The organism is Bacillus sp. FSL L8-0199 (assembly GCF_038005705.1).
Lineage (GTDB): Bacteria > Bacillota > Bacilli > Bacillales > Bacillaceae_G > Bacillus_A > Bacillus_A cereus.
Map to the genome: position 1 here is coordinate 4,837,501 of NZ_JBBOTS010000001.1, position 57,671 is coordinate 4,895,171.

Here is a 57,671-nt window from a genome sequence, read left to right on the forward strand (position 1 = left end):
AAGTTTTTTTAAAACTGCCCACATTTCTTTTTTTATATCATATACTTAAACGAAATATCTCTTTCATGTATGAGCAATTCCTACATATATTTTATATAAAGTTACTCTATCAAAAGACGTTTCTTTCTATAATAAGCGTTTTATTCATATAGCATATCATACAAGGAGGAATATATATGGACTATACCGATTTATTAATCAAACTAGGTCTCTCGGCTATTTTAGGATTTGCCATTGGTTTAGAACGCGAATTAAAACGGAAACCACTTGGTTTAAAAACGTGTTTAGTTATTTCTATTATTAGTTGCCTCCTAACGATTGTTTCTATTAAAGCAGCTTATAACTTACCACATACCGATCATATGAATATGGATCCACTTCGACTTGCCGCTCAAATTGTATCAGGAATTGGTTTTTTAGGTGCTGGCGTAATTTTAAGAAGAGGCAACGATAGCATTGCAGGGCTCACGACTGCCGCTATGATCTGGGGTGCTTCTGGTATTGGTATTGCTGTTGGGGCCGGATTCTATATTGAAGCGATATTCGGAATGTGTTTCCTTATGATTAGTGTCGAACTTATACCACTCGCGATGAAATATGTAGGCCCTAGATCATTTCGTCAACGTGATATCGCTGTGAAACTTGTTGTACGAAATATGGACAATATCCCAATCGTAATTGAAGAAATAAAAGAAATGGATATAAAAGTTAAGAATATGAAGCTTAAAACATTAGAAAACGGTTCTCACTATTTACATCTTAAACTGTCCATTGATCAAAAAAGACATACTGCTGATGTTTACTATGCTCTCCAGCATCTTGAAAGTGTCCAACAAACTGAAGTGGAAAGTATGTAACGTAAAACAAACTCTCTTTAATTAGAGAGTTTTTCTTTTTTCTATAATGGCAACAATGAATGTAGTCCTACAAAGTAAGGAGGAATAGGCAATTGAAATCCCGTCCGAATTTAGTAGATACATTTCGCGATTCCATTATTTTCCGTTTAATTTGTTTTATTATTGTACTGACTGCTTTTTCCGGTTTTCTTATACATAGATTAGAACCTTTTCATTTCACTACATGGTTTGACGGAATTTGGTGGTCAATCGTTACCATTTTTACAGTTGGATATGGCGACTTTGCTCCCCATACGACGCTAGGAAAACTAATAGGTATAAGTATTATTTTATTAGGAACTGGCTTTTGTTCTTATTATATGGTGCTGTTTGCTACTGAAATGATTAATAAACAATATATGAAAATTAAAGGTGAAGAAGCCGCTACTTCTAACGGTCATATGATTATCGTTGGCTGGAATGAGCGCGCAAAACATGTTGTAAAGCAAATGCACGTATTACAACCAAACCTTGATATCGTTTTAATTGATGAAACACTTTCTTTACTCCCAAAACCATTTCATCATTTAGAATTTATAAAAGGTTGTCCGCATCACGATCAAACTTTATTAAAGGCTAATATTGCAACGGCACACACCATATTAATAACAGCTGATAAAGAAAAAAACGAAAGCTTAGCGGATACACAGTCCATTTTAAATATTTTAACTGCAAAAGGGCTCAACCCAAACATTCACTGCATCGCTGAACTTCTTACTTCTGAACAAATACAAAATGCAACGAGAGCTGGCGTGTCAGAAATTATAGAAGGAAATAAATTAACGAGCTATGTATTTACCGCTTCTCTTTTATTCCCTTCCATTTCAGGTGTACTATTTTCACTTTACGACGAAATCTCTGATAATAAATTACAACTGATGGAGCTTCCATCGTCCTGCACCGGACAAACTTTTGCCAATTGTAGCTATACTCTTTTAAAGCAAAACATTCTCTTACTAGGTATAAAGCGCGACGAACAATATATGATTAATCCAGTTCATTCCTTTGTTCTCATTGAAAGCGACATACTCATTGTTATTCACCATTAGTAAAATGACGCTCTAATTCTTGCATGAGCACTTTCCCAATATTGATATATTTTCTTTTCACATCTCCATCTGGATCTTTCGGCTCAGCAAATTGATCCATTCCACTTGTTCCAGCTGTTAAAGTATTCACATTATCATCTAGTTCTCCATCAATGGCTGTAAATGGAACTCGTAAAAATTGATACCCATCTTCTTCATCGATTTTGTAATCAAAGCATCCTTTATCATAATCCCAATTACCACCAATGCTATATCCAAGTGGTTTCATAATCTCTTCTAACTTATATAACGCATATGTACGTCCTTCTAAATTTGATTGAATCGGAATCAAGCCCATCCCTCCTAGACTTTTCCTTTAGCATACCCACTTTAGTTTGAATATACTGATGGACTTTTCGATAAAATAATAAAAAGCGACCGGAATCCGGTCGCTTTTTATTATTTTAAACGCTCTTCTAATTCTGCTTTTAATTCTTCAAATCCTGGTTTACCAAGTAAAGCAAACATGTTTTTCTTATATGCTTCTACTCCAGGTTGGTCAAATGGATTCACGCCTAATAAGTAGCCGCTCATCGCACATGCTTTTTCGAAGAAGTATACAAGGTAACCGAATGTGTACTCATTTAATTGAGGAATATTGACGATTAAGTTTGGTACTCCCCCGTCGCTATGTGCAAGTAATGTACCTTCGTATGCTTTTGTGTTTACGAAGTCTACAGTTTCACCAGCAAGGTAGTTTAATCCGTCTAAATCGTTTTCTTCTGATTCGATTGTTAGTTCATGTGTAGATTTACCTACTTTAAGAACTGTTTCAAATAAGTCACGACGACCTTCTTGAACGTATTGACCTAATGAGTGTAAATCAGTTGAGAAGTTTGCTGAAGATGGGAAAATACCTTTTTGATCTTTCCCTTCACTTTCACCAAATAACTGTTTCCACCACTCAGCGAAGTATTGAAGTGCTGGTTCATAGTTAACAAGCATTTCAATTGTTTTTCCTTTATTGTATAAAGCGTTACGAACTACTGCATATTGGTAAGCTGGATTTTCTTCTAGTTCTGATGTTCCGAAGTCATCACGACCAGCAGCTGCACCTTTCATCATCTCTTCAATATTTAAGCCACTTACTGCGATTGGTAATAAACCAACTGGCGTTAATACAGAGAAACGACCTCCAACATCATCTGGAATAACAAATGTTTCGTAACCTTCGTTATCAGCTAATGTTTTTAATGCACCACGCGCTTTATCTGTAGTTGCATAAATACGTTTGCGAGCTTCTTCTTTTCCATACTTTTCTTCTAATAACTTACGGAAGATACGGAATGCTAGTGCTGGCTCTGTTGTTGTACCTGATTTGGAAATAACGTTAATAGAGAAGTCTTTACCTTCTAATACGTCCATTAAATCTTTCATGTAAGTGGAGCTAATGTTTTGTCCAACAAATAGCACTTGTGGAGTTTTACGTTGTTCTTTAGAAAGCGTGTTGTAGAAAGAATGGTTTAACATTTCGATTGCTGCACGTGCTCCTAAGTAAGAACCACCGATACCTACAACAAGTAAAATGTCAGAGTCATTTTTAATTTTTTCTGCGCATTTTTGAATGCGAGCAAATTCTTCTTTGTCATATTGAAGCGGAAGGTCTACCCACCCAAGGAAATCGTTCCCAGCTCCAGTTTTTTCGTGGATTGCGTGATGTGTTACTTTCACTGCATCACGTAAATAAGTGATTTCATGTTCACCGATGAAGGATAACGCTTTAGAATAGTCGAACGTTACATGTGTACTCATCTTTTTCCCTCCAATTATGGATATGTATTTCTGTATTCACTTTAGCGAAACTGAAGTTGTAAATCAAGCGATTCAAACATTGTAAACGTAACCAATATATATTTTTTAGAAAAAGTTCATTTTTTGCATAAAAATTCGCATTTTTCGGTATAGATGTATATACATCCTCTTTCAAACATTTTTTATGTATAAAAACAACATAACTACCCCATTCTATAAAAGAGTTAATTAACTCATCGCTTGCTCATGCTTCACAATTAAGGGGGGCTTTTTCATGAGTACTTTACAACGTATCGCATTAGTCTTTACTGTAATTGGCGCTGTAAACTGGGGACTAATCGGGTTTTTCCAGTTTGACTTAGTAGCAGCCATTTTCGGTGGACAAAATTCAGCTCTTGCACGTATTATTTACGGCATCGTTGGTATATCTGGGCTTATCAACCTTGGTTTACTGTTTAAACCATCTGAAAATCTTGGTACGCACCCAGAAACAAACGAAATTCGATAATCAGTATGTCCTTTCACCTCCGACATACGAATATGATTGCATGCAATCATATTTGCAAATATATATCATAAGATAAAGTAAAAGAGGAACGCTCATATGCGTTCCTCTTTTACTTTGTTAACTCGGACTCTTCAATCCATTCTGCCAACTTTTCTCGCAGCGTATTAAATCCGTTTTCAGATGGGTTCGGTATAAGAATCCTTCCTTGTTTTCTTTTCGCCGCTTTTAACGATAAACTCATTTTTCTGTGCTCTTCATCAATTGAAAGTACCTTTACTTCTACTGTATCGCCGACCTTTAAAAAGTCATGAATATCCTTTACATATCCATTTGTAATTTCAGATATATGCACAAGCCCTTGTGTTTCTGCATCTAACGCTACAAACGCACCGTAATCTTGAATTCCAGTCACTTTCCCTGTTACAACCACTCCTGTTGTATATTGTTCTGACATATGAAACACTCCCATACGTTTACCATTCTCTCTACAATTATAGAGAGCAAAGCAGATATATTTATTTTAAATATCCGATTGGTTAGTACGCATTCTAGATAACGTTATCTAGAATGCGTATACCTTATATTAGTAAATTATACCACTATGACAGAACTCATTCAAAATTCATGAAAAATTTCCCTTAAAGGAGTATAATTATCCAATATTGGGATAGACTACTAACACATGGCTTTCTAGTATTCCCCCCCTTTTATGGACAAAACGTATTACGTTTTGTCCTTTTTTTATTCTCTACAAACCGTTCCATTCTCTTCATTGCTTCCATAAGTTGTTCAAGCGACGTTGCATAAGAACAACGAATAAAACCTTCACCACTTTCGCCAAATACGCTACCAGGGACAACAGCCACTTTTTCTTCCAGCAATAACTGTTCTGCAAATTCCGCTGAAGATAATCCTGTTGAAGATATAGAAGGGAAAACATAAAATGCTCCGCCTGGCACATGACACGTTAAGCCCATTTCATTGAAAGATTTCGTCATGAAGTTACGACGCTTCTTATAACTATCTCTCATTCGAATCACTTCATCGTTCCCTGCCCGTAACGCCTCAAGTGCTGCAAACTGAGACATCGTCGGTGCACACATCATTGAATACTGATGGATTCTGAGCATTAATTCTGAAAATTGAACAGGAGCTGCAATCATACCGAGACGCCATCCTGTCATCGCAAACCCTTTTGAAAATCCCGAAATTAAAATCGTATGCTCACGCATATTTTTAATACTCGCGAAACTTGTATATACTTCGTCGTATACAAGCTCTGCATAAATTTCATCAGATAATACAATTAGATTGTACTTCTCAACAATCACTGCTATTTCTTCAAGCTCGGATTTATTTAGCATTGCACCTGTCGGGTTATTTGGTGAACAAAGCAAAATCGCCTTTGTTTTCGCTGTAATAGCTGCTTCAATTTGTTCTGGTAGTACTTTAAACTCATTTTCTAAAGTAGTCGCCACAGGAACCGGAACTCCTCCAGCTAATGTCACAAGTGGTGCATAAGAAACGAAGCTTGGTTCAATAATGAGCACTTCATCATCAGGATTTATAATGGCGCGCATCGCTACATCTAACGCCTGGCTCGCTCCAACTGTAACAATGATTTCATCACTTGGGTCATAAGATACTGCAAATTGTTTTTTTAGATACTTTGCTATTTCTTGACGGAGCTCCAATAATCCTGCATTTGCTGTATATGACGTATACCCTTGTTCCAAAGAACGAATACATGCTTGCCTTACATTCCAAGGGGTAACAAAATCTGGCTCTCCTACCCCGAGGGAAATAACACCTTTCATATTTGCTGCTAAATCAAAAAATTTTCGAATACCAGATGGTTTTAAAGATTCTGCTGATCTAGATAGTTCAAATTGCTTCATGGTGTCACCACAATTCGCTTATCATCATCGTCTTTTTCATAAATAACGCCCTCATGTTTATACTTCTTCAAAATGAAATGAGTAGTTGTAGAAACGACAGATTCAATTGTTGCTAATTTCTCAGAAACAAACATCGCTACTTCCCCCATCGTTTTCCCTTCTAATGTAATAGAAAGATCATATGTCCCTGACATTAAATAAACGGATTTCACTTCTGAATAACGATAAATTTGTTCAGCAACCGCATCAAACCCAACGCCGTGCTTTGGCGTAACTTTCACATCGATCATTGCCGTTAAACCTGTATGTTCTTTCACTTTCGTCCAATCGATATGTGTTACATAATCCACAATAATCTTTTCATTTTCTAATCTCGCAACCATCTTCTTTACTTCTTCTACTTCTATATTTAACAGCTTCGCTAATGTATCTACAGATAATCGACTACTCTTTTCAAGACAAGCTAATAATTCTAATTCTTTTTCTGTCACCATATAAATCATCCTTCCTTTTCGTTTGTGTCTAAATTATACAAATACCCTTTCCAGTTTGAAAAGAAGATTTTTCTATTGAATTATGTCAAAATAAAGTGAAACTTTAATCAGCGAAATGCTTTACCCCGCTGACTATTAGCCCGCACCAATCGGGCTTTTACGGACAGTTGCTCTCCCACCTAACCTCTTTACTTGAGCTGCTTTTTGAGGTGGGAGACTTACTGTCCGTTAATGTGGGGTAAAGTGAAACTTTAATCAGCGGAAAAATACGTGATAAAACGAAAGGGGATGGAACCGTGAAACCAAAAGTTTATATTGCTGAACCAGTTCCAACATTTGTAGAAAACTATTTATCAGAACACTGTGATTATGAAAAATGGGATCAAAATGAGAAAGTACCTCGTGATATTCTATTAAAGAAAATACAAGATAAAGATGGGTTATTAAATTTCGGATCTGCTATTAATGAAGAATTACTGACAGTAGCTCCTAACTTAAAAGTAGTGAGCAACATTTCTGTCGGTTACGATAATTTTGATTTACAAGCGATGAAAAACCGAAATGTTATCGGAACGAATACACCATACGTATTAGATGATACAGTAGCTGATCTCGTTTTCGCCCTTATGCTATCAGCTGGGCGCCGCGTTTGCGAACTCGATTCTTACGTGAAAAATGGTGAATGGAACGCTGAAATCGGAAAAGAACACTTCGGACTAGATGTACACCATAGCACAATTGGTATTATCGGTATGGGCCGAATTGGAGAAGCCGTTGCAAAACGAGCAAAATTCGGATTTGATATGAATGTTCTTTACTATAACCGCCGTCGTAAAGAAGAAGCTGAACAAAAATTCGATGCTACATATTGTGATTTACAGACGCTACTGAAGCAGTCTGACTTTATTGTTCTTCTTACTCCATTAACAGATGAAACATATCACCTTATCGGAGAAAAGGAATTTTCATTAATGAAAGACACAGCAATCTTCATTAATGCTTCTCGCGGCAAAACAGTAGATGAAAAAGCGTTAATCCATGCTTTAACAGAAAAGAAAATCTTTGCAGCAGGTATCGATACATTTACACAAGAGCCGATTCAAAAAGATAATCCACTCTTATCATTACAAAATGTTGTGACTTTACCACATATCGGATCTGCAACATTAAAAACTCGTCAGCAAATGGCCATGACCGCCGCTGAAAATTTAGTTGCAGGGTTACAAGGAAAAACACCGCCTAATATTGTTCGCGGGTAATACTGAATAAACGAAAGGCAAGATGACATCGTCATCTTGCCTTTTTTTGTTAACATATTTTCTTCTTCCTTGGAGATGATATGAACAAAAATCAATGGAGTGACAAAAAATGAATCATAAATATACTTGTCCTTATTTCACTTTTTCCACTCGCGGCACTACTGTTCATTACGAATTGTATGAACATGATAATAAAACAGAACGTCCTACTTTCATACTCGTTCACGGCTTTTTATCTTCCTCATTCAGCTACCGCCGTCTCATTCCTTTACTATCGAAGGAAGGAACAGTCATTGCTCTTGATTTGCCACCGTTCGGAAAAAGTGATAAATCTCATCTGTTTAAGTATTCTTATCACAATTTAGCAACGATTATTATTGATTTAATTGAACATTTATCTCTCTCAAACATTGTATTAGTTGGGCATTCTATGGGTGGGCAAATTTCTCTCTATGTAAACCGTATACGTCCTGAACTCATTTCAAAGACGATTTTACTATGTAGCTCGAGCTATTTAGCGCGCGCAACCTTACCTTTACTATACTCTTCTTATTTACCGTTCTTTCATTTATACGTAAAGAACTGGATTATAAGGCGCGGCATTGTTCATAACTTAATGAATGTCGTTCATGATCACTCATTAATTGACGATGAAATGAAAAAAGGTTACTCCGCTCCTTTTTATGACGACCGTATATTTCCCGCTTTAACTCGCATGATACGAGACCGTGAAGGTGACTTATCTTCAACTGAATTACAAAAAATCGAAACACCTATCCTACTCATTTGGGGTGAAAAAGACCGCGTCGTCCCTGTACATGTAGGTCATCGTCTACACAAAGATTTACCGAATTCAAAATTTATTTCTTACGAAAATACAGGACATTTACTACCTGAAGAAAAGCCTGAACATGTTTATGAAGAAATTATCGCTTTTTCCGCGCAATAAAATGAAACTTTAATCAGCCTCCACCTAACTTCTTTGCTTCCGCTAAATTTTGAGGTGAAGGTCTTACTACCCAGCAGATAGCGGGATAATATAAAAAAGGCTGTCGGAAATCCCGACAGCCTATAATGAACAGCTTCCGCCTTCTTTTATTACAAGTAATTCCACAGCTAATTTCTCACATTTTTCAAGCGCAGGTACTTCCTCAAAAGACATAAAGTATATATGTTGAATCTTCTTTGCGATATATTTTGGATCGTCAAACACACTTATGACGCTCACAACATCGCTCGCTTCTGTTTCATAAAACTCCGGTCCCATTTGAAACGGATCCCAATTCTTCACAACCTCTATCATCTTTTCATATGTACCCATTCGCTTCCCGCCTTTTCACTTTTTAATACTTTTCTTTATCCTATCACATCAGCTATTCTATAAGAAGAGAGAGAACTTTCATAACTTATTGGTTTTACAGAAGAAGGGAGCAAACTTATGCAACTATTTCATAAAGCAATCAATCGACGTGGAACGCATAGTATAAAATGGGATACATATAAAAACGAAGAACTTATCCATGCTTGGATTGCTGATATGGATTTTGAAGTACCAAAACCAATTCAAACTGCCTTAAAACAACGAATCGAACATCCGATTTTTGGCTATACACTTCCTCCCGAAAATATTGGAGATATTATTTGTAACTGGACAAAACAACAATACAACTGGGATATTCAAAAAGAATGGATTGTCTTTAGCGCCGGAATCGTTCCAGCTCTTAGTACGAGCATACAGGCTTTCACCAAAGAAAACGAATCTGTTCTCGTACAACCACCTATTTATCCTCCATTTTTCGAAATGGTCACAACAAACAACAGGCAGTTATGCGTGAGTCCATTACAGAAACAAAATGATACATATGTGATAGACTTCAAGCATTTAGAAAAGCACTTTCAGCAAGGCATCAAACTCATGCTTCTTTGTAGCCCTCATAACCCAATCGGACGCGTTTGGACGAAAGAGGAACTTGTGCAGCTCGGATCGTTATGTACTAAATATGACGTAATCGTTGTGGCGGATGAAATTCATTCCGATATCATTTATGCAGACCATACACATACACCGTTCGCTTCCTTATCTGAAGAATTAGCAGAGCGCACTATCACTTGCATGGCTCCAAGTAAAACATTTAATATCGCTGGATTACAAGCGTCGATCATTATCATTCCAAACGAAAAGCTCCGTCATGCCTTTACAGCTATCCAGTATAGACAAGGCTTCCACGGGTTAAATATCTTCGCTTATACAGCGATGCAAAGCGCCTATACAGAATGTAATGATTGGCTAAACGAAATTCGATTATATATAGAAGATAATGCTCAATTTGCTTGTGAATATATTAAAACTCACATACCTGCTCTTTCCGTAACGAAGCCAGAAGGTAGCTTTTTATTATGGATTGATTGTTCACGTCTAAAGCTTTCTCAAAACGAGCGTACCGCACTACTTGAGGAAAAAGGAAAAATCATCGTTGAACCTGGTGAGAAATACGGGTTAGGTGGCGAAGAACATATTCGAATTAACATCGGCTGTCCACGATCTGTTTTAGAAGAAATTTTAAACAGACTGCGTCATACGTTTTCATAATAAGAAAGGAGTCTGTCCCGAATCATTCTTGGGCAGACTCCTTTGTCATATTTTGTCGGTAAGTCGATATATTTCAATAATCGCTGATATATTTCAAGTTACGGTCGATATATTCCAATAATCGCCGATATAATTTGAGTTACAGTCGATATATTCCAATAATCGCTGATATATTTTCAATTACATTTCACAAATAAAGCTACCATTCACGGTAGCTTTTACTTTTTCTTCATATCCGATGCTTTTTTTACAATTACGCCACAAGCAATTCGATCCCCTGATTTACCTGTCGGTTGTGTCATACCATCATCAGGGTTTTCTGTAATAATAATAGACGCTCCATCTTTTCTATGAATCGTCGTTTTCCCTTCTTCAAGTGTAATGTGGGGTGCATCGATTTCCGCTTTAATCTTTCCAGAACCATCTGCAACTACGTTCGGTAAATCACCGTTTTCTGCGCCCTTCGGATTAAGAAGACCATGTTTTTTATCATCAGGATTAAAATGATTCCCAGATGATTCAAAACGAGGTGCCTTACACTCTCCGATTTCATGTACATGTAGTCCGTGTGGTCCTGGCGTGAAACCTTCCCCTTTAATCGTAATTTTCACCCCACTTGTTTGCTGAACTACTTTCGCAGTCCCTACTTCATCACCTGAAGCATTATGTAATTTCACGTCAATTTCTTTCGGCTTTCCTTGGTCACAACCTGCCATCAGAAATAATAAACAACAACTGAAAAAAAGCCGTTTCTTCATTCTATTCCCTCCAAAATATATTCTGCCCTTAGATTGTCCGAGCATAGAGGGAAACATACAAAAATGCGTTACTGTTTCTTTTCAGCTAATAGTTTTTCTTCAACTTTCTGTAATCGGTCTGCTTCTCTTTTTGATATACGAATAAACATGCGCCACGTAGCAATAGCACCGATAATAAATAGAACACAAACAATCCCTGGAATAATATATTCTGTTTTATCTTCCGGAAAATATAAAGGCATCATATAGAACACTCCTTATTATAGGATTTATAAAACATCAGAATTTTCTGTTATATAATTTTAAATTATAGTGCAACCTCCCCATATTCTCAAGGGGCGTTCTGAAAACGAAGGATTTCTTTGACTCCTTCCCTCACTTTCCTTACTATAAACTTGAGGTGAAAAATATGAGAGAAACATTTGAAATTGGTGAAATCGTTACTGGTATTTATAAAACAGGAAAATACATTGGCGAGGTTACAAATAGCCGCCCTGGCAGTTACGTCGTAAAAGTATTAGCTGTTTTAAAACATCCGGTGCAAGGTGACTTACATAACGTAAAACAAGCTGACGTACCATTTTTCCACGAAAGACGCGCTTTAGCTTTTCGTGAGCAAACGAACATTCCAGAACAAATGGTGAAGAAATATGAAGGAGAAATTCCGGATTATACAGATTCACTAAAATTAGCATTAGAAACTCAAATGAATTCATTTTCTGAAGATGATTCACCTTTTGCGGTTCGTAGTCTAGACACATTAGAGCAATTAAAGAAAGACTACAAACTCTAAAAAACAAAACGACCAAATTACATAATGTGCAATTTGGTCGTTACTGTGTGCTCACTTTCTTTAACACTTTTGAAAAATCAACAAGTTCTCCTAATGTTGGAGGTGCTGGTTTTACTAAATACTCTTTATCTTTTTCTACTAGTTTAAAAATGTTGTACGTCGTCATTGCATCATCAAGCGCACAATGATGCTTCCCTGTCCCTACTTTTCCATACGCCTCAATTGCTTTCCATAATCCTGTTTGATTTCTTTCTCCAAAAAACTTCTTATACTCAAGCGATAAATCACGACACTGTCCGAAGAATGGAAAAGCTATCCCTGCCATTTCACAATTATGCTTCAGCACTTTCATATCCATATTTCCCCACGTTACAATTGTCGGTTTACATTTCGTTTCGTATTCTGAAAGCTTCTTAACGAGTTCAGGAAATGAAATCCCTTTATCCACGACTTCTTGTTTTATTCCTAAAAACTTCTTACATCGATCCGTTAAAGAGGGAAATGTTTTCGGCCTGACATGTGATGAATACGTATCTTCTACCTTACAGCCAGCAACTGAAACGAGTCCTACCTCAATAATCTCTGGAAAAAATCCTTTCGGTTTCTTTCTATGCTGGGGCATCGTAAACTCAAAGTCTAAAAATAAAAATCGTTGTTCATCCATACGATCCCTTCCTTATCATTTTTGTCATTCCTTTCTATTTGACACTCCTACACGAACAAGCTCGAATGCTAATTCCATTTTAAATATTCAGATTGGATGTATCTTATATATATGTCAAATGCCCACAAATATTTTAAAAAATAAGAAAAAATGACCTATGCAGAAAATATGACAAAATCTCTCCTTTCATTTACATCCGCCATTTTCCTACTTTATAATGACGTTATGTGTGTTTCTTCTAGAGCATTTTTGACACACTAAGAAAAAGTGAATGAAAGGAGATGAGATTTTTGCACGAAACAACGCAAGAACTCGCTAACTGGCAGTATTATTTTGCTATCGCAGTCTTTTTAATTACATATGCCATTATTATTTCTGAAAAAATTAATCGCGCTGTCATCGCACTTCTTGGTGCAGCACTCATGGTAATTGTGGGGGTCGTCGATTTACATAACGCCTTTACGAAACATATTGAATGGGGAACGATTACGCTACTCATCGGTATGATGATTTTGGTGAACATTACGAGTAAATCAGGTGTCTTCCAATACGTTGCCATTAAAGCGGCAAAAGGAGCGCAAGGAAATCCAATTAAAATTTTAATTTCACTTTCCTTACTTACCGCGCTTGGCTCCGCATTTTTAGATAACGTTACAACTGTACTTCTTGTTGTTCCAGTTACTTTATCTATTACGCGCATACTGCAAGTAAATCCTGTTCCTTATTTACTTTCTGAAATTATTTTTTCAAACATTGGAGGAACAGCAACATTAATTGGTGATCCACCTAACATTATGATTGGTTCTGCAAATAAGCATTTAGACTTCAATGCTTTCCTATTGAATCTAGCACCAATTGTAATTATTATTATTGCAGTTACAGCGATAATACTTTACTTCATGTATCGCAAACAATTAATTGCCGATCCTGTACAAGTTAAAAAATTAATGAGCTTAGATGAAAAACAATACATTAAAGACCCAGTATTAATGAAAAAATCTTTAACGGTACTTGGACTTACGATTGTAGGTTTCATGACTCATTCTATTTTCCATATCGATGCCGCTATTATCGCCTTAACTGGTGCTACTGTACTTATGTTAATTGGTGTGAAAGAGCATGAAATTGAAGAAGTATTTGCAAGCGTAGAGTGGGTAACAATCTTCTTCTTCGCAGGGTTATTCGTACTTGTTGGAGGACTTATCGATATCGGTCTTATCAAAATGTTAGCTCAAAAAGTAATTGGTATAACAGGCGGAGATATTTCTTACGCATCCATCCTTATTTTATGGGTATCTGGTATCGCCTCTGCAACAATTGATAACATCCCATTCGTCGCAACAATGATTCCACTTATTAACGATATGGCAGTTGGGCTAGGCTTATCACCATCTGACGCACAAATCGATGTATTATGGTGGGCATTAGCACTAGGTGCTTGTCTGGGCGGAAACGGAACATTAATCGGAGCTTCTGCTAACGTAATCGTTGCAGGTATCGCGAGCCGCGAAGGACATAAATTTAGTTACATGGACTTCCTAAAAGTCGGTTTCCCAATTATGATCGTTTCATTAATCATTTCTCACATTTATATTTATTTACGCTACCTTATGTAGTAGAAAAAGCGCTCTGATAATCAGGGCGCTTTTTTACTTATAGCTACTTATCAACAAAAATGAAAAATCTACTCTTTATATCTCACCGGTTCATTTCGAATAATAAATAAGTGAATCGGTAAGAACACCGAAAATGTGATTACATGAATAATCGTAAATAATATAGAGTTCGTTCCGTATCTGTCTAAAATAGCGTAGATAAGATAAATGGACAATACAATCGATACAGCTGTTGCTAGTAAACTTATAATTGGTACGAAATTAAAAATGAAACATGCAACATATATGCCGAATACTTTCCACCCTGCTTCTTCTTTCAAAAAATCTGGTAATTTATCTTTCGCTAAGTCCCCCCACGTCTTACTATTCAAAAACGGAATAAACGCAAGCACCCCGTCCGTTGCACCATCATTTTTCGCCATCGAATAAAGTGCAAAAGCCGTTAACAAATATGAAATAATTGCCCAAATCAATATAACAAGAATAAACGCAAAACTAAGAGCAAAGAAACCTGCTAGTACGCCTTGATCCTCCATCTTATCCTCTCCTCTCTACTTTCAACATATTTCATTACATTGCAAGTTATGTTTTAAAATTTATCCAAACTCTTTGTATAATAAGAGAAGAAAGAGAATAAGAGAGGAGAAACACGTATGCATCCATTTGTAAAAGCATTACAAGAGCATTTTACAGCTCATCAAAATCTTGAAAAAGCAGAACCTATGGCTCGTTATATGAAAAATCACTTCCCATTTCTAGGTATTCAAACACCGGAAAGACGCCAATTATTAAAAGACATCATTCAAATACATACTCTCCCAGATAAAAGAGACTTCCAAATTATCGTACGTGAACTTTGGGACTTACCAGAACGTGAATTCCAAGCGGCTGCACTTGATATTATGCAAAAATATAAAAAGCATATAAACGAAACACATATCCCCTTCTTAGAAGAATTGATTGTAACAAAATCTTGGTGGGACACTGTCGATAGCATCGTACCTACATTTTTAGGTAATATCTTTTTACAACATCCAGAATTGATTTCTGCCTATATCCCAAAATGGATTGCATCAGATAACATTTGGTTACAACGTGCCACTATTTTATTCCAACTCAAATATAAACAAAAGATGGATGAAGAACTTCTTTTCTGGATTATTGGACAACTACATTCTTCAAAAGAATTTTTCATTCAAAAAGCAATTGGCTGGGTCCTTCGTGAATATGCAAAAACAAATCCGGATGTAGTTTGGGAATACGTGCAAAACAATGAGCTCGCTCCATTAAGTAAGCGCGAAGCAATTAAGCATATTAAACAAAATTACCGAATAAATAACGAAAAAATAGGCGAGACTCTATCATAGATAGACGCGTTCCTCTATTGAGATTTAAAAAAGAACGTGTTAGAATATGTTCATTATTATTAATATAAGTAGCGATGACGGACTTATAAGTACTTGCATAAAAAGCGATTCAGGGATAGTGAAAGCCTGAAGCCGCAAGGAAACGGCAGTCCTGAGCAATACATGATAAAGTGGATGCACCTTTTGTGTATCAACTAGGGTGGAACCGCGGGCAAACGCTCGTCCCTAGGCAAATAAGCCTTGGGATGAGCGTTTTTTTATGTTCTTTTTAGCATATACTGCTCGTTTCCAAAGTATCAGAGTATGTCATCGCCAATACGTTAACTTTCAAAAGGAGGATTTTCTTATGTATTCAATGGAACAAGTTGTAAACTTAGCGAAACATCGCGGTTTTGTTTTCCCTGGTTCTGAAATTTACGGTGGTCTTGCAAACACTTGGGATTACGGTCCACTTGGAATCGAATTAAAAAATAATGTTAAAAAAGCTTGGTGGAAAAAATTCATTCAAGAATCTCCACACAACGTTGGTTTAGACGCAGCTATTTTAATGAACCCTAAAACTTGGATCGCTTCTGGTCACGTTGGTAACTTCAACGATCCAATGATCGACTGTAAAAAATGTAAAGCTCGTCACCGTGCTGACAAATTAATTGAGGATGCTTTAGATGCAAAAGGCATCGAAATGGTTGTTGACGGTCTTACTTTCGACCAAATGGCTGACTTAATGAAAGAACATGAAGTAAAATGTCCTGATTGCGGTAGTGAAGAATTTACTGAAATCCGTCAGTTCAACTTAATGTTTAAAACATTCCAAGGTGTTACAGAGTCTAGCACAAACGAAATCTTCCTTCGTCCTGAAACAGCACAAGGTATTTTCGTAAACTTCAAAAACGTTCAACGCTCTATGCGTAAAAAGCTTCCATTTGGTATCGGCCAAATCGGTAAGAGTTTCCGTAACGAAATCACGCCTGGTAACTTCACATTCCGTACACGTGAATTCGAACAAATGGAACTTGAATTCTTCTGTAAGCCTGGTGAAGATTTAGAGTGGTTCGCATTCTGGCGTGAAACTTGTAAAAACTGGTTACTTTCACTTGGTATGTCTGAAGAGAGCATACGTCTTCGTGACCACGGTGAAGAAGAGTTATCTCACTACAGTAATGCAACAACTGACATTGAATTCAAATTCCCATTCGGTTGGGGCGAACTTTGGGGCGTTGCATCTCGTACAGACTTCGACTTAAAACGTCACATGGAACACTCAAACGAAGACTTTAACTATATCGATCCACAAACGAATGAGCGTTACGTACCATACTGCATCGAGCCATCTTTAGGCGCAGACCGCGTAACATTAGCATTCTTATGTGATGCATATGAAGAAGAGCAATTAGAAAACGATTCTCGTACAGTTCTTCGTTTCCACCCTGCTTTAGCACCATACAAAGCAGCTATCTTACCATTATCTAAAAAGCTATCTGAAGGTGCTACTGAAGTATTCGCAGAATTAGCTAAAGACTTCATGGTAGACTTTGATGAAACTGGTTCTATCGGTAAACGTTACCGTCGTCAAGACGAAATCGGTACACCATTCTGTATCACATACGACTTCGACTCAGTTGAAGACAAAGCTGTTACAGTACGTGACCGTGACACAATGGAACAAGTTCGTATGCCAATTAGCGAACTAAAAGGTTTCTTAGAGAAGAAAATTCAGTTCTAATTATAAGAAAAAGAGGCTGCTCATAAGAGCGCCTCTTTTTTATTTTTCACGTTTTTCTTTAATTGCTACTGTACATCTTGATATACATAGTAAATCATCATTTTCATCAATAATGCGAATATCCCAAACCATTGTCGATTGTCCTCTATGTATTGGTGTTCCAATCGCTGTTACAATTCCATCTTTCTTTGAGCGAATGTGGTTCGCATTAATTTCTAATCCGAAACAAATACATTTTTCTTGATCAATTAAATTATATGAACCAACACTTGCCACTGTTTCTGCTAATGCAACCGATGCACCACCATGTAAAAATCCAAATGGCTGATGCGTACGCTCATCAACGGGCATCGTAGCAACCACCTTGTCTTCTGTCATCTCTAACAACTCAATTCCAAGTGAATCCATTAAAGTTTTTGCCATATCGCTTCCCCCTTCTCTTACTTTAATTAAATGTATAATTTTACCTATTTATTTTCAAACTACTTATAACACATATATAAGGAGGCTTCACCTAAATGAAACAGAAACTTTGTATATTACTGCTTATGTTCTCCTTGCTGACTATTGTACCAAATTGTGCAATAACAGCCAAAGCATCTAACCTGACAATCGATGTTAAGACTGTAACACAAAAAGGTAAGAAACCTTATATAGAATATCAAATAAATAGGCCTTCTTTTCACAACTTTTCTGACTCTAAATTTCAAAATAAACTCAATTTATACTACAAAAAATCCACTGACAAATTTAAAAACAAATTAGAAAAAGAAGCAAAAAAATATTATAAAGAGACAGAAGGATCTAGTACACCATTTCATCCGTACGTAGCAAATGTTGATTATAAAGTCTCTTTAAACAAACCACCTTTTCTTAGCCTATATGTGAATTACTATCAATATACTGGCGGAGCACACGGTCTTTATACGTGGAAGGCAAATACATTCGATTTAAACGAAAAAAAGGTACTGCACTTAGACGATTTATTTCAACAAAAGGATAAATATAAAGATGTAATCCGTGCGGAGATTGTACGACAAATTAAACAAAATGAAAGCATTTATTTTCCTGATGCAACTGAAAAAGTAATGAGTATGAAAAAATTCCACTTCTTTTTAGAGCCAGACAATCTCGTCATTTATTTCCCTTTATATGAGATTGCTCCCTATTCAAGTGGAATTCCGCAATTTCGTATTCCATATACGTTGCTAAGAGACTATTTAAAGCCTTCTTATCAAAATATTTTGATTGACAACAAGTAAATATTTTCGCTACGATAATGTTAACCTAAAAACAACAGGAGGTTAACATTATGAGAAGATTTCATGTTTTAGATTTAGCATTAGCTGCCATGTTCGTTGCTCTTATGGCAATCGGTGCAAATATTGTATCTTGGGCACCATTCCTTCAAGTAGCAGGCATCCCATTATCTATGCAACCATTTTTCGCAATTTTAGCAGGTCTTCTTCTTGGAAGTAGACTTGGTGCCTTATCCATGACTGTATATATGCTCGTTGGCGTAGCCAGCGCACCAATCTTCGCTAACTTCAAAGCTGGATTTGGAGCACTTTTAGATCCTACTGGTGGTTTTATTATCGCATTTATTATCGTTGCTTACGTATCCGGAAAACTAGTAGAACAAAAAGAAAGACCAACATTCATTACATTTGCAGTTGCCTCTTTCACAGGAATTATTTTAACTTATATAATCGGTACTACTTACATGTACGGGGCAGTCAATCTCTTTATGGGCGGTAATATGAGCTATAAAGCTGCTTGGATGATTATGATGTGGTTCGCAGTAAAAGATATTGCATTTACAATTATCGGTGCTATTATCGCACCTCGCATATATTATGCTGTGCGTCGTTCTGCTTATCAGCATTCTCATTCGACGATTTCATAATAAAAAAATGAGTTATTTCAGTATACTGAAATAACTCATTTTTTATTATGACTCTTGATTCGCTTGTTCTTCTAAAATTTTCTTCATCATCGCAACCATGTCATCACGTAATTCTGGGTGTTGCAGAGCCATTTCGATTGTCGTTTGAACGAATCCTAGCTTTTCACCTACGTCGTAGCGCTTTCCTTCGAAATCGTAGGCAAATACACGTTGGATTTCATTTAAGCTTTGGATTGCATCTGTTAACTGAATTTCACCACCAGCACCGACATGTTGCTGTTCTAAGAACATAAAGATTTCAGGCGTTAAAATGTAGCGCCCCATAATTGCTAAGTTTGAAGGAGCTGTACCTTGTGCTGGTTTCTCAACGAAATTGCGAACTTGGTAACGACGACCTTCTTGTTCTAATGGATCGATAATTCCATAGCGATGTGTTTCCGACTCTGGAACAGTTTGTACACCAATAACAGAAGAAAGTGTTTTTTCATACTCATCCATTAATTGACGTAAACATGGTTTCTCAGCTTGGACAATATCATCACCTAGTAACACTGCAAATGGCTCATCACCAATGAATTTACGTGCACACCAAACAGCATGTCCTAGTCCCTTCGGCTCTTTTTGACGGATGTAATGAATATCTACCATTTTTGAAGAAGCTTGTACTTTTTCAAGCAACTCATATTTTTTCTTCTCTAATAAGTTTTGTTCTAGTTCAAATGCGTTATCAAAATGATCTTCGATAGAGCGCTTTGTTTTACCAGTAACAATAATAATATCTTCGATTCCCGATTTCACTGCTTCTTCTACAATGTATTGAATCGTTGGTTTATCTACTATCGGTAACATTTCTTTCGGCATTGCTTTCGTTGCTGGTAAAAAACGTGTTCCTAATCCAGCTGCTGGGATTATCGCTTTTCTTACTTTTTTCATCACAAAATACCCTCTCTCCTGTCGGAATCAATAGCAAGCATTTCCTACATAAAACAAAAGGGAGATTTCGCTCCCTTTTGTTCCTTACTACTTAAAATTACTTTGTATTATAAACGATTCATAATGTCTTCTTTAATAGTAAGTAACTTTTGTTCACTATTTTGTAAAGAACTATCTTTCACACCAAAGTAAAACTTAATCTTCGGCTCAGTTCCAGATGGACGTAGGCAGAACCATGAACCATCCTCTAATTGATATTTTAACACATTTGATTTCGGTAAGTGAATCTCTTCTTTATGTCCATCTTGTAAAGATGTAACAACGCTCGCTTTATAGTCTTCAACTGCTACGACTGTTAAGCCCGCCACTTCTTTCGGAGGATTCTCACGGAACTTTGCCATCATCTCTTGGATTTTTTCCGCTCCATCTTTTCCTTTTAACGTTAACGATACAAGGTCTTCACGGAAGAAGCCGTACTTCTCAAATACTTCTAATAGACCGTCATATAACGTTTTCCCTTGTGATTTGTAGTATGCAGCTACTTCACATGCAAATAGAACAGATTGTACTGCATCTTTATCACGGCAGAATGGGCGGATTAAATAACCATAGCTTTCCTCATAACCGAATTGGAATTCATATTGTCCACTTTCTTCATACTGTCTAATTTTCTCACCGATAAATTTAAATCCAGTTAGCGTATCAACTGTATCTAAACCGTATGCTTTTGCAATTGTACGACCAATTTCAGACGTTACGATTGTTTTTAATACGACACCGTTCTCTGGAAGCGTTCCGTTTTCTTTCTTTTGAGATAGTAAGTAATCAAGCATTAATGCACCTGTTTGGTTTCCTGTTAATACTTGGAACTCACCATTATGATTACGCACTGCTACACCAAGGCGGTCTGCGTCAGGATCAGTTGCGATTAATACATCTGCGCCTACCTTTTCACCGTCACGTATTGCATACTCAAACGCTGCGTGCTCTTCTGGGTTCGGTGATTTTACTGTAGAGAAGTTTGGATCTGGTAACTCTTGTTCTTTTACAACTGTTACATCTGTAAATCCAACTTCTTTTAAACCACGGCGTACAGAAATATTTGATGTTCCGTGTAATGGTGTAAAGACGATTTTTAAGTCTTTGCCGACCTTTTCCACCATTTCTTTATTAATGATGACATTGTTCAATTCTGCAGCATATGCATCATCTACTTCTTGTCCAATAATATGTAATAAACCGTCAGTTTTTAATTGCTCTACATCAGCGACTTCAACTGTTAATTCATCTTCTACTGCATTTACGTAGCTAATTAACTCATCTGCCTCTTTTGGAGGTAACTGTCCACCATCTTCACCGTATACTTTGTATCCGTTATATTCAGGCGGATTATGGCTTGCCGTAAGAACGATTCCACTTACTGTATGTAAATGACGAACTGCGAAAGAAAGTACTGGCGTTGGACGTAAGCTTTCAAACACATATGTTGTGATACCACGTGCACCAAGTGTAGCAGCAACTTCCATTGCAAACTCAGGTGATTTATGACGAGAATCATAGGCTACAACAACACCGCGTTTTTTCGCTTCCTCACCTAACTTTTCGATAAAGCTTGCTAATCCTTTTGTTGCTTTACGAACTGTATATACATTTAAACGGTTCGTACCAGCACCAAGTTCACCACGCATACCACCTGTGCCAAACTCTAGATTTTTATAAAAGCTATCCTCGATTTTCTTCTCATCTTGCTTCATATTTTCTAGCTGTTCTTTTAATTCTGCATCTAATTGTGCGTAAGAAAGCCAGCGACTAAATTCTTGTTTCCAATTCATTCTTCTCTCTCCTCTCGCTCGTCATACCTTTATTATATGAAAAAAACATGCTGTATCTCAATATTTTATAAAATCTAACAGGATTTTACTAGGAATATTTGTATACACTATTGTTAAATACTCCACTAAAGGGAATGAGGATTATGCACGAATGGGGCTTGTCAGAAGAGCTCAAAATACAAACAAAGCAAATGATTGAAATTGCTGAAAAAGAACTATCGATTATGAGGAACGCAATCGATAAAGAAGACGAATGTATTTTATGCAAAATGGAAGATATTCATCATATGTTAGCAAATGTACAAACATTGGCAGCTACATACTATATTCAGGCATATTTATCACCTTATACGGAAAGTTCATCTTTTATTACGACAGCTATCCAACATTTAAGCGCCAGAAAACATGGTGCTCTTATCGTCGTGGAACGAAACGAGACGCTTGAAGCTCTCATTCAAACTGGAACGACATTAAACGCTCATTTAACTGCGCCATTACTCGAATCAATATTTTATCCAGGTAATCCTCTTCATGACGGTGCCGTTCTCGTAAAAAATAATCATATTGTCTCAGCTGCTAATATTCTTCCTTTAACGAAAAGTACAGAAGTTGATCCTGAGCTAGGAACACGTCACAGAGCTGCAATTGGCTTATCAGAAAAGAGTGATGCACTTATATTAGTTGTCTCTGAAGAAACGGGCCGTACTTCTTTTGCTTTAAATGGGGTTTTGTATACGATTTCTTTATAAACACATTTTTCAACAGCGTAGTGACAAACGAAGTTATATCCAATTACCAACAAATGGTTCTACTATACCAATAAAAAAAGGCTGCCTCAAAAATTTGAGACAGCCTTTTCTTCAAAAAATTATTCTTCTCCAAAACGCTCCACAAGTGTTGCAAGTGTACGTACCATTGCGCCAGTTGCTCCAGCTGGACCTAAGTCGTGCGCACCTTTTGTTTCTGATGTTCCAGCGATATCTAAGTGTACCCATGGTGTATCTTCAGCGAATTCGCCTAGGAATGTACCTGCCATAACCGCATGTCCTTCACGGCCTGGTGAGTTATTTAAATCAGCAAACTTACTGTTTCTCACACGTTCTTTATCACGATCAAAAATCGGTAGTTGCCAAATTGGCTCATCTGTTTCCATAGAAGCCTCTAGCACTTGCTCAAATAACTCTTCATTATTTGTCATTGCGCCTGTCGTATAGTTTCCAAGTGCAACAATTACACCGCCTGTTAATGTTGCAACATCAACAAGGTAGTTTGCACCAAGTTTTTTCGCATACGTAATACCGTCAGCTAAAGCTAGACGACCTTCTGCATCCGTATTTAATACTTCAATTGTTTTTCCGCTCATAGATGTGATTACATCGTCTGGCTTAAATGCCGTACCACTTACAACGTTATCAGTTGAAGGAATAACAGCGATCACATTTTGTTCTGGGCGAAGTTCACCGATAATTTCCATCGCACCTAATACAGCAGCTGCACCGCCCATATCACCTTTCATACCAACCATGCCTTCACGTGGTTTTAAAGAATAACCACCTGTATCGTATGTAATACCTTTTCCAACGAACCCAATGACATCTCTCCACTCTTCTTTTCCTTTATAAATAAGAGCGATCATTTTTGGTGGCTCTACACTACCTTGGTTTACTGCAAGTAACGCACCCATACCAAGGTCTTCCATCTCTTCTTTCTCAAGAACTTTATAGTCCATATCATACTTCTCCGCTAATTCAACAGCATACTCAGCAAGCTTTGTCGCTGTTAATACGTTTGGCGGCATATTTACAAGTGTACGAGCTGAATTTGTTGCACGTCCATGTACGTAGCCAACTGTTAATGCTGCTTCAATTTCTTGTGCATCTTCCGCTGTAATAGCCGTGAACTTCTCTAACTCTACACGATCCTTTTTATCTGATTTATACGTTTGTAACTCATATGTACCAAGGCCTTGTACCTCTGCCGCAATATGAGCGACATCAATCGCGTCTAATTTCTCTGTTACGAAAGAATCAAGTAAGATTGCTGCATCTTGTACTTTTGCTGCTTGCAGTGTTTTAAACGCCTTACCAAGAGCCGCACGTAACGTTTCTGTCGTGTAAGATTCTTTCTTTCCTAAACCAACAAAGTAATAACGTTTCACATTTGTTTTCCCTAAGCTATATACTTTCGAAATGGCCTTTTTCTTCGTAGATAATTCTTTCTCTTCTAGTAAAACTTGTAATTGCCCTTCAAACGCTTTGTCCAGTTCTTGTACAAAACTACTCATTTTCTCTTCTTCAAATAAAGCAACAATTACCGCTTCATGACCTGCTAATTCTTTTTGTACTTGAAACATGTTCAGACCCCCTAAATTTCTCTACCACCATTATAACTTTATTTTCGATAAAATGCGATAATTCTAACTACAGTTATATGGCGTGTAAAATCGCAGATCCAAAATCTCCTCTATCATGAAATAAGCCAAGAAAAAAGTCTAGCGTAATTACGACTAGACTATCTTTGATTTAAATATTGACCACGAAACACTTGCATCGTTTCGTCTTGATTTAACATCGTTAACTCTTCTTCTGTAAACTTACCATTTCCTACTTTTACTACGTACACATTTACTTTTTTCTTACCCCATTGGCTATAAACATCTTTCACCGTATCATAATATAGATCAAGACGGTTTCCTTTTATTGCGCCGCCCTTATCAGCTACTACACCATACCCGTAACCTGGCACGAAGAGAATTGTTCCAATCGGGAATACGCGTAAGTCCGCAGCAATTGTGGAATATAAATCCCTTTTCACTTTGACACCTGAATATGTAATACCATACTCTGGATGCCCTGGCCTCTTACCAGTTGACTCAATCCCCGATGTATAACCTGTTGCAGTCATTTCAATTGAACGATATTTAGACCAGTCGTTTGCCTGCTCTAAAGCATTTATCACTTCTTTACTCGGAGCAACATTTCTCTTAACTTCTGCTGCATGTACTTCTTTTGCACTCATTCCTTCATATATCTTTACAATCTCTAATAAAGAAACTCCTGTGAAAGCATTCCATGTTACGCATAATGCAATTGCAAGTAAACAAGTCATCATAATGCGAATACAATATCGTTTTAACATTTTTATATTCCACACTCCTTCATCGTTAATCATTCCCTATACGATGAAGGAATATGCAAAAAAAATAATCTCCAACTTAATTGGAGATTAAAACATTTGATATCCGCTTTTCCGAAGTTTCTTGATTACGACTCCTGCTAAAGCAGCCCCTACTAATCCAGTAGATAGAATAAATACGTCTGCTTGTCCTAAGTGCGATACACTTGTCCCAAATGAAGAAAATGTTTCTTTCGGTTTTGAAAAATAATCCCACATACTCGCTTTATTAATAATAAGCATACAAACAATCGGATACACAATAACCATTACCCAAGTAGCTCGCAAAATCATGTTGAGTAAAAATCCAATTCCAAAGAACAAAATAAAGAATAACATCATTGAAATAAGTAGTACCGGTATACTCACTCTTTTCCCCTCTCCTTCGCACGTGCCGTAAATACGTGATAAGCTGTATAACCAAATGGTTCACCTGGATTTAATGTTTTGTCCACTTCAAGATGTAGTTCTGATCTTCCTTCTAACAAATATTTAATAAGCACAGACGTATTCGGATCGTCTACAATCTTATCCGGATGTAAGAACGCCACTTCAGACAATTCTTTCTCCTGTACAATAATATTTTCTCCTTCAGGTTCCAAAAGGAAAATAATCATATTATCACTAATCTCATTACGAATAACACCCGATCGAACACCAATAATCCCCTTCACATGAGCGACAATGCCTGTCTCTTCTAACACTTCGCGTTTCACAGCTTCATCAACCGTCTCACCTTCATTTACAAAACCAGCCGGTAAAGACCATTTCCCTTTTAATCCACTGTATTTCTTCTTAACAAATAGCCACCTACCATCTTTTGTAGCTACTAAACCACTAACAGCTAGCCATACCTTCCCTCGTTTCTCCATGATGTAATAACCTCCTCCATCAGAACGGACAGAATATTCTTTCTTTTTTATATATTATACTATATTTTTAATATGAAAAAAGCAGAAACAGCTCTTAGCCGTTTCTGCTTTTTCTACTATATATTAAAAGAACTTTAATTTACCTTTTTTAAGAACTAATAAAGGTCCACCTAATAAGAATAGGTAACGGTTATCGATTACTTTCTTCATGAAGGAAGCTTTCCAACCTGTTAACTTTTTACCCATAACAACGCCCATTGCATCGTCATGACCTAAAGAACATACAGATCCTTTATTATCGAATGCGAATTTCTTCATTTCGCCCTTGCCACGAACTAATACAGTTAAGTTGTGTGCAATATTGTAACCTTGTTGAATTGCAATTTGTGCTGTTGGTGGGTAAGGACGATTAATTTCTTCATTAATGATTAACGCTGCGTCACCAACCATGAATACATCTTCGTATCCTGGAGCGTGCATGTACTCATCAACTTTTACACGTCCGCGCATTGCTTCAAAGCCAGACTCTTCCACAATACCATTACCACGAACACCTGCAGCCCAAACTACTGTTTCAGACTTAATTAATTCAGTGTCATCGCCATTCGCAACGATAATACCTTCTTCAGTTGCTTCTTTAATTGCTGTACCGATGCGGAATTCTACACCTTTTTTCTCAAGTTGTTTTACAGCGTATTCTACTAACGCTGGATCGAAACCTGGAAGTGCTGTTGGAGCAGCTTCTACACAGATGATACGTGCTTTTTCACGTGGTACATTATACTCTTTGCAAAGTTCAGGAACACGGTTTGCAAGCTCACCTACGTACTCGATACCAGTAAATCCAGCACCACCAACAACGATTGTTACTAACTCATCGCGTTGTTCAGTTGCATATTTAGAGAAACTAGCTTCCATATGCTCACGAATTTCACGAGTTGCATTAATGTTAGCAATTGAGAATGCATGCTCTTTTAATCCTGTAATTCCGAATGTTTCTGATTCGAAACCAAGACCAATTACTAAGTAATCATACTCTAACTCGCCATCTTTTAAGATAATGCGTTTTTCAGCAGCTTTAATTTCTACTACTGTGTCTTGTACAAAGTTCACTTTATTTGTATCAATAACGTCTTGAATATCTAGACAGATTTTTTCATCTTGTAATGTACCAGCTGCGCTCTCATGTAACCAAGTCGCTTGGTAGTGATAGCTGTTGTTGTTTACTAGCGTAATTTCAGCTTCATTTACAGATAATGCTTTTTGCAGACGAACAGTCGTAATCATCCCGCCATAACCTGCACCTAAAACTACGATTTTTGGAGTCTTCACCAAATCACAACCCTTTTCTTTATATAATAGTAATGAAAAATAATACCAAGTACTAAAAACTCTATTTGTCAAGAATGTGGAATTTATCACATTCTATATCATAACAAAACGCAGTCAAAAAATCGTACGAATTTTGTCATAGAAATTTAACATAATACTTCCCTATATTAGTCGGTTTTATTCCAGAATTCAAGCGTCTGGAGAATTATCAATATTTTAAAATAACATAGCGTTTTCAAGGGTTTTTTAGCCTTTTTTTCATGTATTTTCCTTTCTGTATATTTTATACAATAAAAAAGAACCTATGCGAAAACTTACACACAATTCAGTCGTTTTCAGAAGTATTATGAACTCAAATATGCTATCATTTATTTGAAAGTATCATCATTTGCAGGATTTTCGTGTACATATGAACAATATATGAAATCAATATCAAAATTCCATCTATAGGGGGAATGAAAGTGGCAGAAAATCAAAAAGTTTACGACATAACAATTATTGGTGGTGGTCCAACGGGACTGTTCACAGCATTTTATGGCGGTATGAGACAAGCAAGTGTAAAAATCATTGAAAGCTTACCTCAACTTGGCGGACAATTATCCGCACTCTACCCTGAAAAATACATTTATGATGTGGCTGGATTTCCAAAAGTGCGCGCACAAGAATTAGTTGATAACTTAAAAGAGCAAATGAAGAAATTTGACCCAACTGTTTGTTTAGAAGAAGCTGTCGATACGCTTGAGAAACAAGCTGACGGTATATTTAAACTTGTTACGAATAAGCAAACTCACTATTCTAAATCAGTTATTATTACTGCTGGCAATGGTGCTTTCCAACCACGCCGCTTAGAATTAGAAGGTACAGCGAAATACGAAAAGAAAAACTTACATTATTTCGTTGATGATATGAATAAATTTGCTGGTAAGCGCGTCGTAGTATTTGGCGGTGGCGACTCAGCAGTAGACTGGACAATGATGTTAGAACCGATCGCTGAAAAAGTTACAATCGTTCATCGTCGTGATAAATTCCGTGCGCATGAACATAGCGTAGAAAGCTTAATGAATTCTCGTGCAGAAGTAAGTACACCATACGTTCCAGTAGAACTCATTGGTGATGATAAGATTGAACAAGTCGTTCTTCAACATGTAAAAACGGAGGAAAAAATTATCATCGATGTTGATGACGTAATCGTAAACTACGGCTTCGTTTCTTCTCTTGGCCCAATTAAAAACTGGGGCCTAGATATACAAAAAAACAGCATCCTTGTAAATTCAAAAATGGAAACAAATATTCCTGGCATTTACGCTGCTGGTGACATTTGTACATATGAAGGAAAAGTAAAACTTATCGCTTGTGGATTTGGCGAAGCACCGACAGCAGTAAACAATGCAAAAGCTTACTTCGATCCAAATGCAAAACTTCAACCGATGCATAGCTCAAGTATGTTTTAATATGCAAAAATAAAGCTCCTTCCATACGTGGAAGGAGCTTTCCTTTTATATAACATAAAAGCACACTGAGTCCAATAAACTATCGAACTCAGTGTGCTTTTCGTCTAAAAAATTATTGTTTTCTTCTTCTACCTAATACGAATAATACTCCGCCAACTAAGAATGAAATTCCCGCACCAACTGACATCATCCATGAATGTGCTGCCCCTGTTTTCGGTAATTCTTTTTCTACTTTTACTTGCGGTTCTTTAATTAACTTTTCCAGTCTTACTTCCGGTTTCTCCGGTTTCACTTCTGGTTTCTTCAGATCTTTCGGCTCTTCCGGCTTCACTTCTGGTTCTTTTGGTTCTTTCGGATCCTCCGGTTTCACTTCTGGTTCTTTCGGCTCTTCCGGCTTCACTTCTGGTTCCTTCGGCTCTTTCGGTTCCTCCGGTTTCACTTCTGGTTCCTTCGGCTCTTTCGGTTCCTCCGGTTTCACTTCTGGTTCCTTCGGCTCTTTCGGCTCTTCCGGCTTCACTTCTGGTTCCTTCGGCTCTTTCGGTTCCTCCGGTTTCACTTCTGGTTCCTTCGGCTCTTTCGGTTCCTCCGGTTTCACTTCTGGTTCCTTCGGCTCTTTCGGTTCTTCCGGCTTCACTTCTGGTTCTTTTGGTTCTTTCGGATCCTCCGGTTTCACTTCTGGTTCTTTCGGCTCTTCCGGTTTCACTTCTGGTTCCTTCGGTTCTTTCGGTTCTTTCGGCTCTTCCGGCTTCACTTCTGGTTCCTTCGGTTCTTTCGGCTCTTCCGGCTTCACTTCTGGTTCCTTCGGTTCTTTCGGCTCTTCCGGCTTCACTTCTGGTTCCTTCGGTTCTTTCGGCTCTTCCGGCTTCACTTCTGGTTCCTTCGGTTCTTTCGGCTCTTCCGGCTTCACTTCTGGTTCCTTCGGTTCTTTCGGCTCTTCCGGCTTCACTTCTGGTTCCTTCGGTTCTTTCGGCTCTTCCGGCTTCACTTCTGGTTCCTTCGGTTCTTCTGGTATCTTAAGATCTTCTTTTGTTTTCGGTAAAATTGTAACTGTAGGCTCAAGTGGTGGATTTATTTTATCGTCCACTACCGCTCTATTTGTTATCCCTTTACTTGGTGCTGCTTTTACCTTCACTTTAAAAATAATACTACGTTCTTTCGTATCTGTAATTTCTAGATACTTTGCTATTACTTTTCCAAACTCCATTTTTAACTCTATTGGATTTGGTTCAGCCCCTTCAAATCTAATGCTATCTTGCACGTACTCTAAACCGGCTGGAATTTCATCTTCTACCTTTACCTCTGCTAGTTTACCGTTTTCTACCGTATTTTTGAAACTAATTCGGTATTCTACTTCTTCTCCTAGCTTCGGTTCTTTATTATTTACTGTCTTCGTCGCTTTTAACTTACCATCTTTATATTCTGGCTTTATTGTCGCTGTCGGTTCCATAACTGGATGATTTGGATCATCTACATGAATGATCGCTTTATTTGTTATTTCCTCTCCAACTTTTACTGATTCTTTTACCTTTACTTTAAAGATGATACTTCTTTCTTTCGTATCCGTAATTTCTGGATACTTCACTGTTACTTTTCCATTCTCGACTTTAAGTTCTGTTGGTACAGGCTTATCACCTACGGCCTCCAGACTTTCTTTCACATACTCTAAACCAGACGGAATTTCATCTTCAATCTTTACATCAACTAACTTCCCGCCATCTACTGTGCCGTTAAAAGTAATTCGATATTCGATTTCTTCCCCTAGCTTTGGTTCATGGTTACTTACTTCTTTCCTTGCCTCTAGTTTCCCATCTTTATATTGAGGTGTAATTGGTATAAGTGACTCAACTGGTGGATTTGTCGGATTATTATCATCCACAACCGCCTTGTTTATAATTTCTTTTCCTACTTGTACCGTTTCTTGTACTTTCACTTTAAAGATGATACTTCTTTTTTTCGTATCCGTAATTTCTGGATACTTTGCTATTACTTTTCCATTCTCAACTTTAAGTTCTACTGGATTTGGTTCCGGCCCATCAGACTTTATACTATCCTGTACGTATTCTAAACCAGCTGGAATTTCGTCCTCTACTTTTACCTCAGTTAGTTTGCCGTTTTCTACCGTATTTTCAAAACTAATTCGATATTCTACTTCTTCTCCTAACTTCGGTTCATGGTTACTCACAGTCTTTTCAGCTTGTAATACACCCTCTTTATGTTGAGGTTGTATCGCGACATTCGGTTTCTCTGGTGGATTTATAGTATCTTCCACAACCGCCGTATTCACAATCGCTTCGCCAATTTTAGCTTTTTCTTTCACTTTCGCTTTAAAGACGATACTTCTTTCTTTCGTATCCGTAATTTCTGGATATTCTGCGAGTACTGTGCCGTTTTTCACTTTTACATGCAACGGTTTTGGATTATCCCCCTCAGCTCTTTCGCTACCTTCTACAAACTCTAAACTGTTTGGTAATTCATCCTTAATTTTCACCTTCGCTAATTTTCCGTGCTCAACTACGTTACGGAACGTAATTCGATACTCTACTTCTTCTCCTAATTTTGGAGCTGGGTTATTTACTGTTTTCTCAGCTTTTATTTTTCCATTCTTATACTCCGGTGTAATAATCGCTTCTGGTTTTTGCGGAGGATTCTTCGGATTATCATCATCCACAATTGCCGTATTCACGATTTTCTTCCCGACTTTTACTGCTTCTGTTACTTTTACCTTAAAGATAATGCTACGCTCAGCTGTATCAGTAATATTTTCATACTTCGCTGTAATTTTTCCAGCTTCTTCTTTTAACTCTACCGGATTTGGTTCATTACCTTCTGCTTTTAAACTATCCTTCACATACTCTAATCCATTTGGTAGTTGATCCTCAATTTTCACTTCTGCTAGTTTTCCGTTTTCTACCGTATTTTTAAAACTAATTCGGTACTCTACTTCTTCTCCTAGCTTTGGATCTTTTTTACTTACCTTTTTATTAGCTTTAAATTTACCATCTTTATGCTGCGGTGTAATATCTACTTCTGGTCGCTCTGGTGGATTTTTTGTATCATCAACAATTGCTTTATTTACAATTGCCTTGTCCACTTCAACGGAATCTTTCACCTTCACTTTAAAGATAATGCTTCTTTCTTTCATGTCAGTGATATTTTCATACTTCGCACTAACCTTACCAGCTTCTTCTTTCAACTCTACTGGGGACGGCTTATCACCTTCTGCTTTTAGACTATCTTTCACATACTCTAAACCAAACGGAATTTCATCCTCAATTTTAACCTCTGCCAGTTTTCCATCTTTCACCGTATTATTAAATGAAATTCGATATTCGATTTCTTCACCTAGCTTCGGTTTATGATTATTCACCTTTTTATGAGCAGCAATTTTACCATCTTTATATTGTGGTGTAATTTTTGCTGTCGGATCAATTACTGGATGGTTCGGATCATCAACATGGATAATCGCTTTATTTGTAATGTCCTTCCCTATTGTAACCGAATCTTTTACATTCACTTTAAAGACAATACTTCTTTCTTGCGTATCCATAATCTCTGAATACTTTGCCATTACCTTGCCATTTTCTACTTTCAACTCCACTGGTTTTGGCTCTTCACCTTCAGCTTTTTCGCTTCCTTCTACAAACTCTAATCCAGCTGGAATTTCATCTTCTATTTTTACCTCTGCTAGTTTTCCATCTTTCACCGTGTTATTAAAAATAATTCGATATTCGATTTCCTCACCTAACTTCGGTTCATGGTTACTTACTTCTTTTCTTGCCTCAATTTTACCATCTTTATACTGTGGTGTAATCGGTACATAAGGCTCTTCTGGCAGATTCTTTGTATCATCCACAATTGCCTCATTTACGATTTCTTCCCCCACTTTTGCGCTTTCTTTTACCTTCGCTTTAAAGACAATGCTTCTTTCCTCTGTATCTGTAATAGCTGGATATTTTGCCATTACCTTATTATTTTTCACATGTAGCTCTACTGGTTTCGGTTTAGAACCTTCTGCCGTGATACTGCCTTCCACATACTCTAAACCATTTGGTAATGCATCCTTTATATTTACCTCTGCTAGTTTTCCGTTTTCTACCGTGTTTTTAAAACTAATTCGGTATTCTACTTCTTCTCCTAGTTTCGGTTTATGATTATTCGCCACTTTCTGCGCAGCAATTTTACCATCTTTATATTGCGAAGTAATTTCCACATGAGGCTCTTCGGGCTCATTTTTTGTATCTACTACGATTGCTTTATTAACAATCTCCTTGTCTATTTCTGCCTCTTCTTTTACTCTCACTTTAAAGATAATACTTCTTTCTTTTGTATCCATAATTTCTAGATACTTTGCCATTACCTTACCGTTTTCAAATTTCAATTCTACCGGACTAGGCTTAGATCCTTCTGCTTGTAAACTGTTCTCTACATACTCTAATCCAGCTGGAATTTCATCTTCTACTTTAACCTCTACTAGTTTTCCGTTTTCTACCGTATTTTTAAAACTAATTCGGTATTCTATTTCTTCTCCTAATTTCGGTTTTTTATTGTTTACAAATTTCTCTGCTTTAAGCTTACCGTCTTTATATTCTGGCATAATTGTTACTTCTGAAGTTGTTGGATCTTTTGTATCATCAACAACTACTTTATTGACAAGGCCTTCACCAACTTTAAATTCTTCTTTTACTTTCGCTTTAAAGACGATACTTCTTTCTTCTGTATCCGTAATCTCTGGATATTTGGCGATTACTTTTCCATCTTTCACTTTCAGTTCTACTGGATCCGGCTTAGTACCTTCCGCTCGTAAACTATCTTTCACATACTCTAATCCATTTGGTAAATTATCTTCTATTTTTACCTCTGCTAGCTTTCCGTTTTCTACCGTGTTTTTAAAACTAATTCGGTATTCTACTTCTTCTCCTAACTTCGGCGTTTCATTATTTACCGTCTTCTTCGCTTCCACTTTTCCGTCTTTATGCTGCGGAGTAATTTCTGCCATCGGTGTTTCTGGTTCATTTTTCGTATCATCAACAATTGCTTTGTTAACGATTTTTTTACCGACTTTCACTTCTTCCTTTACTTTCACTTTAAAAGTGATACTTCTTTCTTCTGTGTCCGTAATCTCTGGATACTTCGCCATTACCTTACCATTTTCCATTTTCAATTCTACTGGATCCGGCTTAGTACCTTCTGCTTTCACACTGTTTTCTACATACTCTAAACCTTCTGGTAAAGTATCTTCTATTTTTACCTCTGCTAGTTTTCCGTCTTCTACCGTGTTTTTAAAACTAATTCGGTATTCTACTTCTTCTCCTAACTTCGGCGTTTCATTATTTACCGTCTTCTTCGCTTTCACTTTTCCGTCTTTATGTTGCGGAATAATTTCTGCTGTCGGTGTTTCTGGCGGATGTTTCGTATCGCTCACAATCGCTTCATTAACAATTGAATCGCTCACTTTACCTTTTACTTTCACTTTAAAGGTAATACTTCTCTCTTTTGTATCTGTAATCTCAGGATACTTTGCCATTACCTTACCGTTTTCAAATTTTAATTCCACTGGATCTGGCTTAGTACCTTCTACTTTTAAACTATCTTTCACATACTCTAATCCATTTGGTAAATCATCTTCTATTTTTACCTCTGTTAGCTTTCCATGTTCTACCGTATTTTTAAAGCTAATTCGGTATTCCACTTCTTCTCCTAACTTCGGCGTTTCATTATTTACTATCTTTTTTGCTTCAAGTTTTCCATCTTTATACTGAGGAGTAATTTCCGCTGTCGGATTAACTGGCTTATTTTGCGAATCATCAATAGTTGCTTTATTAATGATTTTTTTACCGACTTTTACTTCTTCTTTTACTTTCACTTTAAAAACGATACTTCTTTCTTCTGTATCCGTAATTTCTGGATATTTTGCCATTACTTTACCGTTTTCAAATTTCAGCTCTACTGAATCTATTCCGGCACCTTCTGCTTTCAAACTATTTTCTACATACTCTAAACCTTCTGGTAAAGTATCCTCTACTGTCACGTCTGTTAGCTTTCCGTTCTTTACCGTATTTTTCATACTAATTCGGTATTCTACTTCTTCTCCTAACTTCGGTGTTTCATTATTTACGATTTTCTTCGCTTTAATTTTTCCATCTTTGTGTAATGGTGTAATTTTCGCTTCTGGTTCTTTCGGATCTTTCATATCATCAACAATTGCCTTATTGATGATTTCCTTCCCCACTTCCGCTTCTTCCTTCACCTTTACCTTAAAGACAATACTTCTTTCTTTCATATCCGTAATATTGTCGTATTCAGCAATAACTTTTCCATCTTTCACACTTAACTTTAATGGAGCTGGTTTATCACCTTCAGCCTTTTCACTGCCTTTTACATACTCTAAACCGTTAGGAATTGTATCCTCTATTATTACCTTTTCTAGTTTTCCGTTTTCTACCGTGTTCTTAAAGCTAATTCGGTATTCTACTTCTTCTCCTAGTTTTGGTGATGGATTATCTACTGTCTTCTTCGAATCAATTATTCCATCCTTATGTTGCGGAGTAATTCTTTCCTCCGGTTCAATCGGTGGATTTTTCGTATCATCAACAATTGCTTTATTGACAATCTCTTTATCTACTTTTACTTCTTCCTTCACCTTTACTTTAAAGACGATACTTCTTTCTTTCATATCCATAATATCGATATACTTAGCTTTGACTATCCCATTTTCAACAGCTAATTCTACTGGTCCAGGTGCTTCTCCTTCGGCCTTGATGCTATTTTCTACATATTCAAGACCTTTTGGAATTGTATCTTCCACTCGCACCGTTTCTAGTTTTCCGTTCTCAACCGTATTATGAAAACTAATGCGGTACTCGATTTCTTCACCTAACTTCGGCTTCTTATTATTAACTACCTTTGTAGCAGCAATTTCACCTTTTTTACTTTGCGGTGTAATAACAACCTTCGATTCAACAGGCTCATTTTTCGGATCTTTTGCAATTGCTTTATTTACAATTGCCTCCCCTACCTTTGCCGAATCTTTTACTTTCACTTTAAAAACAATACTTCTTTTTTCTGTATCCATAATCTCTGGATACTTTGCCATTACTTTGCCATCTTCCACTTTTAGTTCTACTGGCTCTGGTTTTATACCTTCAGCTTTCAAACTATCTTTCACGTATTCAACACCTTTAGGTAGTGTATCTTCTACTAACACCGTTTCTAGTTTTCCGTTTTCTACCGTATTATAAAATGTAATTCGGTATTCCACTTCTTCTCCTAGTTTTGGTGTTTGATTCGTTACGTTTTTTTCTACATCCACTTTACCGTATTTATAATCCGGCGTAATCTTTTCTTCTGGATGCTCAGACTGTCCATTTGGCTCACTCACAACCGCTTTATTAACAATCGTTTCTCCCGCTTTTGCCTCTTCTTTTACTTTCACTTTAAAGGCGATGCTTCGCTCTTTTGTATCCGTAATTTCTGGATATTTTGCGATTACCTTACCATTCTCTACTTTTAACTCTACTGGATTTGGTTCAGTACCTTCAGCTCTCTCACTGCCTTGAACAAATTCTAAGTTAGCTGGAATTTCATCTTCTATTGTAATTGCATCTAGTTTTCCGTTTTCCACCGTATTTTTAAAGCTAATTTGATATTCAAATTCTTCTCCTAGCTTCGGCTTCTTATTTGTTGCTTTTTTCTTTGCATCAATTTTACCGGCCTTATGCTGTGGTGTAATCTTCTCTTCTAGATCCTTTGGTGGATTTGTTTTATCACTAACGGTTGCTTTGTTAACAATTTCTTCACCAATTTTTGCAGTTTCTTTTACTTTTGTTTTAAAGACGATACTTCTTTCTTCCATATCCATAATTTCTGGATACTTTGCAATTACTTTGCCATTTTCAAACTTCAGCTCTACTGGCTCTGGTTTTACACCTTCGGCTTTCAAACTATCTTTCACGTATTCAAGACTACTTGGTAATTCGTCTTCAATCGTCAATACATCTAGACGTCCATCTTTTATCTTATTTTTAAATGTAATACGATACTCTACCTCATCACCTAACTTCGGTGTTTTATTAGAAGCTATTTTTCTCGCCTCTATTTCCCCTGGAACTTCTTTTGGGGTAGTAACCGTAACATTTGCATCGTCCTCAGTTTCATACTTTATCTCGGCACTATCTTGTCCCTTTACAACAACGACATTTTTTACTGTTGTATCTGATTGTACAGAATCTTTCACTTTTACTTTGAATGTAATAACGGTACTTTCACCCGGCTTTAAAACACCACCGTTTTTAGCATCTGCACCTTCACCAACACGGAAATCAATTTGATTATTTACAAACTCTGCTTCATCATCGCTTGCATTATCTGTTTTATTTCCTTTATTACTTCCAGAAACATATTGAATAGACCCTGGAACATACTCTAAACGATCATCTAATTTATCAAAACCTTTTACATTTGATACCGGCGCTTGGTTATTTTTCGTATCATTTTTCACTTCAATTTGATACGTAAACTCTTCACCAGCTTTAACGTCCTTAATTTCTTTTCCGGCACTATCTAATGCCTTTTTATCAACTTGTAAGTTTGGAGCATTATGTTCTGTAACGAATGTAGCGTTATTTAATACGTAAATATCACCGCCACCACCATATGCTCTAAAACGCATTTTTGCTTCTTTTAAATCATTTTTCACTTGAGTGGGTCCTTCAAGGTGATACGTATGAATATCTGTACTGAAAGAATTTGTCCAATCTGGATTATATCCTGGGTATTTTTTCGTAACAAATTCGTTAGTACCATCTACTTGTACTTCTGTCATAGATGAGTCATTAACATCATTATCTTTACCTTTAATATTTTTAAACTTTTGATACCCTAACCCAAAATCATACTCTCCATAATCATAGGCATATCCATCATTATCAGCTGGATCACCTTGCGATGAAAAATAACTAAATTTCGCCTTAAAAGCGCCTTCTTTTGGTGTGTTTATTTTATTAACACTAATATCTGTCCAAGCTGTACTTTTTTGAGAGACTAGCCCTTCCCAAATCTTCATGTCTTTTACTGTTTCTTTATAGTTTTCATAAACTAATATAAGATTCCAGTTACCCCAGTAATAGCCACTACCTTTTTCAAATTTAATTTGTGGCACATTTGCAACTGTCACCGTTTGAGAAATACCTTGCTGTGCAATTACATTTGTTACATCTGCATACGCTACGTATCCTGCACCACTGCCATAGTGATTTGCAATATACGGTAAAGAATCCGCTTTTCGTATACTATCAGCACTTACTTCAGCGTATTGCTTATTTCCCATCTTCATTTTAACGGGTTGTCTTACATCTTCATCGCTAACTCTATAATCTGTCCTTGCATCACTCGGAGTCCCCATAGCAGCTGTCCAAAACAAATACGCCTTTTTCACTTTACTTCCAGCAGGAATGTTAGGAAATGCACCTGTTGACGAATTAAAAGTACTATCATCGTTATCAACATCAACCGTCATTTTATTCGTTTTATAACCCATACTTTGTCTGCCATAATGATCAGATGTCAAACCAAGCGTCACATTACCAGTCTGTACTAAATTACCAGGAGCAATTGTAGAATACAACGGGTCTCCAAATCCTTGTTTATCTCCTGTTTGGATTTGAACCTTCGAAGCATTTTCTGATGCAGCTTGTACTTCTGCATCACTCTGCTTTACTGCTAAAGGTGATTGCTTTTTCTCTTTTTCTAGTTGCTTCTCAGCTTCAGGTTGTTTTATCTTCTCTATTTCTGTTTTTTGTGCAGATGTATTTTTATCTTCTACAGATACTTTTAATTTTCCATCCACTTCTTTAGTTTTTGAATCAGTTGTTGATCCGATAGCTTTCTTACTACTGTCAGCCTCATCATCGGTATTAGCTTCTAACTTCTCTTCAGAAGGAAGCCCTTCAACATCTACAGACATGTTTCCTATCTGTAGTTGATCCTTTTGCACACTAATTTTTTGCTTATACTCTTTATTAAAATGTTGCGCACGACGAGCTTTTATTAATACAGTCATTTTTTCATGTGATTTTAAATCTTGAATTTTAAGATTAGAAGAAAGAACCTTTCCTCCATTATCTTTTTCCTCTACATAGAAATCCGCTACCTTATTTTCAAGTAACTTCTCTCCGTTTACTTTCACAGATTGCGAAAGAAACTCAATTCCATTGTCATTATTTTGTTTAATTACTAATTCTCGGATTGGTGTATCTCCCGTATTTTCAATCTTATATTGAAATACGTGCTCCCTCTCAGCTACTTCTCCCCTATACATTTCAGCATTCACTTTCTCTGCCTTAATTTTCACATCATTTCCTTGTAACTCATCCCAGCTTTTTTTATTTATCTCTGTAGCAAAAGCACTGGGCGAAGGCAATATGATGGATAGGAGAAGTGTAATCATTGTTACGACATTAAAACACTTCAATACTTGCTTCATATTTTCTACCTTTCTCCTTTCTATATACTTGCTATCCGGCTACTAAATTGCAGCAACCCTTTCATTTAGTAGCCGAATACATAGCAATATATATCCACTCGCAACAATCCGACCTACGAAAATGTATCGTTGAAATCCCAATGTCAACAATATAAATCTCATAGAATATTACTATTTTAATTTATCAAAAATAGCATATATACCGGACACTTATACAAACCTTTACCATACTTTTAATATAGTAAAAACACCGTGCTGTATAGGTTTATATAACAGTTAAAGGATACTTAAAAATTTTAACATACTCCTCATCCTATTTATACATACAATAGAAAATTTACCATTTTTTAGTTATTTTCAGTTTGTTTTTTATGATTAAAATTTTCTAAAAATAACAACCGTTACATGTAAAAATATGTTATATTAAAACAAGAACAAATGTTCTTTTTTTAAAAGAAGGAGGAATTTTTTATGCTACACGAACCTATTATCGTAAAAAAAGAAGCTTTCCACGCAATCGGCGTTTCGGTTACGACGACTAATGAAAAAGAGGCATCTACTGAAGGAAACATTCCACAACTTTGGAACCGATACTTTCAAGAACAAATGATGCATCACATCCCAAATCAACAAACGAAAGAAACATTCGCTTTCTACTCAAACTACGAATCAGATGAAACTGGTACATATACATTTACAATCGGTATGCCAGTTTCTTCACTAAAAGACGTTCCTGAAAATATGACAACTTTAACAATACCTGCCGCTACATATGCGGTATTTACAACAAGAAAGGGACCAGTTGCCGAAGTCGTTTGTGAAGCTTGGGAATATATTTGGAAATGGTCGAAAGAAAATAAACGTGCCTTCACAACAGACTTTGAGCTTTACGATGAAAGAGCGTTAGATCCAAACAACGTTCAATTGGATATTTATATTGCGTTAGCCTAAAAAAAGATGCCCATTCGGCATCTTTTTTTGTCGTTAAATAGCTACTGGGCAAATTCATTATTATTGTCTACAATGAGAAAGTGCAGTATAGAAATATTAGAAACTGTATAAAACGATTGTTAATAAGTTTTTTAGTTTAAATTCGTCACATAGAAAGGAAGCAATATGGAGGAACTACAACAAAATAAAACTGCTTTAGAAGGAAGCGGAAAACCGTTATTAAAAAATACGAATTTCCTTTTTCTTTGGGCAGCTACTCTTTTTTCAAGCTTTGCTTTAGCCTTTTTTACTTTTTCACAAACGTGGTACATAGCAAAAACATTAAACCTTGAAGCTTCACTCGGTGTTGTTTTCGTAGCCCTTAGTGTTCCAAGGCTTATTTTTATGATTGTCGGCGGCGCTGTAGCTGATAAATTCCCGAAAAAAAACATTATGTTTTACTCCAATATCATTCGAGCGATTCTTGTCGCAACCATTCTCACATGGTTCATTGTCGGTGATGTAACACTATATACATTTGCTTTATTCGCTTTATTCTTTGGACTTGCTGATGCTTTCTTCTGGTCAGCAGATGGATCTATCTTACCGGAATTGGTAGAAAAAAGCCGGTTAACACAAGCAAATTCACTTACACAAATGACGAACCAAGCATCGGTCATCTTAGGCCCTGTACTTGGTGGTATTCTCATTAAATTTACGAACTATGAGACAATCTTTTCCATTACGATTTTATTACTAATTTTCGCTGCCATACTCGTTCAAAAAATACAATTTACGATACCAGAACAAAAAGATACAGATAAAGGTATGTTCACTTCCATTAAAGAAGGAATCTTATATGTAAAGGAATCGCCATTCCTTTCAACTTTCCTTATTTGTAGCGCTTTTTTAAACTTATTTTTAATCGGCCCGATGCAAGTTGGTTTCCCGCTTTTTGTTAAAAACGTTCTGCATGGTGATTCGCTCCAGTTTAGTTACTTAGAAGCATCTGTAGGCGGCGGAATGGCAATCGGTGCTATCATTGTAGGTTTAAAAAATATTAATCGTAGACGCGGTCTATTTTGTATTATCATGATGCTATTGTCTGGTGTATTCTTCTTAGCCATCAACTTTAGCACCGTACTTTGGCAAGCACTATTAGCCGGCATGTTTTATGGTATTACAATCGCAATGGCGATTGTACCGCTTATGGCAATGATTCAATCGACAGTAAAAGAAGAAATGATGGGACGCGTAATGAGTTTACTTATGCTATCATCAATGGGCTTTATCCCGCTCTCTTATGCATTCACATCACTTGCACTTGCAATGGGAATTCCAATCGTAACCGTTATGAAAAGTGGTGCAATAGCTGTTATCGTCTTCGTACTATTTGTAGCGATTCGTGTTCCAGTTGTAAGGAAGTTCGATTAGCCACTTAGAGTCATGTATTATACGCATGGCTCTTTTTTGAATGGATCAAATAGTGATATTCCCTTACTTCTCCTTAATGCTGCTCCCCATTCTAATCCAACCTCTAAAAATAAATCTCGCACTGTACTGTATAAAAGTGCCCCAATGTCTTTACGAATTTCCCCATATTTATATGCTCTTACAACACTTTTCACGCGCCAAATTAAATTTCCATACACTTCTTCGTCAGCTAATATTTGCTCTAGTAAAACACCTTGTTCTAATAACCCACTCTTTTTATACGCAAGCTCGACCTTACTCCAAAATATATTAATTTTCTTCGGATTACTCGTCATCGGCACCAGTGCGTATATAAAAGGCTTCGGTATATCATGACGGGAATACGTCTCATCAAGCTCATACGTTCCTTTTCTTTTCTCTTTTATTTGCGAAATGTTTTTAGAAAGAATTGTTTCCCCAGCAATTTTTTGCTCATTTTTACTACAGCCAGTTGCATTATCCTCAGTTTTACAAGCGGACATTTTCATACGGTCATCCATGCGGTCAATCGCAGATGTAAGAAATACATATAAGTTTGCACTATACCCGCCGCGTTTATGCCTTTCTTTTGTTGCAACACGCTTTATAATTCCTAGTTCCTCTAACTTTGCAATTGAACGGCGTACTGTACGAATACTCTTTCCAACATTCGTCGCAATCGTCCCCATTAATGGACAAGCAACCCCTACTGTTTTTTGTTTCTCATTCACCGCATATTTTCCTAAAAAATGAATAATGATAGAATCAGTTTTATTCAATTGAAATCGGTAGCACTTCAAAACTTGTTTTTGATATGTATTAAACTCTTCTTTACTTCGAAATTCACTATATGGTTTCATTAAATTATATAAGCTTCCCATTTATATCACCTCATTTATAAGTAAGAGGCAGGAAGCGAAATTGGCGTGATAGTTAATATTTTTTAATGGAGATGAAAATATGATCGTAATTAGCGCTTGTTTAGGTGGGATTGCTTGCCGTTATGACGGGAATGACAATCTCGTTTCAAAAATAGAGGAGCTTCTGCAAAAAGAAGATACAGTCCTCATTTGCCCTGAAGTATTAGGAGGACTACCAACACCTCGTCCTTCCGCTGAAATTATTGGCGGGAATGGCGACGACGTTTTAGACGGAAAAGCGAAAGTGATAACAAAAAATGGTGAAGATGTCACAGCAGCTTTCGTAAATGGTGCTTATAAAGCATTAGAACAAATTAAAGATTTACACCCAGAATATATTATTTTAAAAGAACGCAGCCCATCTTGTGGTAGTTCTACGATTTACACTGGAGAATTTAACGGTAATAAGCAAACTGGTTTCGGAGTGACAACTGCTTTATTTAAAAGACACGGATTTAAAGTCATTTCAGAAGAAGAATTTGAAAACAAAAAAAGGAATTGACCCTGTTCGTCAATTCCTTTTTATCTGTCTTATTTCACACTTAGTTTTTCTTTCACTTTCGCTGGGAGCTCGTCTTTTTTCACTTCTTCCCAAGCTGTTACACCTTTTTTATCTGAGTGGTATACGCGTAGGAATGCTTCTTTACGAAGATTTTTTTGAGCTATGAATTCTAATTCTTTCTCTTTACCGTCTTTATCGAATCCTTTTAATTTATACTCGAAATATTTATGTGGCTCTCCGTTATCAAACTTCTCATTTTTTTCAATTCCATCAGCTGTAACTTGAACGTAATACTCATCTTTTCCTAAACGATTAATATCACAACCAACTAAAAGGCTTGCGAATACAACTAAAATACTAAACAGTGCAATATATCTTTTCATTTCCTTCACCTCATATGTTTTTTCTTATATTCTTATCTTAAAGCCCGGAGCTTAAAGAAGAAATTCAAAAACATGACATGAACATTACACTTTTGTAAGATAATAATTATTTCTTCACTTTAGAAATTGTCATTACATTAAATTTCTGTATAACGTTTTTGTTTCGCACGCTCATCAGCTACACTACCGCCAATAACGTCTTTCACGCCAATTCTGCCACTTATCACGTAATTTCCTTATACCGTTTATTACGCCTTCTATTATGCCTTCAATTATAATCTCTATTACAAGATATCTTACTAAACTAATAATAGGTTTAATTACGTATCTCCTTATGAATTCAAGAATATCCTCCATCATATTTTCCTCCTTCTTTCAAAAGGAGGCTGCTACTCCTCCGTGTCCTTTTACGTCCAGTTACAATTGCTGCCCTACTGCGGTATATATCAACAAAGATAATACGACAACAACATCCACGATAACGCTATTGAATTTGGAAGAAACTTCGGTAAATACTAATACTGTAGTTAACATAGCTAAGAGAATTATTTTTTCACCTATATTCGGAGATGCTCCCAAAAACTTTATAAAATCAAAGACAACTTTACTACAATTCTTCCCGTAACTAATTTATTATCGTGGTAAACCGTCTTCCACTACATCCGTAACAGTTCCATTCGGTTCAAAGATTACACGTAATGATCCTTCTCCACCATAACCAGTATAGTCATATACTGAATAAGATTTATATTTCTCAATCACATGTGGCTGTCCAATTGCAGCTTTTACCTGATTCGCGGCCATACCTTTTTTGATTTTCAAATAATGATTGTAACTTACTGCTGCCGAATTGTTATTTACATCTTTATACCACGGTACACGATCGTTTTTTTCTTCATATTCCTTTACAGGCTCTTCACTACGTTTCGTAAATACCTGATTCTCTTTATCTGTATCTTTATCTTCATCCTTTATAGCAGTACGTTCAATATTTACAACATAACCATATGTATTTAATTCAACCATAATTTCATATGTACCATCCGTATCTTTTTCAGTATAAAATACGCGTTTTTCATGGTTATTATAATGTTTTATGTTCTCACCACCATAGTCAATCGTATTAAGAATATCCGTATACGTCATACCTTCCTCAATCTGTTGAAATTCATCATGAGAAATATAACGCTTTTGTGATGATGGTGCATCCTCATTTTTAATACTTTCACGTTTGCTCGTAGTCATAGGTGTTTTCTTCTGATCTTTTAGTACTTCACCTTCCGCCTTCGCTGGTTGCTTTGCTCCTGCTTTTGTTAATACGTCTGTATCGCTAGAACAAGCTCCCAAAATCGATACTGTAGTCAACGCCATCCCTACTATAAGTACTCTCTTAAATGACTTCACTCTAATCCCCCCGGTGTTTTTTTATATCTAGTAATCAACGTATTTTAATTAATACGGAACTATTCAGTTCTATACAATTTGCTATAGCCTTCTCGCTCATGCACCTTTTTTGTATAAAGTGAAACTTTAATCAGTGGGGGGTTTTCTTCTTCCCCACTGATTATTAGTTGAACCAATCGTGCTGCATAAATCTACCTATTAGTAATAACCGATGCATTTACAACTAGTCCGAACATAATCCCCAATCATCTTCGTTACAAATATTAAAATTAAATATAACTAATAAATAGTATATTTTTGCTAATCATTTACATTTTTTCTACATAATCTTATCTTAAAATGAACAATATGAATCTCGAATTCACAGCATTAATCATATATACCATATATAATAACATTTAAATTAAAATCCAAAGTAACTTTACATGCATTTTCTGTTTTAACGCAAAAAGAAAAGACCTTTCTAACGATTTTATTCCATCGCTAAAAAGGTCTTTTCTTTTTTGGCTAAAAACTTAGCACTCTTCTGGCTTACCAGCATTCGATGCTGTACGGAAAGATGATCCACATCCGCATGATGCGATTGCGTTTGGATTGTCGATTGTGAATCCGCCGCCAAGCATAGATTGTTTATAGTCAATTTTTACTCCTTTAACAATTGGAGCACTTTCTGTATCGATAACAAATTCAACACCGAAAAACTCAAGAACTGTGTCGTCTTCTTTTGGTTCTACTTCAAATCCTAAGCCGTAAGAAAGACCGCTACATCCGCCGCCGTGTACAGCAAGGCGCACATACTTCTCTCCATCTTCAGCATCTTTTAACATATCTTTAATTTGAAAAGCTGCTTGTTCTGTTACTTCAATCATGAAATACACCTTCCTTTCTGTTCTTAGTCCATTATACATCTTTACGCTTCTATCTTGTACTCATACACTCCGCGGCAAATTACTTCCGCAGGTCCTTTCATCAACACGTTTCCTTCTTCAGTCCACGCAATCATTAAATCGCCGCCAGCTAAATGGACTGTAATTTCCTTACCACGTTCCATCTTTCCATTTAAAATAGCAGCTACAACTGCAGCGCACGCTCCTGTTCCGCAAGCTTGCGTTACACCAGATCCACGTTCCCAAACGCGGAAGTTCATCTCGTCATCATTCAAAATTTCGATAAACTCAACATTTACTCGCTCTGGGAACATTTCATGTGTCTCGAGAACTGGTCCAAGTGTTGTAAGAGGTGCTTTTTCTACATCATCAACAAAAATAACCGCATGCGGATTTCCCATTGAAACAGCTGTAAATGCATAACGATGATTATTGTATAAGAAGTTTTCACGGATAAATGGTGTTTCACCTTCACCAAGCATCGGTATTTCTGCACGTGTTAGACGCGGTGCTCCCATATCGATTTTTGCTAATGTCACGACACCAGCTTCTACTGTTACTTCAGCCGTTACAATACCAGCTAACGTTTCAATTGTGAAAACTGTTTCTTCTACTAGTTTATGCTCATACGCATATTTCGCTACGCAGCGTAAACCGTTACCACAGCTCTTTCCTTCAGAACCATCATTATTAAACATACGCATCTTCACCGGAGCTACGTCTGAAGGGCAAATTAAAATCATCCCGTCTGCTCCAATACCAGTATTAATATTTGAAACCTTTTCGGCCACAAGGGCTAAATCTTCTTCAGGAATTTGCTCTTCAAACATATTTACATATATATAACTATTGCCAAGACCATGCATTTTTGTAAAAGAAAATTGGCTCATTTATATTCACTCCAAAAATAATTTGTTATGTTAAGTATAAAATGCATGCTTTTAGAACACAATATGAATGTCCCCCGTTTCTCATATTTGACAACGTTTGGCGATGAGCCACTCTTACACAATTTGTGTAAGAAAAAAGCCCTTCTAAAAAGGGCCTTTTTTTATTTATCCTACTATTTTCGATTGGGGAAGACTAATACTCAGTATTAGTCTTCCCCACGAAATAAAGTTTTATCTAATGAAAAAGGTGCTGCTAATTCGCAACACCTTAAAACATTGGATTTTCATCCAAATACTCATATACATTATTAACAAGCTCTTCTACTGTTGCACCTTGTACAACTTCACCATTTACAAGTGCAAATGGTCCTTCAAAACAAATGCCACAATATCCTAAACAACCATACTCCATTACATCTAAATTCGGATCTTTTTCTAATTTTTCTAGAGCTGCTTGTGAACCACTTGCAAGGTTACCTACACAAAATTCAATTAATGGTTTAATCAAAATTCTCCCCCCTGTACTACAAAACAAATTACCTTTTCACTTTATCTATAAGAAGAAAACTAAGCTGTTTCTTGTTGTTTTCGTTACACAGTCTAAACTATTTAGTTACTTCATTACTTCACTTCAAAGTAGATGATTTCTTCTATATAACATGCTACTTACAATGAAAGAGTAACTTAAAAAGAAAAACAGTTTACTTTTCTTCTTATTGTACAACAGAGTATTCATTCATGCATTGTTATTTGTTCACAAATTCGATATAATTTGATTGAGTAAAGTCAAAATATTTTATTAATATAAAATTTTATGATTAGGGGATATTTCAACAGAAAAGGGGTAATCCATCATGAAACACCTCGTAATACTAGGTGGCGGCTACGGTGGAATGAGAATTCTGCAAAGGCTACTTCCAAGCAACCAACTTCCAGATGATGTACAAGTGACATTAATCGACAAAGTACCATATCATTGCTTCAAAACTGAATATTATGCATTAGTTGCGGGTACTATTTCAGAAACGCATATTCGTATACCGTTTCCTGAACACCCACGCCTCAATATTCAATACGGCACAGTAACAAATATTGACCTCGAAGAAAAAGCTGTTCATCTTGATGGCGGCGAAGCGATCCAATATGATGATTTAATTATCGGACTTGGCTGTGAAGATAAATATCATAACGTTCCTGGAGCTAGAGAATATACACATAGTCTACAATCAATTGAACAAACACGTAAGACATATGAACAATTAAATAGTCTAGAACCAAATGCAACAGTAGCTGTCGTTGGTGCTGGCTTAAGTGGCGTTGAAGTAGCAAGTGAACTTCGTGAAAGCCGTTCTGATTTAAAAATCTATTTATTTGATCGAAAAGATAGAATTTTATTCCCATATCCAGAGAAATTAAGTAGATACGTAGAAGAATGGTTTGTAAAGCATAAAGTTAACATTATACGAAACTCTAACATTACAAAAGTAGAACCAAATATTGTCTACAACCACGATGAACCACTTGAATGTGATGCAATCGTCTGGACAGCTGGTATTCAAGCAAATGAAGTTGTTCGAAACCTTCCAGTTGAACAAGATGGTAGCGGACGGGTTGTCTTAACTAAATATCATAATATTCCAAATAACGATCATGTTTACGTTGTAGGAGATTGCGCAGCACTTCCACATGCACCATCTGCCCAACTGGCTGAAGGTCAAGGAGAACAAATTGTCCAAATATTATTAAAACGTTGGAATAATGAACCACTCCCGGATGAACTACCTGTTATTAAATTAAAAGGTGTTCTAGGATCTCTTGGTAAGAAGCACGGCTTTGGTTTACTAGCAAACCAACCATTAATGGGACGTGTACCGAGATTATTAAAATCTGGTCTTCTTTGGATGTACAAATATCATAAAGGTTAATACTTTACAGGCTGTCTACTATGTAGGCAGCCTCTTTGCATCAGTTTTTAAAAATTATCAGACACATCTTTCTCAATATTTATAATGATTTATTTTTCATTTTCATATTAAAAAATATTGATAAACATTGTATGCTATTTGTAAGTTGTTTTATTATTTCCTTTAAGACCGAATTCATTCGGTCTTATTTTTTATGTGATAAATACTTTTGTAGGAGGCATTACATTCCACTTATGAACTTATCGAAACTAAACAATCGAATAGAAGCGAAAAAGAAAGAGTTAATCTATCTCGTTGAACGATACGGATTCACTCATGATAAAGTGATTTCTTTCAGCCAAGAATTAGATCGTTTACTTAACTTATTAATAAAACTCAAGACGAAGAAAAAACGTTGTTCGTTATAACCATTTTCCCCTCTTTTTTTGATACGATATAACTAGAATCAGAAAGGAGCGATTTATGTTTATATTAAAAGACGTTATATATAAAGATATACTACACATTCCTTATTTACAGATTCAAAAAGAAAAGATTACTTGTATTATCGGTGAAAGCGGAAGCGGAAAAAGCACATTACTTCGCATGTTAAACGATTTACAATCCCCAACATCCGGTACAATTGAATATAACGGAAAGTTAATTTCTGATTATCACCCTATTCAATTACGTCGTGACGTAGTTATGCTTGGGCAAACTCCACCTATTTTTGATGGAACCGTTAAAGACAACCTATTAATGGGACTTCGTCTTTCTGAAAAACCATTTCCAAATGATGATGCCCTGCGGAGTGCATTACAAACCGTTAGCTTAGACAAGCAATTAGAAGATAGCACCTCCTCATTATCCGGCGGTGAAAAACAAAGACTTGCCTTTGCACGTATCGTACTTATGGATCCGCCTGTCTATTTATTAGATGAACCCACTTCAGCATTAGACAGTGATACAGAACGCCGCGTTATGAAACAATTTACTGAACTAGCACGAAAAAAGAAAAAAACAGTTATCTTCATCACACACTCGCAACAACTTCCAAAAGAAATTGCAGACGATATTATTGAAATTAGCAAAACAAAGGGTGCAACTAGAAAGGAAGTGCTCTCAGTTGAAGGGCATTATTGAACTCCAAATTTGGCAACTTGCAGCTGCCTATATTTTCATTCTTATTTTAATTGGACTTGTAAAATTAAAAGGAATACCTCGCGAAAAACAAATCGCGCTCGCAACATTCCGTATGACGATTCAGCTCGTACTTGTTGCATATGTCCTTACATACGTATTTGAAAACAGTAATCCATTTTATACAATCGCTCTCATCACTTCTATTACTACCTTTGCAATTTTTAATATTTATAAACGGGTTAACATCCCAATGTCTAAAGAATTAAAACGAGTAGCCGCCCTTTCCATGGTCGCCGGATCAATTGGGCCACTTCTACTATTTATCTTTGTTATTATCGGTCATGACCCTTGGTATGCTCCGCAATATATCGTCCCTATTACAGGAATGTTAGTTGGGAATGCCATGACTGGTGTTTCTCTTGGTGCAAATACGTTCTTAAACAATATGAAATCGCAAAGAGGTCAAATTGAAGGTGCACTTATGCTCGGCGCAACACCGAAAGAAGCTGCTGCTCCGCTCATTCGAGACGCTTTTGACTCTGCTATTTTACCAACAATTAATTCTATGGTCGGAATGGGAATTATAAGCTTACCAGGCATGATGACTGGTCAAATATTATCCGGTGTATCACCATTCACAGCCATTCAATATCAAATCGCCATCATACTCGGTATTTCTGGAAGTACTGCCTTTGCTGTCATTATCTTTTTACAGCTTGGATATAAAACGTTCTTTAATAAGCGATGTCAATTGAAAGAAATTGACTATGGTGCGAGGTAAATAGTGCGTAGTTCACGGTGAATGAAATTATATTAACGATTTTTTCAATATATCTATCATAACTCAGAATATATCAACGATTTTGTACGAAATATCGACTTACCGACAAAAAGTGACATAATAAAAAGAGGAGGCTATTCGCCTCCTCTTCTATTTACTTATGCCTTCTTAACGAACTGTGATTTTAACTTCATAGCTCCGAAACCGTCGATTTTGCAATCGATATCGTGATCGCCATCAACTAGACGGATACTCTTTACTTTCGTACCGATCTTCACAACTGAAGAAGTTCCTTTTACTTTTAAATCTTTAATAACAGTAACAGCGTCGCCATCTTGAAGAACGTTTCCGTTCGCATCTTTTACAACTTTTGCACCATCATTATTTTCAGCTTCTGCTTCTTGGCCCCACTCATGAGCACATTCTGGACATACGAAAAGAACGCCATCCTCATACGTATATTCTGAATTACATTTTGGACAATTTGGTAAAGTAGCCATAAATTTATTTCCTCCGTTCATTATTTATACGTAAAAATCAAAATTGATGTTTACATCTCGATAAATAAAATTTGTATAGCATTTCTTTATAGTGCCATAGTCTCACGTTATTGACAACCCTACCTCAAATTCTCATTTTTTATTGTATTTTACAAAATTTCAATTCGTATGCCGTTTTTCTATTTGCTCTTCCACTAATTTTAAAAATCTTCGTTGTGCATTTTTATTTTTTTACGAGCAATCAAACCCTTAGCGAACTTTGTAGTTCGTAATAAATAACTTTCGATACTTCTCGTCTTCATATGTCATTCGAAACCATTCATACTGCTGCAAGTAACGTATGTTAACATCAATCTTTTTCGTGTGTAAACCCGTACTTAAACTAATAGATCCTATTAGAGCTTCTATTAATGCTGAAATCATTTCTCTCCCCCTAATAAACAAAAGAAGAACCTTCGCAAGATTCTTCTTTTCAAAATGAACGAGTTCCCTCTAGAACCCCCAATTATTTTCTTCAATGTAAATTTGATATTCTTCTAATTCTTCTTCACTTAACTTCTTATTATTTTCATATATCTCTTGCCACTCGAAATAATCTTCATCGAAATAAACAGCAAATTTAATTTTCACGTTTTTCTTCTCTGTATAATCATAACCAGTAAACTCTACTACGTCATAATCTTTTTCTTTCTTAACAAACTTCCAAGTTGGATTATCAGTCATAATCTCTAAAGTAACCCCTTCACCGCTTGAACGAACAACGTTTTTAATATTCGGTTCAGTTGGTAAAAAGGACAGCCCGAACGCAGCTAACCCAAACACAATCCCGACTATAACCTGTAAACCAATCATACCAGCAATACTCACGCCACCCTTTGATTGTAAGAAATACGCCTTCTCATGATCAGACGAATCTTCTCCCTTACGAAAAACACGAACAGCATGCTTGTAATATAAACGGTTTCCTTGCCATCCAGTAAATATCATCATTCCTAATTGAAGAGCTAAATTAAATGTTACATAAATCCCATCTGGAATATCTATAAAAGGGGGTATAACTATACTAGGTATAGCCAATAACGCAAATATAATAAATAACTTATACATTTTTCGATAAGCTAACCAAAAAGTTGGGAAGAAAAAGGCTACCCAATTCCATGTATTCCCTTGCGCTGGATTTTCTACTTTACCCCACTTAAAGTCATAATAAGCTGTATTCTTTTGAACAACTTTATGTAATTCTTGTGGAGAAATCGTTTCTTGTAAAACAGTGTCCTTCACGTACATCATCCTTTTCTTATTTCTATATACATTTATTGTATATGCACAAAATGAAGGAATCTAACAAAAAGTACACATATTTCATAAAAATGAACGGAAATCGAATATATTCCGACAATTATCCGTTTCTTATTTCATTTTACTTTTAAATATATTAAAATAATCATGTATCATATCTTTAATACACTAAGTTAATTATTTTATATATTCACTAAAAAGGATGCATCAAAATCATTTTTATACATCTTTTTTAGTGAATATATACTACATTTCCTCCCTCTTAATCACATTGAAATACTATTTTATTTCTCGCACATTCCCCTTCACTTTCTCAATAATATCTTCTATACGCTTCGCTATACATTCCAGCTCCCAATCTCCCTCACCATGCATAGCTGTGTTACTATCTACAAAGATTGGATCCCCAAGATATGAATCTAGTCCAATTACAATCCATCCTTCTTTCCAATCTCCTTCTTCATTTCCGATTAAACTTTGTCCTTCACCATCCACGCTATAACCAAGTTGTCCTTCTTCTATCTCTTCACTATTAAATAGTTCTATTGTGATTGATTCAAATTCACACTCTAACTCAATTTCATTATCCTCAGCACGATCTACATGTTCTAAAAGTTGTTTAATTTTATTGTGGTTCATCATAATAGTTTCTCCATTCCATTTTTCGGAAATTCCATTTTATTCATAATAAGCTGCTACGAACAACATCTGGGCAATAAACTTCCATGGAATATTTTCTGGAAGCTTCTCCCCTTGATTTATATAAACACCTTCATAAGCACCTAACCAACCGTGTAATGCATCTAAATAATTCTCTACCTCTATGTTCTCCCATTCATCTTTATTCACTTTAAAATCTTTTTGAAGGTGTACAAGAAATTTCAATAAGTCTTCTTTAGAATTTACATGATCAAGGTATTCAAATACATCCATATTTTATTTCTCCCTCTATCGCTCGGCATTTAAACTAACTATAATATATGACATAAGATTCTTAAAACTATTATTTGAGGAGTTCCGATATGAAGACTACAATTTGGACAGAAGATGATTATTTAAAACTAGCACCTATAAACGACGAACTAATAAAAAAAGCAGAAGATGCACTGAACGTAAAGCTTCCAGAATCGTACATAAACCTGCTAAAAGAACAAAACGGAGGAACACTGCGCCTTGATGCTCACCCTACTTCAGAGCCGAATTCTTGGGCAGACGATCACGTTAATGTTTCTGGCTTATATGGCATTTCTTTTGATGAAAATGAATCTAGTATTTTAGAGAGCCGTTATTTAATTCAGGAATGGGAAATGCCTGAGAATCTCGTACTTTTATCTGGGGACGGACATACGTGGATTGCATTAGACTATCGCAATACTGCTGAAAATCCTCCAGTTATATTTATCGATAATGAGATGGAGCAAATTATTGAATTAGCACCTAATTTCGAGAGTTTCTTACAAAACTTAACTACGTACGAATATGACGAAGAGTAAGCCTCACTCTAAAGAGGAGAAAAATTTCATTACAAATTTGCACGCTGCTTTAAAACCACTTGGATTTAAGAAAAAAAGACATACATTTTGCAAAGCTGAAAACGGATTTTATAAGCTCATTAACATACAAAAAAGCCAGTTTGAAGATAGTTTTTATATAAACATCGGAGTTCACCCGATCGGTCTCCCGCAGCTTATTACAGACCAGTTACAAATACAAGAAAACATTTCAATATTCGATTGCATTCTACAAACGAGAATAGAGCCTATACATATGAACCAGAACCAGTTATTGCATAATGTTTCACATGAAACTATCAACATTCCGAATTACCTTTCTACTATTTTCGACTGGTTTCAAGTGTGGGCGTCTTATGAAAATTTAGCAAAAACAAATATACACGCTATTACTCCGGTGCTAGCTGTCGTTCCAATATTACAAGAAAAAGCATTCTTGCTTCTTACTTGTTTCTCTTTCTACAAATTAAAACAGTACGAACAAGCTAACCGCTATTTACAGCAATATTTGCATTGTGCTGTAAATCTTAATACCGAGGAAAAAGAGCAAGTATTCTTTCACGAAGTTGATATGTCTATGAAAAAACTAGTAGAAAGCACAATGTAATTTCACATTGTGCTTTCTACTAGTGCTTTATATTCCTCTTGTAACTTTTTAAATTGTTCTTCATACTTTTGCATCTTTACCATATCCGTTTTCGAATTAAGGATTGGTCTTCTTCTCCCAATCACCATTATATTCTTTCCCTCTATTGCATCGTTCATATATACGTAAGGTCTGAAAAATTCACATTTCGTATATGGCAATGCTACAGATAATTTTGCATACTCTTCCACCTTAAATTGATTAGATAAACTTAACTCTCGTAAATTTTTCAATTGGATTAAAGGTTCTAACGAATCATCTTTAACCTTTAAGTTCATAAGAGTAAGTTTTTTTAAATTCTGTAATGCAGCGAGTGGTTGTAAAGTTTGTACTTTCATTGCTGTATTTATCCCACCGCCCATGTAAAAGGTATTGAGTTGCGGACACTTACTTAAAGCACTTAAATCTTCTAGCTTAGAAAAATCATCAATTAATAAGGATTTGAGTTTTTTATTATACGCGATATCCCATAACGTCTTCGCTTTTGTATTCCAGCACATATACAACTGTTGTAAATCTGATAACTTCTGAAGGCCACTTAAATCCTCTACCCGCATTTCGTAAACATATAATATATCGGGACGAGCATACGAAAGAATATGTTCAAACTGTTTTTGATTTACTGCGAAAATCCATAATTTCTTAACTTGTAAAGATGCTAGTCGTTCTATATTTTTTGTTTTCCCCTCAATCGCTAATTCTTCTAAATTAGCAGTAACATTTTCCAAGTCCTTTATAATCCTCGGCTGCTCACCAATCGGAAACATTTTATCCTCTCCTACAAAGCCCAAGTAATATTCATCTCTTCAAAAGAATCCTTACTAACTTCCAATCCTTCACTATCATCCGTTCCGATCATCGCCACTTCTTCTTTAGACAACATAATTTCCTCGTTTGGATTTTTAATTTTTCTCTCATACACGAGTTGTAAAAGCTCTATTTGCTCTTCTGTCAGCTCATATTCTTCTTCTAATCTTTCTATTGCTGATTGCAGGTCAAGTAGTGGGATTTCTAATAAAAATCCGCCATGCTCTTCCATCTCTTCAAATGAATCGATTGAATATGCACCGCTATCCTCAATCCAAAATGCTGTTGTAATGAAAGGTACAGTCTCACCTTCTACTTCTTCTAATATGTATTGAAGAGTTTCTTCTTTCGCAATATGTATCACTTCCGAAGGTGCTCCTTCAAAGTAATTTTCCGCATCAATCCACTCATCTATTCTCTCGCTATTCACATCTTGCAGACATACAATCGTATAATTCGGATGAAACGTAATTGTCCCTCGTCCGCCTTGAGTATCTTGCATACTATAGTTAAATCCGTCCCATGAACTTTCATGTGAGAAATCTGGACAATGCGCTACATTAATTGCATGGGCAATCGAATTTAAAACGCATCCTTTCCATAATTGTTCTCTATTTATATGTAATTTATATTTACTCATAATCTTCCCCCATACACATATTTTTTCTATTATCTTTCCTCTACATAATACTTGTAAAGTCTTTTCTATCTGCTACAAAATACGAAAGACGCCATTTTCAAAAAGGCGTCTTTTTACAATTGAAAATTTACTAATATAAAAAATGCATTATTTAATAAATGAATCCCCCATGGGACGAGTAAGTTATTTGTTTTCTTATACGTATAAGCTAAACATATACCGCCACCAAAAATATATAAAACACTCCCTACTGTAAGGGGATGCCCTAAAGTAAATATAGAAGCACTTATAACGGCACTACTAAGTATAGAGAAGCGCTGAGATAATTTCATAAAAAACATACCTCGGAATACAAGCTCTTCCCAAACCGGTGCGAAAATCGTGAGTACAACTACGTATAAAATAATTTCATTTTTAGTAGGCTCTATTGCTATATTAGGTTCATCCACACGAAGCCCATGTGGTAAAACTAAATTTAATACTGCAAGATATATAAGCAGTACGATCATCGTCATTACTATCGTTACATAATGTTTAAAATTATTGAACTGTATTGATTTTACTAACTGTACACAGTGATTTCTTGCTGGTGAATATATAAAAATAATAGTAAGAAATGTTAAAGGTGGAATAAGATGATCTACATACCATGGGTATAAGGAAGAATCATATAAAAGGTTCAAAAAACCAATTCCATGCATGACCCCAAAAATAATTAATAGAATGCTAATTACTTGGCGCATACTCATTTGTTCATTCTTTTCTTCATATGTAGCTAATTCTATATTCATCCTATCCCCTCCAGTATAATTAAACTTTTTAAACCATTATATACCAAATTTAACATAAAAAAAGACAATACACCCCACTGTATTGTCCATTTTCTTCCCTACCATTTCTCTCTACACATCTCAATTAAATGCAGTAAGTACCTCTTCGTCATATCTGCCCTTCCCCACCTTGAGAGCATTCGCTTTTCTTTTGGACTCTGTCGTATTCTCGCTACTTCTTTTAATAAAATCTCCCATTCTTCCGCTGAACGTTCTGACAAGTATTGCAATCCTCTATCTTTTGAAACGATTGTTTTATGATCCAGTGTATATAAAATACGTCCCATCGTAACGACAGCTGATTCTACCCACTCTTCTATAAAAAATAAATATGGCTTCTTCGCCTTTTCACTCCAGTACTGTTCTACGTTATATTTCATCGTATTTACTACATCATTCCATTGTATTTGCAGTGGAAGATCTTCTGCTTCTTTTCCGGTAACTGTAATGCCTTGATTTTTCAACGTCCACCATGTGACCGCATTAATGTCCCAATGACCAACATTAGCTTTACCATCTGCACAATACACATACTCGTTCATTTCATCATTGTATTTCCCTAAGTCAGCAAGCGAAATATACATACCGTCCATTCTTTTACCTAGCGTATTATCACTAAGTTTCTTATGTAGTTCCACAAGCTGCTGTTTTTCAGCTTCATTCACGGAATCATTTATCACTGTAACAAAATCAACATCGCTCGTTTCCTTATGAAATGCACCTAGTGCGATGGATCCGTAAATATATACCCCGACTATTTTTTCATCCAAAAAAATTTCTTTTAATTCTACTGTGTACCGCTCCATTAACTGCTCTACTTCCGTTGGTAACGCATGCTTCACTCCATTTTTCATAT

Annotated in this window: 56 protein-coding genes and 2 pseudogenes; 23 read left to right on the forward strand and 35 right to left on the reverse strand. The window is 36.2% G+C overall.

All coding sequences use genetic code 11. The features are described 5' to 3' along the window. Positions 1-176 precede the first annotated feature (176 nt). Positions 177-857, forward strand: a complete 681-nt coding sequence (locus tag NST86_RS25075; RefSeq protein ID WP_000386676.1) for an MgtC/SapB family protein — start codon at positions 177-179, stop codon at positions 855-857. Positions 858-949: 92 nt separating this feature from the next. Next, positions 950-1,945, forward strand: coding sequence for a potassium channel family protein (locus tag NST86_RS25080; RefSeq protein WP_016118802.1), 996 nt, complete (start codon positions 950-952; stop codon positions 1,943-1,945). Here the strand turns inward: NST86_RS25080 and NST86_RS25085 are convergent. Together NST86_RS25085 and NST86_RS25090 are read right to left on the reverse strand one after the other, a co-directional pair. After that, positions 1,932-2,276 carry a YugN family protein gene (locus NST86_RS25085; protein ID WP_142951276.1) on the reverse strand — a complete coding sequence of 115 codons (345 nt, stop codon included), beginning with the start codon at positions 2,274-2,276 and terminating at the stop codon, positions 1,932-1,934. The two genes, NST86_RS25080 and NST86_RS25085, sit on opposite strands and share 14 nt — an antisense overlap. Before the next feature lie 107 nt (positions 2,277-2,383). Next, positions 2,384-3,736 carry a glucose-6-phosphate isomerase gene (locus NST86_RS25090; protein ID WP_061664377.1) on the reverse strand — a complete coding sequence of 451 codons (1,353 nt, stop codon included), beginning with the start codon at positions 3,734-3,736 and terminating at the stop codon, positions 2,384-2,386. A 274-nt stretch (positions 3,737-4,010) separates the two neighbouring features. Here NST86_RS25090 and NST86_RS25095 point away from each other — a divergent pair, with 274 nt between their 5' ends. Further along, positions 4,011-4,244: a DUF378 domain-containing protein gene (locus NST86_RS25095; protein WP_000105788.1), complete on the forward strand. Its 234-nt coding sequence runs from the start codon at positions 4,011-4,013 to the stop codon at positions 4,242-4,244. 109 nt (positions 4,245-4,353) lie between these two features. On the opposite strand, the gene yugI is transcribed toward NST86_RS25095, so the two are convergent. From yugI to NST86_RS25110, 3 genes are all read right to left on the reverse strand, one after another. Continuing rightward, on the reverse strand, positions 4,354-4,698 hold the full coding sequence (gene yugI, locus NST86_RS25100) for a S1 domain-containing post-transcriptional regulator GSP13 (protein WP_000003764.1): 345 nt from the start codon (positions 4,696-4,698) through the stop codon (positions 4,354-4,356). 253 nt (positions 4,699-4,951) lie between these two features. After that, positions 4,952-6,142 carry an aminotransferase gene (locus NST86_RS25105; protein ID WP_000808525.1) on the reverse strand — a complete coding sequence of 397 codons (1,191 nt, stop codon included), beginning with the start codon at positions 6,140-6,142 and terminating at the stop codon, positions 4,952-4,954. Further along, positions 6,139-6,636 (reverse strand): Lrp/AsnC family transcriptional regulator, encoded by a 498-nt coding sequence (locus tag NST86_RS25110; protein ID WP_000255696.1) that lies wholly within the window; start codon positions 6,634-6,636, stop codon positions 6,139-6,141. The genes NST86_RS25105 and NST86_RS25110 overlap by 4 nt, the downstream gene beginning before the upstream one ends. A gap of 266 nt (positions 6,637-6,902) precedes the next feature. Here NST86_RS25110 and NST86_RS25115 point away from each other — a divergent pair, with 266 nt between their 5' ends. Together NST86_RS25115 and NST86_RS25120 are read left to right on the forward strand one after the other, a co-directional pair. Then, a complete protein-coding gene (locus NST86_RS25115; RefSeq protein ID WP_061664376.1) occupies positions 6,903-7,895 on the forward strand; it encodes a 2-hydroxyacid dehydrogenase in 993 nt (330 codons plus the stop codon). 109 nt (positions 7,896-8,004) lie between these two features. Further along, positions 8,005-8,844, forward strand: a complete 840-nt coding sequence (locus tag NST86_RS25120) for an alpha/beta fold hydrolase (RefSeq protein ID WP_001015858.1) — start codon at positions 8,005-8,007, stop codon at positions 8,842-8,844. 120 nt (positions 8,845-8,964) lie between these two features. Here NST86_RS25120 and NST86_RS25125 read toward each other — a convergent pair whose 3' ends face one another. Continuing rightward, positions 8,965-9,216: a YugE family protein gene (locus tag NST86_RS25125; RefSeq protein ID WP_000537645.1), complete on the reverse strand. Its 252-nt coding sequence runs from the start codon at positions 9,214-9,216 to the stop codon at positions 8,965-8,967. Between the two features lie 117 nt (positions 9,217-9,333). Between NST86_RS25125 and NST86_RS25130 the strand changes: the two genes are divergently transcribed. Then, positions 9,334-10,485: a MalY/PatB family protein gene (locus NST86_RS25130; protein WP_061664375.1), complete on the forward strand. Its 1,152-nt coding sequence runs from the start codon at positions 9,334-9,336 to the stop codon at positions 10,483-10,485. 218 nt (positions 10,486-10,703) lie between these two features. Here NST86_RS25130 and sodC read toward each other — a convergent pair whose 3' ends face one another. Further along, a complete protein-coding gene (sodC, locus tag NST86_RS25135; RefSeq protein ID WP_061664374.1) occupies positions 10,704-11,243 on the reverse strand; it encodes a superoxide dismutase [Cu-Zn] in 540 nt (179 codons plus the stop codon). A gap of 68 nt (positions 11,244-11,311) precedes the next feature. Then, positions 11,312-11,488 carry a hypothetical protein gene (locus tag NST86_RS25140; protein ID WP_000982755.1) on the reverse strand — a complete coding sequence of 59 codons (177 nt, stop codon included), beginning with the start codon at positions 11,486-11,488 and terminating at the stop codon, positions 11,312-11,314. A gap of 164 nt (positions 11,489-11,652) precedes the next feature. Between NST86_RS25140 and NST86_RS25145 the strand changes: the two genes are divergently transcribed. Then, positions 11,653-12,036 carry a kinase-associated lipoprotein B gene (locus NST86_RS25145; RefSeq protein ID WP_016118805.1) on the forward strand — a complete coding sequence of 128 codons (384 nt, stop codon included), beginning with the start codon at positions 11,653-11,655 and terminating at the stop codon, positions 12,034-12,036. Positions 12,037-12,076: 40 nt separating this feature from the next. On the opposite strand, the gene kapD is transcribed toward NST86_RS25145, so the two are convergent. Beyond that, positions 12,077-12,700 carry a 3'-5' exonuclease KapD gene (kapD, locus tag NST86_RS25150; protein ID WP_000344358.1) on the reverse strand — a complete coding sequence of 208 codons (624 nt, stop codon included), beginning with the start codon at positions 12,698-12,700 and terminating at the stop codon, positions 12,077-12,079. 290 nt (positions 12,701-12,990) lie between these two features. Here kapD and NST86_RS25155 point away from each other — a divergent pair, with 290 nt between their 5' ends. Then, the gene (locus NST86_RS25155; protein ID WP_000545231.1) at positions 12,991-14,316 is read left to right on the forward strand and encodes an ArsB/NhaD family transporter; all 1,326 of its coding nucleotides are present in this window, start codon (positions 12,991-12,993) and stop codon (positions 14,314-14,316) included. 68 nt (positions 14,317-14,384) lie between these two features. Here the strand turns inward: NST86_RS25155 and NST86_RS25160 are convergent, their stop codons facing one another. Beyond that, positions 14,385-14,852 carry a hypothetical protein gene (locus tag NST86_RS25160; protein WP_000390061.1) on the reverse strand — a complete coding sequence of 156 codons (468 nt, stop codon included), beginning with the start codon at positions 14,850-14,852 and terminating at the stop codon, positions 14,385-14,387. Between the two features lie 117 nt (positions 14,853-14,969). On the opposite strand from NST86_RS25160, the gene NST86_RS25165 reads away from it, so the two are divergent. After that, positions 14,970-15,683 carry a DNA alkylation repair protein gene (locus tag NST86_RS25165; RefSeq protein WP_016110874.1) on the forward strand — a complete coding sequence of 238 codons (714 nt, stop codon included), beginning with the start codon at positions 14,970-14,972 and terminating at the stop codon, positions 15,681-15,683. A gap of 346 nt (positions 15,684-16,029) precedes the next feature. Then, positions 16,030-17,406, forward strand: coding sequence for a glycine--tRNA ligase (locus NST86_RS25170; RefSeq protein ID WP_061664373.1), 1,377 nt, complete (start codon positions 16,030-16,032; stop codon positions 17,404-17,406). A 39-nt stretch (positions 17,407-17,445) separates the two neighbouring features. Here the strand turns inward: NST86_RS25170 and NST86_RS25175 are convergent, their stop codons facing one another. Continuing rightward, on the reverse strand, positions 17,446-17,829 hold the full coding sequence (locus NST86_RS25175; RefSeq protein WP_016079885.1) for a hotdog fold thioesterase: 384 nt from the start codon (positions 17,827-17,829) through the stop codon (positions 17,446-17,448). Positions 17,830-17,924: 95 nt separating this feature from the next. On the opposite strand from NST86_RS25175, the gene NST86_RS25180 reads away from it, so the two are divergent. Next, on the forward strand, positions 17,925-18,668 hold the full coding sequence (locus NST86_RS25180; protein ID WP_061664372.1) for a DUF3298 and DUF4163 domain-containing protein: 744 nt from the start codon (positions 17,925-17,927) through the stop codon (positions 18,666-18,668). A gap of 50 nt (positions 18,669-18,718) precedes the next feature. Further along, the gene (locus NST86_RS25185) at positions 18,719-19,312 is read left to right on the forward strand and encodes a biotin transporter BioY (RefSeq protein ID WP_061664371.1); all 594 of its coding nucleotides are present in this window, start codon (positions 18,719-18,721) and stop codon (positions 19,310-19,312) included. Between the two features lie 45 nt (positions 19,313-19,357). Here the strand turns inward: NST86_RS25185 and galU are convergent, their stop codons facing one another. Together galU and NST86_RS25195 are read right to left on the reverse strand one after the other, a co-directional pair. Continuing rightward, the gene (gene galU / locus NST86_RS25190) at positions 19,358-20,245 is read right to left on the reverse strand and encodes a UTP--glucose-1-phosphate uridylyltransferase GalU (protein ID WP_002097988.1); all 888 of its coding nucleotides are present in this window, start codon (positions 20,243-20,245) and stop codon (positions 19,358-19,360) included. Between the two features lie 107 nt (positions 20,246-20,352). Then, positions 20,353-22,077: a phospho-sugar mutase gene (locus NST86_RS25195; RefSeq protein WP_016118808.1), complete on the reverse strand. Its 1,725-nt coding sequence runs from the start codon at positions 22,075-22,077 to the stop codon at positions 20,353-20,355. A gap of 143 nt (positions 22,078-22,220) precedes the next feature. Here NST86_RS25195 and cdaS point away from each other — a divergent pair, with 143 nt between their 5' ends. Further along, positions 22,221-22,826, forward strand: a complete 606-nt coding sequence (gene cdaS, locus NST86_RS25200; protein WP_000545253.1) for a sporulation-specific diadenylate cyclase CdaS — start codon at positions 22,221-22,223, stop codon at positions 22,824-22,826. A gap of 119 nt (positions 22,827-22,945) precedes the next feature. Here the strand turns inward: cdaS and pepA are convergent, their stop codons facing one another. The 5 genes from pepA to NST86_RS25225 all read right to left on the reverse strand — a co-directional run bounded on the left by pepA (position 22,946) and on the right by NST86_RS25225 (position 27,455). Continuing rightward, a complete protein-coding gene (pepA, locus tag NST86_RS25205) occupies positions 22,946-24,430 on the reverse strand; it encodes a cytosol aminopeptidase (RefSeq protein ID WP_000487957.1) in 1,485 nt (494 codons plus the stop codon). Positions 24,431-24,588: 158 nt separating this feature from the next. Next, on the reverse strand, positions 24,589-25,215 hold the full coding sequence (locus tag NST86_RS25210) for a 3D domain-containing protein (protein WP_000920099.1): 627 nt from the start codon (positions 25,213-25,215) through the stop codon (positions 24,589-24,591). An 87-nt stretch (positions 25,216-25,302) separates the two neighbouring features. Continuing rightward, a complete protein-coding gene (locus NST86_RS25215; RefSeq protein ID WP_000027016.1) occupies positions 25,303-25,620 on the reverse strand; it encodes a YuiB family protein in 318 nt (105 codons plus the stop codon). Next, the gene (locus NST86_RS25220) at positions 25,617-26,123 is read right to left on the reverse strand and encodes an NUDIX hydrolase (RefSeq protein WP_000415321.1); all 507 of its coding nucleotides are present in this window, start codon (positions 26,121-26,123) and stop codon (positions 25,617-25,619) included. The genes NST86_RS25215 and NST86_RS25220 overlap by 4 nt, the downstream gene beginning before the upstream one ends. Positions 26,124-26,246: 123 nt before the next feature. After that, positions 26,247-27,455 (reverse strand): NAD(P)/FAD-dependent oxidoreductase, encoded by a 1,209-nt coding sequence (locus NST86_RS25225; RefSeq protein ID WP_000856612.1) that lies wholly within the window; start codon positions 27,453-27,455, stop codon positions 26,247-26,249. A gap of 461 nt (positions 27,456-27,916) precedes the next feature. On the opposite strand from NST86_RS25225, the gene NST86_RS25230 reads away from it, so the two are divergent. After that, complete coding sequence (locus tag NST86_RS25230) at positions 27,917-28,906, forward strand: NAD(P)/FAD-dependent oxidoreductase (protein WP_000829788.1); 990 nt, start codon at positions 27,917-27,919, stop codon at positions 28,904-28,906. Between the two features lie 112 nt (positions 28,907-29,018). Here the strand turns inward: NST86_RS25230 and NST86_RS25235 are convergent, their stop codons facing one another. Next, on the reverse strand, positions 29,019-39,386 hold the full coding sequence (locus NST86_RS25235) for an isopeptide-forming domain-containing fimbrial protein (RefSeq protein WP_340934560.1): 10,368 nt from the start codon (positions 39,384-39,386) through the stop codon (positions 29,019-29,021). 471 nt (positions 39,387-39,857) lie between these two features. Here NST86_RS25235 and NST86_RS25240 point away from each other — a divergent pair, with 471 nt between their 5' ends. Further along, positions 39,858-40,337, forward strand: a complete 480-nt coding sequence (locus NST86_RS25240; protein ID WP_044797484.1) for a GyrI-like domain-containing protein — start codon at positions 39,858-39,860, stop codon at positions 40,335-40,337. Between the two features lie 165 nt (positions 40,338-40,502). Next, positions 40,503-41,750, forward strand: a complete 1,248-nt coding sequence (locus NST86_RS25245) for an MFS transporter (RefSeq protein ID WP_061663193.1) — start codon at positions 40,503-40,505, stop codon at positions 41,748-41,750. A 17-nt stretch (positions 41,751-41,767) separates the two neighbouring features. On the opposite strand, the gene NST86_RS25250 is transcribed toward NST86_RS25245, so the two are convergent. Continuing rightward, positions 41,768-42,649 (reverse strand): helix-turn-helix domain-containing protein, encoded by an 882-nt coding sequence (locus NST86_RS25250; RefSeq protein ID WP_044797485.1) that lies wholly within the window; start codon positions 42,647-42,649, stop codon positions 41,768-41,770. Between the two features lie 79 nt (positions 42,650-42,728). Between NST86_RS25250 and NST86_RS25255 the strand changes: the two genes are divergently transcribed. Next, entirely contained in the window at positions 42,729-43,190 is a 462-nt protein-coding gene (locus NST86_RS25255) for a DUF523 domain-containing protein (RefSeq protein ID WP_000635484.1), read from the forward strand. Positions 43,191-43,219: 29 nt separating this feature from the next. On the opposite strand, the gene NST86_RS25260 is transcribed toward NST86_RS25255, so the two are convergent. The 6 genes and pseudogenes from NST86_RS25260 to NST86_RS25285 form a co-directional block, all read right to left on the reverse strand. After that, the gene (locus NST86_RS25260; protein ID WP_000833122.1) at positions 43,220-43,573 is read right to left on the reverse strand and encodes a YxeA family protein; all 354 of its coding nucleotides are present in this window, start codon (positions 43,571-43,573) and stop codon (positions 43,220-43,222) included. A 140-nt stretch (positions 43,574-43,713) separates the two neighbouring features. Next, positions 43,714-43,797, reverse strand: a pseudogene (locus NST86_RS25265) (methyltransferase); the annotation flags it as partial. A 409-nt stretch (positions 43,798-44,206) separates the two neighbouring features. Next, positions 44,207-44,977, reverse strand: coding sequence for a hypothetical protein (locus NST86_RS25270; RefSeq protein WP_000834601.1), 771 nt, complete (start codon positions 44,975-44,977; stop codon positions 44,207-44,209). Positions 44,978-45,492: 515 nt separating this feature from the next. Then, on the reverse strand, positions 45,493-45,846 hold the full coding sequence (locus NST86_RS25275; protein ID WP_000573825.1) for a HesB/IscA family protein: 354 nt from the start codon (positions 45,844-45,846) through the stop codon (positions 45,493-45,495). Between the two features lie 41 nt (positions 45,847-45,887). Further along, positions 45,888-46,754, reverse strand: a complete 867-nt coding sequence (gene dapF / locus NST86_RS25280; protein WP_000077391.1) for a diaminopimelate epimerase — start codon at positions 46,752-46,754, stop codon at positions 45,888-45,890. 268 nt (positions 46,755-47,022) lie between these two features. Next, positions 47,023-47,262: a YuzB family protein gene (locus tag NST86_RS25285; RefSeq protein WP_000595026.1), complete on the reverse strand. Its 240-nt coding sequence runs from the start codon at positions 47,260-47,262 to the stop codon at positions 47,023-47,025. A gap of 346 nt (positions 47,263-47,608) precedes the next feature. Here NST86_RS25285 and NST86_RS25290 point away from each other — a divergent pair, with 346 nt between their 5' ends. The 4 genes from NST86_RS25290 to NST86_RS25305 all read left to right on the forward strand — a co-directional run bounded on the left by NST86_RS25290 (position 47,609) and on the right by NST86_RS25305 (position 50,582). Beyond that, complete coding sequence (locus NST86_RS25290; RefSeq protein WP_000682077.1) at positions 47,609-48,679, forward strand: NAD(P)/FAD-dependent oxidoreductase; 1,071 nt, start codon at positions 47,609-47,611, stop codon at positions 48,677-48,679. A gap of 233 nt (positions 48,680-48,912) precedes the next feature. Beyond that, entirely contained in the window at positions 48,913-49,086 is a 174-nt protein-coding gene (locus NST86_RS25295; protein WP_001054089.1) for an aspartyl-phosphate phosphatase Spo0E family protein, read from the forward strand. A 55-nt stretch (positions 49,087-49,141) separates the two neighbouring features. Beyond that, a complete protein-coding gene (locus NST86_RS25300; protein ID WP_000470262.1) occupies positions 49,142-49,801 on the forward strand; it encodes an ABC transporter ATP-binding protein in 660 nt (219 codons plus the stop codon). After that, positions 49,785-50,582 (forward strand): ABC transporter permease, encoded by a 798-nt coding sequence (locus tag NST86_RS25305; protein ID WP_044794978.1) that lies wholly within the window; start codon positions 49,785-49,787, stop codon positions 50,580-50,582. Before NST86_RS25300 ends, NST86_RS25305 begins: the two co-directional genes overlap by 17 nt. Positions 50,583-50,740: 158 nt before the next feature. Here the strand turns inward: NST86_RS25305 and phnA are convergent, their stop codons facing one another. From phnA to NST86_RS25330, 5 genes and pseudogenes are all read right to left on the reverse strand, one after another. Next, complete coding sequence (gene phnA / locus NST86_RS25310) at positions 50,741-51,082, reverse strand: alkylphosphonate utilization operon protein PhnA (RefSeq protein ID WP_000212737.1); 342 nt, start codon at positions 51,080-51,082, stop codon at positions 50,741-50,743. A 159-nt stretch (positions 51,083-51,241) separates the two neighbouring features. After that, positions 51,242-51,505: pseudogene (locus NST86_RS25315) on the reverse strand (hypothetical protein). A gap of 69 nt (positions 51,506-51,574) precedes the next feature. Beyond that, positions 51,575-52,372, reverse strand: a complete 798-nt coding sequence (locus tag NST86_RS25320; RefSeq protein ID WP_002001368.1) for a DUF2628 domain-containing protein — start codon at positions 52,370-52,372, stop codon at positions 51,575-51,577. A gap of 288 nt (positions 52,373-52,660) precedes the next feature. Further along, positions 52,661-53,023 (reverse strand): hypothetical protein, encoded by a 363-nt coding sequence (locus NST86_RS25325; protein ID WP_061663192.1) that lies wholly within the window; start codon positions 53,021-53,023, stop codon positions 52,661-52,663. A 36-nt stretch (positions 53,024-53,059) separates the two neighbouring features. Then, a complete protein-coding gene (locus tag NST86_RS25330) occupies positions 53,060-53,314 on the reverse strand; it encodes a DUF7660 family protein (protein ID WP_061663191.1) in 255 nt (84 codons plus the stop codon). Between the two features lie 89 nt (positions 53,315-53,403). Here NST86_RS25330 and NST86_RS25335 point away from each other — a divergent pair, with 89 nt between their 5' ends. Continuing rightward, positions 53,404-53,874 carry an SMI1/KNR4 family protein gene (locus tag NST86_RS25335; protein WP_002001370.1) on the forward strand — a complete coding sequence of 157 codons (471 nt, stop codon included), beginning with the start codon at positions 53,404-53,406 and terminating at the stop codon, positions 53,872-53,874. Then, the gene (locus tag NST86_RS25340; protein WP_016118822.1) at positions 53,861-54,499 is read left to right on the forward strand and encodes a DUF4304 domain-containing protein; all 639 of its coding nucleotides are present in this window, start codon (positions 53,861-53,863) and stop codon (positions 54,497-54,499) included. Before NST86_RS25335 ends, NST86_RS25340 begins: the two co-directional genes overlap by 14 nt. 2 nt (positions 54,500-54,501) lie before the next feature. Here the strand turns inward: NST86_RS25340 and NST86_RS25345 are convergent, their stop codons facing one another. The 4 genes from NST86_RS25345 to NST86_RS25360 form a co-directional block, all read right to left on the reverse strand. Continuing rightward, positions 54,502-55,305, reverse strand: coding sequence for a hypothetical protein (locus NST86_RS25345; RefSeq protein ID WP_000483952.1), 804 nt, complete (start codon positions 55,303-55,305; stop codon positions 54,502-54,504). An 11-nt stretch (positions 55,306-55,316) separates the two neighbouring features. Continuing rightward, complete coding sequence (locus NST86_RS25350; protein WP_016118823.1) at positions 55,317-55,985, reverse strand: hypothetical protein; 669 nt, start codon at positions 55,983-55,985, stop codon at positions 55,317-55,319. Between the two features lie 113 nt (positions 55,986-56,098). Further along, positions 56,099-56,776 carry a CPBP family intramembrane glutamic endopeptidase gene (locus NST86_RS25355; protein ID WP_044794983.1) on the reverse strand — a complete coding sequence of 226 codons (678 nt, stop codon included), beginning with the start codon at positions 56,774-56,776 and terminating at the stop codon, positions 56,099-56,101. A 98-nt stretch (positions 56,777-56,874) separates the two neighbouring features. After that, positions 56,875-57,669, reverse strand: a complete 795-nt coding sequence (locus NST86_RS25360; protein ID WP_016118825.1) for a nucleotidyltransferase domain-containing protein — start codon at positions 57,667-57,669, stop codon at positions 56,875-56,877. Between the last annotated feature and the right edge of the window lie 2 nt (positions 57,670-57,671).

What these genes read in the sequence shown, in the direction of transcription:
- NST86_RS25255 (WP_000635484.1), top strand. Translation starts at nt 42,729, where the DNA reads ATGATCGTAATTAGCGCTTGTTTAGGTGGGATTGCTTGCCGTTATGAC.
- yugI (WP_000003764.1), bottom strand. Translation starts at nt 4,698, where the DNA reads ATGTCAGAACAATATACAACAGGAGTGGTTGTAACAGGGAAAGTGACT.
- NST86_RS25105 (WP_000808525.1), bottom strand. Translation starts at nt 6,142, where the DNA reads ATGAAGCAATTTGAACTATCTAGATCAGCAGAATCTTTAAAACCATCT.
- NST86_RS25325 (WP_061663192.1), bottom strand. Translation starts at nt 53,023, where the DNA reads ATGATGAACCACAATAAAATTAAACAACTTTTAGAACATGTAGATCGT.
- NST86_RS25300 (WP_000470262.1), top strand. Translation starts at nt 49,142, where the DNA reads ATGTTTATATTAAAAGACGTTATATATAAAGATATACTACACATTCCT.
- NST86_RS25220 (WP_000415321.1), bottom strand. Translation starts at nt 26,123, where the DNA reads ATGGAGAAACGAGGGAAGGTATGGCTAGCTGTTAGTGGTTTAGTAGCT.
- dapF (WP_000077391.1), bottom strand. Translation starts at nt 46,754, where the DNA reads ATGAGCCAATTTTCTTTTACAAAAATGCATGGTCTTGGCAATAGTTAT.
- NST86_RS25320 (WP_002001368.1), bottom strand. Translation starts at nt 52,372, where the DNA reads ATGATGTACGTGAAGGACACTGTTTTACAAGAAACGATTTCTCCACAA.
- NST86_RS25160 (WP_000390061.1), bottom strand. Translation starts at nt 14,852, where the DNA reads ATGGAGGATCAAGGCGTACTAGCAGGTTTCTTTGCTCTTAGTTTTGCG.
- NST86_RS25145 (WP_016118805.1), top strand. Translation starts at nt 11,653, where the DNA reads ATGAGAGAAACATTTGAAATTGGTGAAATCGTTACTGGTATTTATAAA.
- galU (WP_002097988.1), bottom strand. Translation starts at nt 20,245, where the DNA reads ATGAAAAAAGTAAGAAAAGCGATAATCCCAGCAGCTGGATTAGGAACA.
- phnA (WP_000212737.1), bottom strand. Translation starts at nt 51,082, where the DNA reads ATGGCTACTTTACCAAATTGTCCAAAATGTAATTCAGAATATACGTAT.
- NST86_RS25240 (WP_044797484.1), top strand. Translation starts at nt 39,858, where the DNA reads ATGCTACACGAACCTATTATCGTAAAAAAAGAAGCTTTCCACGCAATC.
- NST86_RS25075 (WP_000386676.1), top strand. Translation starts at nt 177, where the DNA reads ATGGACTATACCGATTTATTAATCAAACTAGGTCTCTCGGCTATTTTA.
- NST86_RS25170 (WP_061664373.1), top strand. Translation starts at nt 16,030, where the DNA reads ATGTATTCAATGGAACAAGTTGTAAACTTAGCGAAACATCGCGGTTTT.
- NST86_RS25095 (WP_000105788.1), top strand. Translation starts at nt 4,011, where the DNA reads ATGAGTACTTTACAACGTATCGCATTAGTCTTTACTGTAATTGGCGCT.
- NST86_RS25345 (WP_000483952.1), bottom strand. Translation starts at nt 55,305, where the DNA reads ATGTTTCCGATTGGTGAGCAGCCGAGGATTATAAAGGACTTGGAAAAT.
- NST86_RS25355 (WP_044794983.1), bottom strand. Translation starts at nt 56,776, where the DNA reads ATGAATATAGAATTAGCTACATATGAAGAAAAGAATGAACAAATGAGT.
- NST86_RS25090 (WP_061664377.1), bottom strand. Translation starts at nt 3,736, where the DNA reads ATGAGTACACATGTAACGTTCGACTATTCTAAAGCGTTATCCTTCATC.
- NST86_RS25185 (WP_061664371.1), top strand. Translation starts at nt 18,719, where the DNA reads ATGAGAAGATTTCATGTTTTAGATTTAGCATTAGCTGCCATGTTCGTT.
- NST86_RS25210 (WP_000920099.1), bottom strand. Translation starts at nt 25,215, where the DNA reads ATGTTAAAACGATATTGTATTCGCATTATGATGACTTGTTTACTTGCA.
- NST86_RS25290 (WP_000682077.1), top strand. Translation starts at nt 47,609, where the DNA reads ATGAAACACCTCGTAATACTAGGTGGCGGCTACGGTGGAATGAGAATT.
- NST86_RS25180 (WP_061664372.1), top strand. Translation starts at nt 17,925, where the DNA reads ATGAAACAGAAACTTTGTATATTACTGCTTATGTTCTCCTTGCTGACT.
- NST86_RS25130 (WP_061664375.1), top strand. Translation starts at nt 9,334, where the DNA reads ATGCAACTATTTCATAAAGCAATCAATCGACGTGGAACGCATAGTATA.
- NST86_RS25340 (WP_016118822.1), top strand. Translation starts at nt 53,861, where the DNA reads ATGACGAAGAGTAAGCCTCACTCTAAAGAGGAGAAAAATTTCATTACA.
- cdaS (WP_000545253.1), top strand. Translation starts at nt 22,221, where the DNA reads ATGCACGAATGGGGCTTGTCAGAAGAGCTCAAAATACAAACAAAGCAA.
- sodC (WP_061664374.1), bottom strand. Translation starts at nt 11,243, where the DNA reads ATGAAGAAACGGCTTTTTTTCAGTTGTTGTTTATTATTTCTGATGGCA.
- NST86_RS25110 (WP_000255696.1), bottom strand. Translation starts at nt 6,636, where the DNA reads ATGGTGACAGAAAAAGAATTAGAATTATTAGCTTGTCTTGAAAAGAGT.
- NST86_RS25140 (WP_000982755.1), bottom strand. Translation starts at nt 11,488, where the DNA reads ATGATGCCTTTATATTTTCCGGAAGATAAAACAGAATATATTATTCCA.
- NST86_RS25335 (WP_002001370.1), top strand. Translation starts at nt 53,404, where the DNA reads ATGAAGACTACAATTTGGACAGAAGATGATTATTTAAAACTAGCACCT.
- NST86_RS25165 (WP_016110874.1), top strand. Translation starts at nt 14,970, where the DNA reads ATGCATCCATTTGTAAAAGCATTACAAGAGCATTTTACAGCTCATCAA.
- NST86_RS25195 (WP_016118808.1), bottom strand. Translation starts at nt 22,077, where the DNA reads ATGAATTGGAAACAAGAATTTAGTCGCTGGCTTTCTTACGCACAATTA.
- NST86_RS25245 (WP_061663193.1), top strand. Translation starts at nt 40,503, where the DNA reads ATGGAGGAACTACAACAAAATAAAACTGCTTTAGAAGGAAGCGGAAAA.
- NST86_RS25175 (WP_016079885.1), bottom strand. Translation starts at nt 17,829, where the DNA reads ATGGCAAAAACTTTAATGGATTCACTTGGAATTGAGTTGTTAGAGATG.
- NST86_RS25350 (WP_016118823.1), bottom strand. Translation starts at nt 55,985, where the DNA reads ATGAGTAAATATAAATTACATATAAATAGAGAACAATTATGGAAAGGA.
- kapD (WP_000344358.1), bottom strand. Translation starts at nt 12,700, where the DNA reads ATGGATGAACAACGATTTTTATTTTTAGACTTTGAGTTTACGATGCCC.
- NST86_RS25120 (WP_001015858.1), top strand. Translation starts at nt 8,005, where the DNA reads ATGAATCATAAATATACTTGTCCTTATTTCACTTTTTCCACTCGCGGC.
- NST86_RS25260 (WP_000833122.1), bottom strand. Translation starts at nt 43,573, where the DNA reads ATGAAAAGATATATTGCACTGTTTAGTATTTTAGTTGTATTCGCAAGC.
- NST86_RS25295 (WP_001054089.1), top strand. Translation starts at nt 48,913, where the DNA reads ATGAACTTATCGAAACTAAACAATCGAATAGAAGCGAAAAAGAAAGAG.
- NST86_RS25330 (WP_061663191.1), bottom strand. Translation starts at nt 53,314, where the DNA reads ATGGATGTATTTGAATACCTTGATCATGTAAATTCTAAAGAAGACTTA.
- NST86_RS25250 (WP_044797485.1), bottom strand. Translation starts at nt 42,649, where the DNA reads ATGGGAAGCTTATATAATTTAATGAAACCATATAGTGAATTTCGAAGT.
- NST86_RS25275 (WP_000573825.1), bottom strand. Translation starts at nt 45,846, where the DNA reads ATGATTGAAGTAACAGAACAAGCAGCTTTTCAAATTAAAGATATGTTA.
- NST86_RS25360 (WP_016118825.1), bottom strand. Translation starts at nt 57,669, where the DNA reads ATGAAAAATGGAGTGAAGCATGCGTTACCAACGGAAGTAGAGCAGTTA.
- NST86_RS25235 (WP_340934560.1), bottom strand. Translation starts at nt 39,386, where the DNA reads ATGAAGCAAGTATTGAAGTGTTTTAATGTCGTAACAATGATTACACTT.
- NST86_RS25125 (WP_000537645.1), bottom strand. Translation starts at nt 9,216, where the DNA reads ATGGGTACATATGAAAAGATGATAGAGGTTGTGAAGAATTGGGATCCG.
- pepA (WP_000487957.1), bottom strand. Translation starts at nt 24,430, where the DNA reads ATGTTTCAAGTACAAAAAGAATTAGCAGGTCATGAAGCGGTAATTGTT.